Origin of the sequence: Mycobacterium sp. ST-F2, assembly GCF_001905655.1 — a bacterium.
In the GTDB taxonomy this organism is placed as follows: Bacteria; Actinomycetota; Actinomycetes; order Mycobacteriales; family Mycobacteriaceae; genus Mycobacterium.
The window spans coordinates 112,987-170,657 of record NZ_JMHT01000022.1 but is presented as its reverse complement, the minus strand read 5'-3'; the positions used below and the strand labels follow the sequence as shown (position 1 = coordinate 170,657).

At 67.9% G+C, this 57,671-nt stretch carries 52 protein-coding genes (2 of these 52 only partly in view); 36 read left to right on the top strand and 16 right to left on the bottom strand.

Annotated elements, in window-relative coordinates; genetic code table 11:
- From EB75_RS10055 to EB75_RS10045, 3 genes are all read right to left on the bottom strand, one after another.
- Positions 1-1,078, bottom strand: partial view of a DUF1501 domain-containing protein gene (locus EB75_RS10055; protein WP_073695273.1) — the 5' portion only. The gene continues 137 nt to the left of window position 1, outside the view; the window shows 1,078 of its 1,215 coding nt (coding positions 1-1,078); it begins with the start codon at positions 1,076-1,078; its stop codon lies beyond the left edge, outside the window.
- 18 nt (positions 1,079-1,096) lie between these two features.
- Complete coding sequence (locus EB75_RS10050) at positions 1,097-2,410, bottom strand: DUF1800 domain-containing protein (protein WP_353651650.1); 1,314 nt, start codon at positions 2,408-2,410, stop codon at positions 1,097-1,099.
- Positions 2,411-2,528: 118 nt separating this feature from the next.
- Positions 2,529-3,230: an IclR family transcriptional regulator gene (locus tag EB75_RS10045; RefSeq protein ID WP_073695271.1), complete on the bottom strand. Its 702-nt coding sequence runs from the start codon at positions 3,228-3,230 to the stop codon at positions 2,529-2,531.
- Positions 3,231-3,301: 71 nt separating this feature from the next.
- Between EB75_RS10045 and leuC the strand changes: the two genes are divergently transcribed.
- The 3 genes from leuC to EB75_RS10030 all read left to right on the top strand — a co-directional run bounded on the left by leuC (position 3,302) and on the right by EB75_RS10030 (position 6,233).
- Positions 3,302-4,726 carry a 3-isopropylmalate dehydratase large subunit gene (leuC, locus tag EB75_RS10040; protein ID WP_073695270.1) on the top strand — a complete coding sequence of 475 codons (1,425 nt, stop codon included), beginning with the start codon at positions 3,302-3,304 and terminating at the stop codon, positions 4,724-4,726.
- A 12-nt stretch (positions 4,727-4,738) separates the two neighbouring features.
- Complete coding sequence (gene leuD / locus EB75_RS10035; protein ID WP_073695269.1) at positions 4,739-5,332, top strand: 3-isopropylmalate dehydratase small subunit; 594 nt, start codon at positions 4,739-4,741, stop codon at positions 5,330-5,332.
- A 259-nt stretch (positions 5,333-5,591) separates the two neighbouring features.
- Positions 5,592-6,233 (top strand): HU family DNA-binding protein, encoded by a 642-nt coding sequence (locus EB75_RS10030; protein WP_073695268.1) that lies wholly within the window; start codon positions 5,592-5,594, stop codon positions 6,231-6,233.
- Between the two features lie 326 nt (positions 6,234-6,559).
- Here the strand turns inward: EB75_RS10030 and mutT1 are convergent, their stop codons facing one another.
- The 3 genes from mutT1 to cofC form a co-directional block, all read right to left on the bottom strand.
- The gene (gene mutT1, locus EB75_RS10025; RefSeq protein WP_073695267.1) at positions 6,560-7,489 is read right to left on the bottom strand and encodes an 8-oxo-(d)GTP phosphatase MutT1; all 930 of its coding nucleotides are present in this window, start codon (positions 7,487-7,489) and stop codon (positions 6,560-6,562) included.
- 63 nt (positions 7,490-7,552) lie between these two features.
- Complete coding sequence (locus tag EB75_RS10020) at positions 7,553-9,730, bottom strand: RNA degradosome polyphosphate kinase (protein WP_073695266.1); 2,178 nt, start codon at positions 9,728-9,730, stop codon at positions 7,553-7,555.
- 47 nt (positions 9,731-9,777) lie between these two features.
- A complete protein-coding gene (gene cofC, locus EB75_RS10015) occupies positions 9,778-10,434 on the bottom strand; it encodes a 2-phospho-L-lactate guanylyltransferase (protein ID WP_073695318.1) in 657 nt (218 codons plus the stop codon).
- 61 nt (positions 10,435-10,495) lie between these two features.
- Between cofC and EB75_RS10010 the strand changes: the two genes are divergently transcribed.
- Genes EB75_RS10010 through EB75_RS10000 form a run of 3 tightly spaced genes read left to right on the top strand, consistent with a single transcriptional unit; the run spans position 10,496 to position 13,730 of the window.
- On the top strand, positions 10,496-11,476 hold the full coding sequence (locus tag EB75_RS10010) for an NAD(P)H-dependent glycerol-3-phosphate dehydrogenase (protein ID WP_073695317.1): 981 nt from the start codon (positions 10,496-10,498) through the stop codon (positions 11,474-11,476).
- Between the two features lie 3 nt (positions 11,477-11,479).
- On the top strand, positions 11,480-12,592 hold the full coding sequence (locus EB75_RS10005) for a cystathionine gamma-lyase (protein WP_073695265.1): 1,113 nt from the start codon (positions 11,480-11,482) through the stop codon (positions 12,590-12,592).
- A 28-nt stretch (positions 12,593-12,620) separates the two neighbouring features.
- Positions 12,621-13,730, top strand: coding sequence for a D-alanine--D-alanine ligase family protein (locus EB75_RS10000; protein ID WP_073695264.1), 1,110 nt, complete (start codon positions 12,621-12,623; stop codon positions 13,728-13,730).
- On the opposite strand, the gene EB75_RS09995 is transcribed toward EB75_RS10000, so the two are convergent.
- A complete protein-coding gene (locus tag EB75_RS09995; protein WP_073695263.1) occupies positions 13,727-14,302 on the bottom strand; it encodes a DUF3515 domain-containing protein in 576 nt (191 codons plus the stop codon). The genes EB75_RS10000 and EB75_RS09995 overlap by 4 nt on opposite strands.
- A gap of 69 nt (positions 14,303-14,371) precedes the next feature.
- On the opposite strand from EB75_RS09995, the gene EB75_RS09990 reads away from it, so the two are divergent.
- Both EB75_RS09990 and EB75_RS09985 read left to right on the top strand, forming a co-directional pair.
- Positions 14,372-15,334, top strand: coding sequence for a thiamine-phosphate kinase (locus tag EB75_RS09990; protein WP_073695262.1), 963 nt, complete (start codon positions 14,372-14,374; stop codon positions 15,332-15,334).
- A 9-nt stretch (positions 15,335-15,343) separates the two neighbouring features.
- Positions 15,344-16,027, top strand: a complete 684-nt coding sequence (locus EB75_RS09985; RefSeq protein WP_073695261.1) for a uracil-DNA glycosylase — start codon at positions 15,344-15,346, stop codon at positions 16,025-16,027.
- Positions 16,028-16,210: 183 nt separating this feature from the next.
- Here EB75_RS09985 and rpmB read toward each other — a convergent pair whose 3' ends face one another.
- The gene (gene rpmB / locus EB75_RS09980; protein ID WP_029105766.1) at positions 16,211-16,405 is read right to left on the bottom strand and encodes a 50S ribosomal protein L28; all 195 of its coding nucleotides are present in this window, start codon (positions 16,403-16,405) and stop codon (positions 16,211-16,213) included.
- 249 nt (positions 16,406-16,654) lie between these two features.
- Between rpmB and EB75_RS09975 the strand changes: the two genes are divergently transcribed.
- From EB75_RS09975 to EB75_RS09965, 3 genes are read left to right on the top strand one after another with little or no spacing between them, the layout of a single operon-like run.
- Entirely contained in the window at positions 16,655-18,346 is a 1,692-nt protein-coding gene (locus EB75_RS09975; protein WP_073695260.1) for a DAK2 domain-containing protein, read from the top strand.
- Positions 18,347-18,348: 2 nt separating this feature from the next.
- Complete coding sequence (gene recG, locus EB75_RS09970; RefSeq protein WP_073695259.1) at positions 18,349-20,580, top strand: ATP-dependent DNA helicase RecG; 2,232 nt, start codon at positions 18,349-18,351, stop codon at positions 20,578-20,580.
- Positions 20,577-21,284, top strand: a complete 708-nt coding sequence (locus tag EB75_RS09965) for an HNH endonuclease family protein (protein ID WP_073695258.1) — start codon at positions 20,577-20,579, stop codon at positions 21,282-21,284. Before recG ends, EB75_RS09965 begins: the two co-directional genes overlap by 4 nt.
- A gap of 1,421 nt (positions 21,285-22,705) precedes the next feature.
- On the opposite strand, the gene EB75_RS09960 is transcribed toward EB75_RS09965, so the two are convergent.
- A complete protein-coding gene (locus EB75_RS09960; protein ID WP_073695257.1) occupies positions 22,706-23,542 on the bottom strand; it encodes an aldo/keto reductase in 837 nt (278 codons plus the stop codon).
- 5 nt (positions 23,543-23,547) lie between these two features.
- Entirely contained in the window at positions 23,548-24,402 is an 855-nt protein-coding gene (locus EB75_RS09955) for an aldo/keto reductase (protein WP_502689358.1), read from the bottom strand.
- On the opposite strand from EB75_RS09955, the gene EB75_RS09950 reads away from it, so the two are divergent.
- The 10 genes from EB75_RS09950 (at position 24,395) to mutM (ending at position 34,578) form a co-directional block, all read left to right on the top strand.
- Positions 24,395-25,546 (top strand): alpha/beta hydrolase, encoded by a 1,152-nt coding sequence (locus EB75_RS09950; protein ID WP_083612134.1) that lies wholly within the window; start codon positions 24,395-24,397, stop codon positions 25,544-25,546. The genes EB75_RS09955 and EB75_RS09950 overlap by 8 nt on opposite strands.
- A gap of 59 nt (positions 25,547-25,605) precedes the next feature.
- A complete protein-coding gene (locus EB75_RS09945) occupies positions 25,606-26,406 on the top strand; it encodes a DsbA family protein (RefSeq protein WP_073695256.1) in 801 nt (266 codons plus the stop codon).
- The gene (locus tag EB75_RS09940) at positions 26,403-27,011 is read left to right on the top strand and encodes a vitamin K epoxide reductase family protein (protein ID WP_073695255.1); all 609 of its coding nucleotides are present in this window, start codon (positions 26,403-26,405) and stop codon (positions 27,009-27,011) included. The genes EB75_RS09945 and EB75_RS09940 overlap by 4 nt, the downstream gene beginning before the upstream one ends.
- A gap of 34 nt (positions 27,012-27,045) precedes the next feature.
- Positions 27,046-30,429, top strand: a complete 3,384-nt coding sequence (locus EB75_RS09935; protein ID WP_073695254.1) for a pyruvate carboxylase — start codon at positions 27,046-27,048, stop codon at positions 30,427-30,429.
- Positions 30,426-30,995, top strand: a complete 570-nt coding sequence (gene rsmD, locus EB75_RS09930) for a 16S rRNA (guanine(966)-N(2))-methyltransferase RsmD (protein ID WP_073695253.1) — start codon at positions 30,426-30,428, stop codon at positions 30,993-30,995. Before EB75_RS09935 ends, rsmD begins: the two co-directional genes overlap by 4 nt.
- A gap of 44 nt (positions 30,996-31,039) precedes the next feature.
- Positions 31,040-31,516: a pantetheine-phosphate adenylyltransferase gene (gene coaD, locus EB75_RS09925; RefSeq protein ID WP_073695252.1), complete on the top strand. Its 477-nt coding sequence runs from the start codon at positions 31,040-31,042 to the stop codon at positions 31,514-31,516.
- Between the two features lie 89 nt (positions 31,517-31,605).
- On the top strand, positions 31,606-32,343 hold the full coding sequence (gene sepIVA / locus EB75_RS09920) for a cell division protein SepIVA (protein WP_073695251.1): 738 nt from the start codon (positions 31,606-31,608) through the stop codon (positions 32,341-32,343).
- Between the two features lie 81 nt (positions 32,344-32,424).
- Positions 32,425-32,997, top strand: coding sequence for a YceD family protein (locus tag EB75_RS09915; RefSeq protein WP_217267684.1), 573 nt, complete (start codon positions 32,425-32,427; stop codon positions 32,995-32,997).
- On the top strand, positions 32,994-33,725 hold the full coding sequence (gene rnc / locus EB75_RS09910) for a ribonuclease III (protein ID WP_073695250.1): 732 nt from the start codon (positions 32,994-32,996) through the stop codon (positions 33,723-33,725). The genes EB75_RS09915 and rnc overlap by 4 nt, the downstream gene beginning before the upstream one ends.
- On the top strand, positions 33,718-34,578 hold the full coding sequence (mutM, locus tag EB75_RS09905; RefSeq protein ID WP_073695249.1) for a bifunctional DNA-formamidopyrimidine glycosylase/DNA-(apurinic or apyrimidinic site) lyase: 861 nt from the start codon (positions 33,718-33,720) through the stop codon (positions 34,576-34,578). Before rnc ends, mutM begins: the two co-directional genes overlap by 8 nt.
- A 10-nt stretch (positions 34,579-34,588) precedes the next feature.
- Here mutM and EB75_RS09900 read toward each other — a convergent pair whose 3' ends face one another.
- From EB75_RS09900 to EB75_RS09890, 3 genes are all read right to left on the bottom strand, one after another.
- Positions 34,589-35,425, bottom strand: coding sequence for an Rv0361 family membrane protein (locus tag EB75_RS09900; protein ID WP_073695248.1), 837 nt, complete (start codon positions 35,423-35,425; stop codon positions 34,589-34,591).
- A gap of 95 nt (positions 35,426-35,520) precedes the next feature.
- The gene (locus tag EB75_RS09895) at positions 35,521-36,246 is read right to left on the bottom strand and encodes an Rv0361 family membrane protein (protein WP_073695247.1); all 726 of its coding nucleotides are present in this window, start codon (positions 36,244-36,246) and stop codon (positions 35,521-35,523) included.
- 82 nt (positions 36,247-36,328) lie between these two features.
- Positions 36,329-37,009 carry a flagellar basal body-associated FliL family protein gene (locus tag EB75_RS09890; RefSeq protein WP_142239521.1) on the bottom strand — a complete coding sequence of 227 codons (681 nt, stop codon included), beginning with the start codon at positions 37,007-37,009 and terminating at the stop codon, positions 36,329-36,331.
- 126 nt (positions 37,010-37,135) lie between these two features.
- Between EB75_RS09890 and EB75_RS09885 the strand changes: the two genes are divergently transcribed.
- The 7 genes from EB75_RS09885 to EB75_RS09855 all read left to right on the top strand — a co-directional run bounded on the left by EB75_RS09885 (position 37,136) and on the right by EB75_RS09855 (position 47,426).
- Positions 37,136-37,543 carry an OsmC family protein gene (locus EB75_RS09885; protein WP_073695245.1) on the top strand — a complete coding sequence of 136 codons (408 nt, stop codon included), beginning with the start codon at positions 37,136-37,138 and terminating at the stop codon, positions 37,541-37,543.
- Positions 37,540-37,845 carry an acylphosphatase gene (locus EB75_RS09880; RefSeq protein ID WP_502689355.1) on the top strand — a complete coding sequence of 102 codons (306 nt, stop codon included), beginning with the start codon at positions 37,540-37,542 and terminating at the stop codon, positions 37,843-37,845. Before EB75_RS09885 ends, EB75_RS09880 begins: the two co-directional genes overlap by 4 nt.
- A 51-nt stretch (positions 37,846-37,896) precedes the next feature.
- Positions 37,897-41,493, top strand: a complete 3,597-nt coding sequence (gene smc, locus EB75_RS09875; RefSeq protein ID WP_073695244.1) for a chromosome segregation protein SMC — start codon at positions 37,897-37,899, stop codon at positions 41,491-41,493.
- 104 nt (positions 41,494-41,597) lie between these two features.
- Positions 41,598-42,947, top strand: coding sequence for a signal recognition particle-docking protein FtsY (gene ftsY, locus EB75_RS09870; protein ID WP_073695243.1), 1,350 nt, complete (start codon positions 41,598-41,600; stop codon positions 42,945-42,947).
- 241 nt (positions 42,948-43,188) lie between these two features.
- On the top strand, positions 43,189-44,508 hold the full coding sequence (locus EB75_RS09865; RefSeq protein ID WP_073695242.1) for an ammonium transporter: 1,320 nt from the start codon (positions 43,189-43,191) through the stop codon (positions 44,506-44,508).
- Positions 44,509-44,568: 60 nt separating this feature from the next.
- Positions 44,569-44,907 carry a P-II family nitrogen regulator gene (locus tag EB75_RS09860; RefSeq protein ID WP_073695241.1) on the top strand — a complete coding sequence of 113 codons (339 nt, stop codon included), beginning with the start codon at positions 44,569-44,571 and terminating at the stop codon, positions 44,905-44,907.
- 17 nt (positions 44,908-44,924) lie between these two features.
- On the top strand, positions 44,925-47,426 hold the full coding sequence (locus EB75_RS09855) for a [protein-PII] uridylyltransferase (protein WP_073695240.1): 2,502 nt from the start codon (positions 44,925-44,927) through the stop codon (positions 47,424-47,426).
- On the opposite strand, the gene EB75_RS09850 is transcribed toward EB75_RS09855, so the two are convergent.
- A complete protein-coding gene (locus EB75_RS09850) occupies positions 47,407-48,852 on the bottom strand; it encodes an FAD-dependent oxidoreductase (RefSeq protein WP_073695239.1) in 1,446 nt (481 codons plus the stop codon). The genes EB75_RS09855 and EB75_RS09850 overlap by 20 nt on opposite strands.
- A 134-nt stretch (positions 48,853-48,986) precedes the next feature.
- Here EB75_RS09850 and ffh point away from each other — a divergent pair, with 134 nt between their 5' ends.
- Together ffh and EB75_RS09840 are read left to right on the top strand one after the other, a co-directional pair.
- On the top strand, positions 48,987-50,564 hold the full coding sequence (ffh, locus tag EB75_RS09845; protein WP_073695238.1) for a signal recognition particle protein: 1,578 nt from the start codon (positions 48,987-48,989) through the stop codon (positions 50,562-50,564).
- Positions 50,565-50,568: 4 nt separating this feature from the next.
- Positions 50,569-51,663, top strand: coding sequence for an amidohydrolase family protein (locus EB75_RS09840; RefSeq protein WP_073695237.1), 1,095 nt, complete (start codon positions 50,569-50,571; stop codon positions 51,661-51,663).
- Position 51,664: 1 nt separating this feature from the next.
- Here EB75_RS09840 and EB75_RS09835 read toward each other — a convergent pair whose 3' ends face one another.
- Entirely contained in the window at positions 51,665-52,498 is an 834-nt protein-coding gene (locus tag EB75_RS09835; RefSeq protein WP_073695236.1) for a D-alanyl-D-alanine carboxypeptidase, read from the bottom strand.
- 74 nt (positions 52,499-52,572) lie between these two features.
- Positions 52,573-53,451 carry a D-alanyl-D-alanine carboxypeptidase family protein gene (locus EB75_RS09830; RefSeq protein ID WP_073695235.1) on the bottom strand — a complete coding sequence of 293 codons (879 nt, stop codon included), beginning with the start codon at positions 53,449-53,451 and terminating at the stop codon, positions 52,573-52,575.
- Positions 53,452-53,639: 188 nt separating this feature from the next.
- On the opposite strand from EB75_RS09830, the gene EB75_RS09825 reads away from it, so the two are divergent.
- From EB75_RS09825 to trmD, 6 genes are all read left to right on the top strand, one after another.
- The gene (locus tag EB75_RS09825; protein WP_073695234.1) at positions 53,640-55,046 is read left to right on the top strand and encodes an HNH endonuclease signature motif containing protein; all 1,407 of its coding nucleotides are present in this window, start codon (positions 53,640-53,642) and stop codon (positions 55,044-55,046) included.
- Between the two features lie 114 nt (positions 55,047-55,160).
- Positions 55,161-55,592, top strand: coding sequence for a nuclear transport factor 2 family protein (locus EB75_RS09820; RefSeq protein ID WP_073695312.1), 432 nt, complete (start codon positions 55,161-55,163; stop codon positions 55,590-55,592).
- Between the two features lie 166 nt (positions 55,593-55,758).
- Entirely contained in the window at positions 55,759-56,232 is a 474-nt protein-coding gene (gene rpsP, locus EB75_RS09815; RefSeq protein ID WP_073695233.1) for a 30S ribosomal protein S16, read from the top strand.
- A complete protein-coding gene (locus EB75_RS09810; protein ID WP_003881089.1) occupies positions 56,229-56,471 on the top strand; it encodes an RNA-binding protein in 243 nt (80 codons plus the stop codon). The genes rpsP and EB75_RS09810 overlap by 4 nt, the downstream gene beginning before the upstream one ends.
- A 2-nt stretch (positions 56,472-56,473) precedes the next feature.
- The gene (rimM, locus tag EB75_RS09805) at positions 56,474-57,001 is read left to right on the top strand and encodes a ribosome maturation factor RimM (RefSeq protein WP_073695232.1); all 528 of its coding nucleotides are present in this window, start codon (positions 56,474-56,476) and stop codon (positions 56,999-57,001) included.
- 21 nt (positions 57,002-57,022) lie between these two features.
- Positions 57,023-57,671, top strand: partial view of a tRNA (guanosine(37)-N1)-methyltransferase TrmD gene (gene trmD, locus EB75_RS09800; protein WP_073695231.1) — the 5' portion only. It continues 38 nt past the right edge of the window; the window shows 649 of its 687 coding nt (coding positions 1-649); its start codon is at positions 57,023-57,025; its stop codon lies beyond the right edge, outside the window.

The following is a 57,671-nucleotide window of genomic DNA, read 5'->3' as shown; positions in this document are numbered from 1 at the left end:
TGAGGTCGGTCAGGCTCGGCTCGTCACCATAGAAGCCGCCCTTGACACGGGTGCCCGCGATGAACACCGGACCCGAGGTGCCGTGGTCGGTGCCCTGTGAGGCGTTGGCGGCGACCCGCCGCCCGAATTCGGAGTACATCAGGACGACGACGTTCCGTCCGTACGGTGAGCCCTGGAGCTTGTGGAAGAAGGGCGTCAGCGCGTCGTCGAGAGTCTTGAGCAACGCCCGCTGAGGGGCCATCTCATCGGCGTGGGTGTCGAACCCGAGCAGATGCGTCATGTACACCTGAGTCGGAACGCCCGCCCTGATACAGCCGGCGACCAGATCGAGATCGCTGGCCAGCTGGTTCGCGGCCTCGCTGTCGGTCTGCGGGCGTCCTTTGAGCACCGGGTCGAAGCGGGAATTGGTGGCCTGCGTGTCCTTGTACGACTGGCACACCTGTCCCATCGCCAAGGTGTCGTGCGGGTCGCCGGCGCTGAGCGCCGCCAACGTCTTCGCGACGTCATCGGGGATGGCCGGGACGAAGTCGGAAAGCGATGCGGCGACGTGCTTTTCCCCGACGGCCAGCGGTGGCAGCACGGTGCCGATGTTGACCGCCCGGATCGGGTCGTCGCCCGTGGTGTCCAACCAGCGTCCGATCCAGCCGCTGGTCACCGCTTCGACGGGATTGGCGGTCTGCCAGATGTCCATGGAGCGGAAGTGGCTACGGTCCTGCTTCGGATAGCCGACGCCGCGCACGATGGCGAGTTTCTTGCTCTGCCACAGCTCTGACATCCCGGTCAACGCCGGGTTCAGCCCGTAGGCCGAATCGAGCCGCAGTACCTCTTCCGGTTTGTAGGCGAGATCGGGGCGCAGGTCGTGGTAGGCGTTGTCCGCGTAGGGGATGACGGTGCTGAGGCCGTCGTTCCCGCCGTAGAGCGTGACGATCACCAGGATTCCGCTGTTCTTCGCCAGCGGGCGGTCCTGTGCTTCGTTGAGCAGATCGGGCAGGGTCACCGCGGCGACGCCACCGAGCAGTCCGGCGGCACCCACCCCGGCGCTGGCGATCAGAAACTTGCGGCGATTGAATTCGGCCATGGGATCTCCGCGATCTCCTTACGACGTCACATATTCGGGAGTGATGACGGCCGCTGCCACCAACTTGTGCGGATCGCCGAGCAACGGTTTGAGTGCCGCTGCGGATCGATCGGACCAGCTGCCGATGCCGAGCACGTAGCCGACCCCGTCGATTCGGTCGCTGGACGGCATGTTCTCCACGGCGCTGATGTCGGCAAGGTTGAGCAGCCGATTGGCGGCCCAAACCCGTGCTGCCGCACTGTTTGTCGACAGCCAGAGCTGGCCCCGGGGCCAGCCGCCGACATCGGGCGGATAGAACGGGCGCTGGCCCATGACGCTCAGGACAACGTCGAGTTCAGCCAGCACGCGCGGATCGTCGAGTGGCACCGCCAACGAGCGGATGATGCCGACCAGCCATTCGACCGGAGTGCTGACGGTGGTCCCGGCGGCCTTGGTGAATTCGGGATCGAGGATGACCGCCTTCGTCAGCGCTTTGAGATCGCGCTGTGGGCCGTAGGCCGCGACCAGTCGGTCGAGCGTCTCGGGGGAGGCGGGTTGGTCGGAAGCCAGCTCGCGCCACAGCATTCCGGAGATGAACTTGGCCGATGCCGGCTGGCTGAGCACGATGTCGCAGAACTCGGTGTCATTGATATCGCCGGTGACACCCAGCACCGTCTTGGTGGTGTCGTCGCGAAACTGGGGATAGAGGCGGGTGATGCCGTCATGTTCGACGCGGCGGCCGGTGAGTGCCCGGGCACCCTCGCGCACGTCATTCTCGGTGTAGCCGTTGCCGTGGCCGAGGCAGAACAGCTCCATGAATTCGCGGGACAGGTTCTCGTTCGGGTTCTTCGCAGTGGTGGAATCGCCGTCGAGCCAGTGCATCATCGCGCCGTCGGAGAGCATGGCGTAGGCCAGGGCATAAAAGTCCCCGAGGGCCAGGGTGCGCAGTTTCTCGTTCTGGACGGCCATCAGATGGGCGGCATTGACCTTCTCCGCCGACGTCGCAAAATGGTTGTGCCACAAGAGGGTCAGCTTCTCGTGGATGGGCTCTTTGACTGCCGCCATCCGCCGCAGCCACCATCCGGACAACTCTTGCAACTTCGCCAGCAGGTCCGCCTGGAACGCGTGAATCTGATCCGCGGACATGCCCTGCGTCGGGTATTGCGGAATGACCGATTGCGGGATGGGGGTGGCCTTTGCGCCCGGGTCGGCATTCGGATCGAGGTTCAGTACGCCATCGAGGTAGGTCGACCAGTTCTGGCTGGCCACCGCGTCCACCTGGGCCCCGGTGGTACCGAAGCCCGTGCGGCGCAGCATCCGTGCGGTTGCCAGCCACTGTGGTGGCTGTGACACGTTGAACCCACTTTCCCCGATTGCATTTTCCGGACACGTCCCGGACCCCTATGAATTTAGGTGATCGGCACCGTCGGCGTCGACGTATACAGCGGATTGCCAGGTTTGCTGGCGGGTGTCACAACCGCCGCGTGAGCGCCTCGGCGGCGGCGAGCAGATCGGTTGCCCAGCGGACGCCGGGACGGCGGCCCATCCGGTCGATCGGTCCCGACACCGAGACCGCCGCGATCACCGCACCACGGTTGTCCCGCACCGGTGCCGAGACACTGGCCACACCGGGCTCGCGCTCGGCGGCGCTCTGTGCCCAGCCACGCCGACGGACCTCGGCCAGCACCCGGTCGGTGAACTTCGCCGTCGGCAGCACCGCCTGCTGGGTCGCGGGATCGCTGTACGCCAGGAGTACTTTCGCGCCCGATCCGGCGGTCATCGGCAGCCGGGTGCCGACGGGCACGGTGTCACGCAGGCCGGACGGCGGTTCGAGCGCCATGACGCAGACCCGCGCCATGCCTTCCCTGCGGTACAGCTGCACGCTCTCGCCGGTGATCTCCCGCAGGCGGGGGAGCACCGCGCCGGCCGCACTCAGCAGTGGGTCGTTGACCTGGCCGGCCAACTCGGTCAGCGCCGGGCCCAGCCGCCACCGTCCTTCGTTGTCGCGGGCCAGAAGTCGGTGGACCTCGAGGCCTGCGGCCAGTCGGTGGGCGGTGGCCCGGGGCAGCCCGGTGCGGGCGCACAGTTCGGCCAGGCCACACGGTGACTCGGCCACTGAATGCAGCACACCCACCGCTTTGTCGAGGACGCCGATGCCGCTATCCTGTCTCACAGGGAGATACTAGCGTCCCGCATTGTGAGACGGTAGACCAGCTCCGGTATCGCGGAAGGAACTGCACAGTCATGACGAACAAGCCACGCACCATGGCGGAGAAGGTCTGGGCGGACCACGTGGTGGTCGAGGGCACCGGTGAGGGTGCGGCCCGCGAACCCGACCTCATCTATATAGATCTGCATCTGGTGCACGAGGTCACCAGCCCGCAGGCGTTCGACGGTCTGCGGCTGGCCGGCCGCCCCGTGCATCGCCCGGACCTCACCATCGCCACCGAGGACCACAACGTCCCGACCATCGACATCGACAAGCCCATCGCGGATCCGGTGTCGCGCACCCAGGTTGAGACGCTGCGGCGCAACTGCGAGGAATTCGGCATCCGCCTGCACCCGATGGGTGACGCACAGCAGGGCATCGTGCACATCATCGGTCCGCAGCTGGGCCTGACGCAGCCGGGCATGACGGTGGTGTGCGGTGACAGCCACACCTCGACGCACGGTGCCTTCGGTGCCATCGCCATGGGCATCGGCACGTCCGAGGTCGAACATGTGCTGGCCACGCAGACACTTCCGCTCAAGCCGTTCAAGACCATGGCGGTCAACGTCGACGGCGAGCTGCCGCCGGGCGTCAGTGCCAAGGACATCATCCTCGCGGTGATCGCCAAGATCGGTACCGGCGGTGGCCAGGGCCACGTCATCGAATACCGCGGCAGCGCCATCGAATCGCTGTCGATGGAAGGCCGGATGACGATCTGCAACATGAGCATCGAAGCCGGCGCCCGCGCCGGCATGGTGGCTCCCGACGAGACCACGTTCGAGTTCCTCAAGGGTCGTCCGCACGCACCGAAGGGTGCGGACTGGGACGCGGCCGTCGAGGCCTGGGCGGCGTTGCGCACTGACGAGGGTGCCGAATTCGACACCGAGGTCCACCTGGACGCGGCCACCTTGAGCCCGTTCGTCACCTGGGGCACCAACCCCGGCCAGGGGGTGCCGCTGTCCGCGAATGTCCCTGACCCAGAACAGATGTTCGATGAAGGCGAGCGGCTGGCCGCTGAAAAAGCGTTGGCCTACATGGACCTTCAGGCCAATATGCCCATGCGGGACATCGCAGTGGACACCGTGTTCGTCGGTTCCTGCACCAATGGCCGCATCGAGGATCTGCGGGTGGTGGCCGACGTGCTGCGCGGCCGCAAGGTCGCCGACGGGGTGCGGATGCTGGTGGTGCCCGGGTCCATGGCGGTGCGGGCACAGGCCGAAACCGAGGGTCTGGGAGAGGTTTTCACCGCCGCGGGCGCCGAATGGCGACAGGCCGGATGCTCGATGTGTCTGGGCATGAACCCCGATCAGCTGGCTCCGGGGGAGCGCAGCGCGTCGACATCCAACCGGAATTTCGAAGGCCGCCAAGGCAAGGGCGGCCGCACCCACCTGGTGTCACCCGCCGTCGCCGCCGCCACGGCGGTGCGCGGAACCCTGTCCTCACCCGCCGACTTGAGCTAGGAGCGCACTGTAATGGAGGCTTTCCACACCCACACCGGAATCGGCGTTCCGCTGCGCCGGTCGAATGTCGACACCGACCAGATCATCCCTGCGGTGTACCTGAAGCGGGTCACCCGAACGGGTTTCGAGGACGGACTGTTCGCCGGTTGGCGCACCGATCCGTCGTTCATCCTCAACCTCCCGCCGTTCGACCGCGGCTCGGTTCTGGTCGCCGGCCCCGACTTCGGCACCGGCTCCTCGCGCGAACATGCGGTGTGGGCGTTGATGGATTACGGATTCCGGGTCGTCATCTCGTCGCGCTTCGCAGATATTTTTCGCGGCAATTGCAGCAAGGCCGGATTGCTCGCCGCGGAGGTCGCACAGGACGATGTCGAACTGCTCTGGAAGCTCATCGAGCAGAATCCGGGGCTGGAAATCACTGTGAATCTTCAAGATCGGAATTTGACCGCGGGAACGGTCGTGCTGCCCTTCAAGATTGACGATTACACCGCGTGGCGGCTGCTCGAAGGTCTCGACGATATAGGCCTTACGCTGCGGAAACTCCCCGAAATTGAAGAGTTCGAGGCGAACCGGCCGAGCTACAAACCCCGCACTCTGCCGGCCTGACCGGGTCGCTCCGCAGGTGCCTGGCAGGTCCCGTGGCCGGGCCTGCGGAGCAATTTCGGCACTCGGGCGCAGCTCGAATCCCTGCCCCCGCAACCAGGTTCGAAAATCCCGTTAACACCTCCCAAGTGGGCCAACCGGATTGCTGAATTCCGTCATAGCTACGCCCGAAATTGGGCGTGGCTCTTGGAAATCGGCGGGTCCTGGGTTTACCGTGTGCATTAGTCGGTCCAGCCAGGGCCACTGAAATCGGAGGTTTTGGATGAACAAAGCAGAACTCATCGATGCCCTGACAGAAAAGTTGGGCACCGATCGTCGTCAGGCCACCGCGGCCGTCGAGCACATCGTCGACACCATCGTGCGCGCCGTGCACAAGGGTGAGAGCGTCACCATCACCGGCTTCGGCGTCTTCGAGCAGCGTCGCCGCGCCGCCCGTGTCGCGCGCAACCCGCGCACCGGCGAGACCGTCAAGGTGAAGCCGACGTCGGTTCCGGCATTCCGCCCGGGCGCTCAGTTCAAGGCCGTTGTGGCTGGCTCTCAGCGTCTTTCGGCTGACGGCCCCGCCGTGAAGCGCGGCGCCACCGCAGCTCCGGCCAAGCGCGGCGCTGCCAAGAAGGCCGCTCCCGCGAAGAAGGCAGCACCGGCCAAGAAGGCCGCCGCCACCAAGGCTCCGGCCAAGAAGGCCGCTCCCGCGAAGAAGGCAGCACCGGCGAAGAAGGTTGTCGCCACCAAGGCTCCGGCCAAGAAGGCCGCTCCCGCGAAGAAGGCAGCACCGGCGAAGAAGGCCGCTCCGGCGAAGAAGGCCGCTCCCGCCAAGAAGGCCGCTCCCGCCAAGAAGGCAGCACCGGCGAAGAAGGCTGCACCGGCCAAGAAGGCCGCTCCCGCCAAGAAGGGCCGCCGCTAAGCCGTATCCGATAGGTCCGACTCGGACACGCCGTGGATCAACCGATCCACGGCGTGTCTGTGTGTGGGGCTTCCACGTTGATCCTGTATCCAGGGCGCATTTGTTCGAGTGAGGTGCGCCGTCACACCAGGGTCAATGGTTCTGGGCGCTGAAATCGAGTTGACCCTGCATCCTGGGCGTAGTTGTGCGAACAGACCTCGGCGAGGACACACAGTAAACCGAACCTGGCGCCCCCAAATTTCAAGTGTCACAGGACAGACGACACGCCAGCGGTGACACGTCGCCAGTCCGGCCGGCGATGATTTCCGCCGATGGGCGTGCCGCCGTCAGCGCTTGGTCGGCAGTGGGCTATCGATGTGGTCCGCTGCGATCAGCGAGTCGCCGTGCAGGGACATCACCCACATGCTGCCCTTGCGATTCCGCGATTTGTCCGGCCGGATGCCGCTGCGCTCGCACCACCACGAAATCAGATCCGGGATCACCTTCCCCTGGGTGCAGATGACCGGGACCGTTCCGGCACCGCTCTTTGCCGCGATCTTCAGTACCCGCTTCCGCGCCGCCTCGGGATCGGCCGCGTAGGCCTCTTCGGTGAGCGTCGGCTCGTCCCGTACCGGGACCCCGAGCTCCTGCGCCAGCGGTTCGACGGTCTGGTGGCACCGGGTCCGCGCCGCCGCGTAAACGTCTCTGGCACCGAAGGCGAGTAGTTGGCCGACAAGCGATTCCGCTTGTGCCCGGCCCTTCTTGTCGAGCGGCCGCAGCCGATCGTCACCCTTGTACCGGGCCTTACGCCCCGCGGTGGCGTGCCGCACGATCAGCACGGTGCGGGTGTCGGCCGGTCGACGGGTGAAGCGCCGCAGCACCTTTCGATCATGGGGGTACTGCAGTCGGAGCATGGCGTCGGCCGCAGGCAGCCAGTCGAGTTTGTCCACCTCGGAGTTGGGGCTGAACTCGCCTCCGGTGCTGCGCGCCGCCCAGTAGCGGACTTTCTTGGTGCCCTGTTCCAGCGGATAGCTGACGGTGGACAGACGCCGGCCCAGCACCGACTCGTACCCCGTCTCCTCCAGGATCTCGCGCACGGCGGTAACCGGTTCGGTCTCACCGGGATCCACCTTGCCCTTGGGCAGTGACCAGTCGTCGTAGCGCGGGCGGTGGACGACGGCGATCAGCGGCTCCCCGGATTCGGCGGGACGCCACAGCACCGCCCCGGCCGCCAACACCGGCGTCACGCGGGTCTCGTGCGCCGTCTTGTTCGGCACCTGTGCTCCTGGATGTGGTTGTGGGATCAGGTTTTCGCACTGCGTGAGATTGCGCGGCGAGAGCTACGGTGTGCGGTGCCGTTCCATGATCGACACCTGGTGATCCCGTACCCTCTCGCCTTCCCGGGGCAATGCCGTCCAGTGCCCGTCCTGTCCCAGCTCCCAGCAGCGGGTGGCCGGATCCATCGCGGAATCGAACACCCCGCTCAGCTCCTCGGTCAGTCTCGGGTCCTTCACCTGTGCCATCACCTCGACGCGACGGTCGAGATTACGATGCATCATGTCGGCGCTGCCGATCCAGAATTCATTGATGGCGTTGAAGTGAATAACGCGTGAATGCTCAAGGAAGCGCCCGAGAATCGAGCGCACGACGATGTTCTCGGAGAATCCCTCCGCGCCCGGGCGCAGCGCGCAGATGCCTCGCACGACCACCTCGACGCGGACGCCGGCCTGCGAGGCGCGGTACAGCGCGTCGATGACCTGCTCGTCGACCAGGGCGTTCATCTTCATCCGGATACGACCGTCGCCGCCGGCCCGCTTGGCCGCGATCTCGCGCTCGATGCGCTCGATGATGCCGCGCCGCACACTGTGCGGGGCGACGAGGAGGTTGCGGTACGACACCTTGCGGGAGTACCCGGTCAGTGAGTTGAACAGGTCGGTGAGGTCGGCGCCGATGTCGGGCGCGGCGGTGAGCAGGCCCACGTCTTCGTACAGGCGCGCGGTTTTCGGGTTGTAGTTGCCGGTGCCGATGTGGCAGTAGCGGCGGATGGTCGAGCCTTCGCGCCGCACCACCAACGCCGTCTTGCAGTGGGTCTTGAGTCCGATGAGGCCGTACACCACGTGCACGCCTGCCTGTTCCAGCTGGCGGGCCCACTTGATGTTGGCCTGCTCGTCGAACCGGGCCTTGATCTCCACGAGCGCCACCACCTGCTTGCCGGCCTCGGCAGCATCGATCAGCGCGTTGACGATCGGGGAGTCACCCGAGGTCCGGTACAGGGTCTGCTTGATGGCCAACACATTCGGATCGGCGGCGGCCTGCTCGATGAAACGCTGCACCGTCGTGGAGAACGAGTCGTACGGGTGGTGCACCAGGACGTCACCGTCGCGCAGCGTGGAGAAGATGCTCTTCGGGGTCTCGCGTTCGCCGAACGCCGGGGGAGTGGCCGGTACGAACGGACGGTCCTTGAGGTCGGGCCGGTCGACGCCGTAGATCTGCCACAGTGACGAAAGGTCCAGCAGTCCAGGAACTTCGATGACGTCGCCCGGATGCACATCCAGCTCGCGCAGGAGCAGGTCGAGCATGTTCTCTGTCATGTCGGTGGCGACCTCGAGCCGCACCGGTGAGCCGAAGCGGCGGCGCGCCAACTCACGTTCGAGGGCCTGCAGCAGATCTTCGTCGCGGTCCTCTTCGACTTCGAAATCGGCGTTGCGGGTGATCCGGAACGCATGATGCTCGACGATCTCCAGCCCCGGGAACAACACCGGCAGGAACGCGGCGATGAGTTCTTCCATCGGCAGGAACCGCACGCGCGCCTTGACGCCGTCGGCCGTCGATCCGGGCTCGTGCAGCTCGACGAACCGATCGACGTTGTCCGGCACCTTGATTCGGGCGAAGTGCTGAGTGCCGTCCTCGGGATTGCGCACCGTGATGGCCAGGTTGATACTCAGGCCGCTGACAAACGGGAACGGGTGCGCGGGGTCGACGGCCAGCGGCGTCAGCACCGGGAACACCTGCTCGTGGAAATAGGTGGACAGCTTCGCCTGCTCGTTCTCGTCGAGCTCGCTCCAGTTCACGATCGTGATGCCCTGCTCGGCGAGTGCGGGGCGCACCACGTCACCGAACACGGCGGCGTGGCGGGTCGAGATCTGCTGGGTGCGTTCCCCGATCCGGCGCAACTGTTCGCGCGGTGACAGTCCGTCGGCCGACCGGACCGACAGGCCGGTCTCGTCGCGGCGTTTCAGACCCGCGACCCGAACCATGTAGAACTCGTCGAGATTCGACGCGAAGATCGCCAGGAACTTGGCCTGCTCCAACAGCGGCAGCGACCGGTCGGCGGCGAGCGCCAGCACCCGGGCATTGAAGTCCAGCCAGCTCAGCTCACGGTTGAGGTAGCGGTCGTCGGGTAGCGCGCCGTCCGTCGGATCCGCCGTGGCCGCGGGCAGCGGTTCCGGGTCGGAATCGGCGGGTGTCCGTTCGGTGCGTGCGGGTCGGATGTCGGCTTCGGTCACCCCGACGATCATTCCCTATCGGCAGGGTGCAAGCCACATGGTTGGGGAACCCTCGATGGTCAGCCGACGATCCTGGCCGTCGCCGGGCCGACGCCGAGCCTGCGCGCCGTCTCCAGATCCTCGGGGGTGTCGATGTCGCAGCGCAGCCCGGGCCACTCGCCCGACAGTTCCACCGCACCCGAATCGGCATGGCGCCGTGCGGAATCGACACCGAACTCGGGGACCAGCGGGGCGCCGAAGGCGAAGAGTGCCGCGGTACCGGTGTGATGCCGGTCGGCGATGAAACTGCGGGTGTGGCGGCCCGCCCCGGCGATGGCCTCGGCCAGTTCCGCGGTGCGCAGCGCGGGCAGGTCGCCCTGCAGGACCGCGATGTTCGTCACGCGGTCGCGCAGGGCCTGCTCGGTGGCGGCCAGTGCGTGATTCAACGGGTCGGGGTGTCCGGCCGGGGTGGGGTCCAGCAGCACGTCGGCGCCCAACTCCCGCACCGCGGCGGCCGCGTCCGCATCCGGGGTGACGACGGTGACGGAACCCACAGCGGGCACCGCCAAGGCGGCGGTGATGGTGTCGAGGAGCATGGCCAGCACCACCTGCTCACGTAGATCGCCGGCGAAAACCGGGGCCAGCCGGGTCTTCGCCGCGGCCAGTCGTTTCACCGCGATGATCAACCCGACACCGGCGACACCGCCGGCGGTCTGCACCCTCGGGTCGTCGCTCATGACCGCCATACTGCCAAAGCGTCGGCGGGGCTACTGTTGACGCGTGGTGGAGGCAGCGGTGATGGGTGCCGGCGCGTGGGGGACGGCACTGGCGAAAGTCCTGGCGGACGCGGGCAGCAACGTGACGTTGTGGGCACGCAGCGCGGAGGTGGCGCGCGAGATCAATGAGACTCACCGCAATTCGAAGTACCTCGGTGACCGGGCGCTGCCGGCGTCCATCAAAGCGACCGCGGACCCCGCCGAGGCCCTGACCGGCGCGTGCACGGTGTTGCTGGCGGTGCCGTCGCAGACGCTGCGCACCAATCTGACCGACTGGACCGGATATCTCGGTGACGACACCACGTTGGTCAGCGTGGCCAAGGGCATCGAACTCGGGACCCTGCTGCGCATGAGCCAGGTCATCGTCCAGGTGACGGGTGCGGACCCGAGCCGCGTCGCCGTGCTCAGCGGGCCCAACCTGGCCAGCGAAATAGTCGATGAACAGCCTGCCGCCACCGTCATCGCGTGCACGGACTCGGGCCGTGCCGTGGCCTTGCAGCGCGCCTTCGCCTCGGGATACTTCCGGCCCTACACCAACGCTGACGTCATCGGCGCCGAGATCGGCGGAGCCTGCAAGAACGTCATCGCGCTGGCCTGTGGGATGGCTGCCGGCGCCGGGTTCGGCGAGAACACCGCCGCCGCGATCATCACCCGCGGTCTGGCCGAGATCATGCGATTGGGAATCGCCCTCGGCGCCAAGGGCGTAACGCTGGCCGGCCTGGCCGGCGTCGGCGATCTGGTCGCCACCTGCACCTCTCCGCAGTCCCGCAATCGCAGCTTCGGCGAGCGCCTGGCCCGCGGCGGCACCATGGAATCGGCGATGGCCGCCGCCAGCGGCAAGGTCGCCGAGGGCGTCACCTCCTGCCAGTCGGTGCTCGCGCTGGCCGAGAGCTACGACGTCGAGATGCCGCTGACCGACGCGGTGAACCGGGTGTGCCACAAGGGATTATCGGTGGACCAGGCGTTCGCGCTGCTGCTCGGCCGCAGCACCAAGCCGGAGTGAGCCGTGGACGGCCAGCTCGGCGATTCCACCCGTAGCGTCAAAGCGACTGCATCGAGGCGGGTTCCGGGGCAGCCGGTGGCGCCGCCCCCGGTTCCGGTGGCGGCCTATCACCTGTCCGACGACGAATCCGACGGTCTTGACTTCTACGGCCGCAACTCCAATCCGGCCTGGCGCCAACTGGAATCGGCCCTGGCGGAACTGGAGGGTGCCATCTCGGCGCTGGCGTTCTCGTCGGGGATGGCCGCCATTTCGTCGGCGCTGCGGGTACTGGCGACCCCCGGGACCACCCTGGTGGTCCCGGCCGACGGCTACTACCAGGTCCGTCGCTACGCGGCCGAGCATCTCGCCGGCCGCGGCGTCACCGTCATCGAGGCGACCGCAGCGGAAATCTGCGGTGCGGCCGAGCAACTTTCCCAGGCCGACGTCGTGGTCGCCGAATCTCCGGTCAATCCGACGCTGGACGTCGTCGACCTGCACCGGTTGTCCACCATCTGCCGGTCCCGCGGCGCGACCCTGGTGGTGGACAACACCGCCGCGACCCCGCTCGGTCAGCGTCCGCTCTCGCTCGGTGCCGATCTGGTGGTCGCCAGTGCGACCAAGGGACTGTCCGGGCACAGCGATCTGCTGGCGGGCTACGTCGCGGGGTGCCACCGGGAACTGATGGCAGCCATCGAACGGGAGCGGCTGCTGGCCGGGGCGATCCTCGGGCATTTCGAGGCCTGGCTGGCGCTACGCAGCCTCGGCACCGCCGGTCTGCGGTTCGAACGGCAATGTGGCAACGCCCTCGCTCTGGCCATGACGCTCGACGTCCACCCGGCGGTGCGGGCCGTGCGATATCCCGGGTTGCCGACCGATCCGGCGCATCCGGTGGCCCGGGACCAGATGCGACGCTTCGGCGGTCTGGTCGCGATCGAGCTGGCCGACGCCGATGCCGTCCGCGACCTGGTGAACGCCAGCGAGCTGCTGGTCGCCGCCACCAGTTTCGGCGGCATCCACACGTCGGTCGACAGGCGCGCACGCTGGGGCGATGCGGTGCCGCCGGGGTTTGCGCGGATATCGCTCGGTATCGAGGACACCGACGACCTACTGGCCGACATCACGGGTGCGCTCGGGTAGCCAGGTCGCCGGGTAGCCTCTCTAGGTTGTGACTGCCCCACAATCCTCAGCAGCCGCCGGCCGTACCCGGGTCGCCGTCGTGTACGGCGGACGCAGCTCGGAGCACGCCATCTCCTGTGTTTCGGCCGGGAGCATCCTGCGCAACCTGGATCCGGCCCGCTACGAGGTCGTCGCCGTCGGTATCACCCCCGAGGGTTCCTGGGTGCTCGGTGACGGCCGTCCGGAGACCCTCGCCATCACTGACGGGCAGCTGCCCGCCGTCACCGAGGCGTCCGGCACCGCGCTGACGCTGGCGGCCGATCCGAACCGTCGCGGTGAACTGCTGTCACTGCAGGACGGCGTCGCACAGGTCCTGACGGCAGTCGACGTCGTCTTCCCGGTGCTGCACGGCCCGTACGGCGAGGACGGCACCATCCAGGGCCTGCTGGAACTGGCGGGTGTGCCGTACGTCGGCGCGGGCGTGCTGGCCAGCGCGGCAGGCATGGACAAGGAATTCACCAAGAAGCTGCTGGCCGCCGACGGCCTGCCGATCGGCGACCAGGTGGTGCTGCGGCCGCGCGACGTGACGCTGAGCCTCGACGACCGGGAGCGCCTGGGGCTGCCGGTGTTCGTCAAGCCGGCCCGCGGCGGATCGTCCATCGGTGTGAGCCGGGTCGCGTCGTGGGACGAGCTCGATCAGGCCATCGCCTATGCGCGCCAACATGATCCGAAGGTGATCGTCGAAGCGGCGATGCCCGGCCGCGAAGTGGAGTGCGGGGTTCTGGAGTACCCGGATGGCCGCGTCGCAGCCAGCGAGCTGGGCGAGATCCGCGTCGGTGGCGGGTTCTACGACTTCGCCACCAAGTACCTCGAGGACGCCGCCGAGCTCGACGTGCCGGCCAAGGTCGATGACGAAACCGCCGACGAGATAAGGCAATTGGCCATCCGCGCCTTCAAGGCGCTGGACTGCCAGGGCCTGGCCCGCGTCGACTTCTTCCTGACCGAGAACGGGCCGGTGATCAACGAGATCAACACCATGCCCGGTTTCACCACCATCTCGATGTACCCGCAGATGTGGGCGGCCAGCGGGGTCGACTACGCCACGCTGCTCAGTGTCATGGTGGACACCGCGGTCAGCCGGGGGACCGGACTGCGTTAGCGGGCCGGCGCCGGGTCCAGCGGACGGGCCGGCATCACCTTTTCGATGAGTTCGGAGACGGTCTGGATCGGCGTCGGGCCCGAGCCCTGCGGCAGCGTCAGCGCGACGTAGGTGGCAGGCGTGCCGTGGTCGACGGCGTACCAGGTGCTGGCACCCGCTCCGCTGGCCTCGAACCACGACACCGCATTCACCATCTGCAGCGGTGCGCCGACCACGAAATCGTCGGGCCGCTCGACACCGCAGCGCAGCACCACTGCGTCGATACCGGTCGGACCCAGCCACGCGGCAGCGCCGGGCGGGGCGGGGTCGGCGAGCGTCGCCCGCCGGAAATCGCCCATGGTGTCCGGCAGTTCCGCCAACAGTGCGCGGCACGGCTGGCTGTCGGCCTGCGGCGCCGGAGCGCCGGCCAGCGGGAGGGCCACCGGCTTGTCGGCGGGCGCCTGGCGCAGTGCCGCATAGGCGAGCAGTCCGACGATCGCGGCGACCGCGACGACGATGGCCGCGATGATGGCGCCGCGGGGCGGGCCATCCAGATCGTCGGCCAGATCGCTCTGGTCACCGGTTCCGGTCATGACGGCAACTCTAGAGCGCCGGTTGCCCCGGGCGGCCGGCCGCCGCCATCCTGCATAGACTCCACCACCATGACCAGCGCTGAATCCGGGGAGACCCTGGCCGGACTCGGCGAGTTCGCGGTGATCGGGCGGCTGACCGCCCTGCGGACCCAGCCCGCCGAGGTCCTCGTCGGCCCGGGGGATGACGCCGCTCTGGTGACGGCCGCCGATGGCAGGGTCGTGGTGTCCACCGACATGCTGGTCGAGCACCGGCATTTCCGGCTGGACTGGTCCACGCCGCATGATGTGGGGCGCAAGGCAATTGCGCAGAATGCCGCGGACATCGAGGCCATGGGGGCCCGGGCGTACGCGTTCGTCGTCGGCTTCGGTGCGCCGCCCGCCACGGAGGCCGCGGACGCGCAGCTCCTGTCTGACGGAATGTGGTCGGAGGCAACGAGATTCGGTGCCGGCATCGTCGGCGGTGACCTGGTGGCCGCGCCGCAGTGGGTCATCTCGGTGACCGTCCTGGGCGACCTCGGCGGCCGTGCACCGGTACTGCTTTCTGGCGCGCAACCGGGCGACACCGTCGCAGTGGTCGGTGATCTGGGTTGGTCCGCCGCCGGATATGCGTTGTGGCACAACGGTATCCACGAGTTCGAGGAACTGCGTCGGCGGCACCTGGTGCCCCACGTGCAGTACGGGCAGGGGGCGGCCGCCGCAGCGGCGGGCGCCACCGCCCTGACAGACGTGTCCGACGGATTGGTCGCCGACCTAGGCCACATCGCGGACGCCTCCGGGGTGACGGTCGACCTGTCGCAGGGCGCGCTCGACGCCGACGTGGCCACGCTGACACCGGCGGCCGCGATGACAGGCGGCGACGCCCGCAGCTGGGTGCTCGGCGGCGGTGAGGACCACGTGCTGGTCGGAACCTTCAGCGGCGCACTGCCGGCGGGCTGGCGCGCCATCGGGACCGTGCTGCCCGGTGAGCCGCGCGTCACGGTCGACGGCGCGTCATGGCATGGAGTCGGCGGATGGGAATCGTTCGGTCAGTAGGGTACTGGCGTGACTGCCCGACCCCTGCGTGAACTGATCGACCCCGGCTGGGCCGCGGCCCTGGAACCCGTCGCCCCGCAAATCACCGCGATGGGCGAATTCCTGCGCGCCGAGAACGCGGCGGGCCACGGCTATCTGCCGGCCGGGGAGAACGTGTTGCGCGCCTTCACCTTCCCCTTCGACGAGGTGCGGGTGCTGATCGTCGGACAGGACCCCTATCCGACCCCCGGGCATGCCGTCGGACTGAGCTTCTCGGTGGCGCCCGACGTGCGGCCGCTGCCGCGCAGCCTGTCCAACATCTTCACCGAATACGCCGCCGACCTGGGCTACGAGCAGCCCAGCTGCGGCGACCTGAGCCCGTGGTCGAAGCAGGGCGTCATGATGCTGAACAGAGTCCTGACGGTCCGGCCCGGCAACCCGGCGTCGCACCGTGGAAAGGGCTGGGAGGCCGTCACCGAATGCGCCATCAAGGCGCTGATCGCGCGGCCGCAGCCGCTGGTGGCGGTGCTGTGGGGCCGGGATGCCCAGACCCTCAAGCCCATGCTCACGGGCGAACGGTGCGCGAGCATCGAGTCGGTGCACCCCTCACCGCTGTCGGCGTCCCGCGGGTTCTTCGGGTCCCGGCCGTTCAGCCGGGCCAACGAGCTGCTGAGCCGCCTCGGCGCCGAGCCCATCGACTGGCGCCTGCCCTAGCCGCTTTCCCGCGAGCGGGCGTGTCTGTACGGCGACACGCCGATTTTGGCGTGCACTTTGCGGCCGCTCACGCGCCTCGACATCGGGCTGAAGACACACGAAAGCGCTGCGCGGGATACGCGCAGCGCTCAGGTGTAAAGCTTCAGTTGTCGGCGGAATCAACCCGCCCGGCGGTAGCCGAAACTAGCCGCGGGTGACCTTGCCGGCCTTGAGGCAGGAGGTGCAGGCATTGACACGCTTGCGGTTGCCACCCGGACGGTCGACGGCACGCACGGTCTGGATGTTCGGATCCCAGCGGCGGTTGGTCCGACGGTGGGAGTGCGAGACGGACATGCCGAAGCCCGGTCCCTTTCCGCAGATGTCGCACACGGCGGCCATGAAGAACTCCTCGAAAATCAGTACTTGGGGTCTGAGTCCGACGGCCACAGAACTTGCGCGGCGCGAACAGACAACCTGACCAGGATACCGGGCGGCATGAGGATCACCAAAATGGGTCTGGTGGCGGGTGTTCCACGGGAGCTGGTCAGGAGATTTGTCGGGGCCAGTGGCTAGGCTGGCGGGGCACTGAGGGGACAGGGCGGGAGACTCTGCACAGGGGCGCACCCGGGCGAACGCGATGGAGGTCACATGTCAGTTGGCGTGGGCCGCACACCCCGTCCGCTGGATGGGCTCGCGCTACGTGACTGGGCTCACACTGCGGTTCTGCACCTGATCGCCCACACCGATGAGATCAACCGGCTGAACGTCTACCCGGTCGCCGATTCCGACACCGGCACCAACATGTTGTTCACCATGCGGGCGGCCGCCGCGCAGGCCGACGAGGCCGTGAAGACGGCAGGCAACGACGTGGTGGCGGTGTCGGCCGCGTTGTCGGCCGGGGCGCTGCACGGTGCCCGCGGGAACTCCGGGGTCATCCTGTCGCAGATCCTGCGTGGTGTCGCGGATGTCATGGCCGAGGCCGCACAGCAACGCGGCGGTGAGGACAGCGAGTGCGGTGAGATCACCGCACCGGTGTTCACGGCGGCCCTGCACCACGCCCAGGTGCTGGCGGTCGCATCGGTCGGGCAGACGGTGCCCGGAACCATCGTGTCGGTACTGCAGGCGGCCGCGCTGGAAGCCGAGAGCCTCAACGGGACCACTGACCTCGCGACCATGGCGGCTGCGGTCTCGGAGGCCGCCGCGGTGGCGCTCGAGCGCACCCCCGATCAACTGGACGTGCTTGCCGAAGCGGGTGTCGTCGATGCCGGCGGGCGCGGCCTGCTGGTCCTGCTCGACGCCCTGACCGCGACGTTGTCCGGCGCCAGCACCGCTCGTCCCCAGTACCAACCGGGTGTTGTGCACCCCCGCGCGGGCCACGACCATGATCATGACCACGGCCACCATGAAATCAATGGCGCACCACCGCAATTCGAGGTGATGTACCTGCTGGCCGACTGTCACCCGGACAGCGTCGAGGTGCTGCGTGCCCGGTTGCTCCGGCTGGGTGAGTCGGTGGCCATCGCCGCTGCGATCGCCGGCGTCCAGTACAGCGTGCACGTGCACGCCGACGATGCCGGAGCGGCCATCGAAGCCGCTCTCGATCTGGGCAGCGTCAGCAGGATTCAGGTCACCGCGCTGATCGGGGCCGCCGGTGCCCGGCCGTCCGGCGGCTGGAGCCGGGACCGTGCCGTGCTCGCCATCGTCGACGGCGACGGTGCGGGTGAGTTGTTCGGCGGCGAGGGTGCGTACGTACTGCGGCCTGTCGATGGCCAGCCGGTCAGCGCGCAGCAGTTCCTGGCCGGCCTGGTCGGCACAGGCGCGGCGCAGATCATGGTGCTGCCCAACGGTTTCCTGGCTGCAGAGGAATTGGTGGCCGGCTGCGCCACGGCGATCAGCTGGGGTATGGACGTGGTGCCGGTACCGGCCGGCTCCATGGTGCAGGGATTGGCGGCGCTGGCCGTGCACGATGCCACGCGGCAGGCCGTCGACGATGGTTACACCATGGCCCGTGCCGCGGCGGCCGCCCGGCACGGATCGGTGCGGATCGCCACCGAAGCAGCGTTGACCTGGGCCGGCCGGTGCCGTCCGGGCGACGGGTTGGGCATCGCTGGTGACGAGGTGCTGATCGTCGGCCACGATCTGGTCAGTGCCGCCAGCGGGCTGATCGACCTGCTGTTGTCGTCGGGCGGCGAGCTGGTGACGGTGTTGACCGGCGCCGGCGTCGACCCGCAGGTGGGCGTTGCGCTGGCCGAGCACGTGCGCCAGGAGCACCTGGCCGCCGAGTTGGTGACCTATCACACGGGCCACCGCGGGGACGCGCTGTTGATAGGGGTGGAGTAGCCGTGGAGGGGCGCGTCGCGCTGACGGATTCATTGCTGCACGTACTGGGTGCGAAATCTGCTGCGCCACTGGAGGAATTCCTCGGGATTCGCACCGTCAACGACCTACTGCGCCACTACCCGCGCAAGTACAGCCAGGGCATGACGGTGCTCGGAGAAGACACCGAGCTGCCCGCGGAAGGCGACCACGTCACGTTCGTCGACGTCATAACCAAGGCCGAGACGCGCTGGACCAACCGGGCGCCCAAACGCGAATACCTGGTGGTCACCCTGGGGAACCGCAATCCGAAGGTCACCGCGACGTTCTTCAACGCCAAGTTCCTGAAGAAATCCCTCGTCGAGGGTACTCGGGTGATGCTTTCGGGTGTTGTCGGATTCTATGGGCGCACAATGCAATTGACGCATCCCGCGCACCTGGTCCTCGGCTCCGCCGGGGGTCGCACGTTCGGTTCCCCGGCGCTGAAGAAGATCGCCGACGCCTCCGAGAAGATGCACGGCGAACTGCAGATGTCGGCGTTCGAGCGGGAGTTCTTCCCGATCTACTCGGCGTGCGCCAAGGTGCAGAGCTGGGACATCTACGCGTGCATCCTGCAGGTGCTCGCCGTGTTGGACCCGATCACCGACCCGCTGCCGAAATCGATTCTGGCGCAGCGGGGTCTGATCTCCGAGGACCAGGCGCTGCGCGACATCCACCTCGGTGAGCGTGAGGCGGATCGTGAACAGGCCAGGGAGCGGCTGACTTTCGATGAGGCCGCCGGGTTGCAGTGGGCGCTGGCCGCCCGCCGGCACGGCGCACAGTCACAATCGGGGCCGCCGGCGCTGCCGAGAGACGACGGTCTGGCGGCCGCGCTACGCGACCGGTTGCCGTTCGAATTGACTGCGGGCCAACGTGATGTGCTCGAGGTGCTCTCGGCCGAGCTGTCCGAGTCCCGGCCCATGAACCGGATGCTGCAGGGCGAGGTCGGCTCGGGCAAGACCATCGTCTCGGTGCTGGCCATGCTGCAGATGGTCGATGCCGGCTACCAGTGCGCACTGCTGGCGCCGACGGAAGTGCTCGCCGTGCAACACGCACGGTCGGTCCGCGACGTGCTGGGTCCGTTGGCCATGGCGGGTCAGCTCGGGGCGCCCGACGACGCGACATCGGTGGCACTGCTCACCGGATCCATGACGGCCGGGCAGAAGCGCCAGGTCCGTGAGGAGGTGTCCAGCGGCCGGGCCGGCATCGTCATCGGCACGCACGCCCTGCTGCAGGACGCCGTGGAGTTCGACCGGCTCGGCATGGTGGTGGTCGACGAGCAGCACCGGTTCGGTGTCGAGCAGCGAGATCGGTTGCGCGCCAAGGCTCCTGACGGTCTGACCCCGCACCTGCTGGTCATGACGGCCACCCCGATCCCGCGCACCGTGGCGCTGACGGTGTACGGCGATCTGGAGACCTCGACCATGCGCGAGCTGCCGCGGGGTCGGCAGCCCATCGACACCAAGACCATCTTCGTCAGCCAGAAACCGGCCTGGCTCGACCGCGCCTGGGCCCGCATCCGCGAAGAGGTCGCCGCCGGGCGGCAGGCCTACGTGGTGGCCTCGCGGATCGACGAGAACGACAAGACCAACGGCGAGAACAACCAGGCCGGCCCACCGCCGGTGACCGTCGTCGAGCTGTACAACAAGCTGAGCGCCGGGCCGCTGAAGGACCTCAAGCTGGGACTCATGCACGGCCGGCTGCCCGGCGACGAGAAGGACGCCATCATGTCCGCCTTCCGGGCCGGGCAGATCAACGTGCTGGTGTGCACCACAGTCATCGAGGTCGGCGTCGACGTGCCCAACTCGACGGTCATGGTGGTGATGGACGCGGACCGGTTCGGCATCAGCCAGCTGCACCAGCTGCGGGGCCGCATCGGCCGCGGTTCACACGCCAGTCTTTGCCTGCTCGCGACGAAGCTCCCCGAGGGCTCGAAGGCCGGTGCCCGGCTGCAGGCCGTTGCCGGCACGCTCGACGGTTTCGAGCTCGCCGACCTGGACCTGCAGGAGCGCCGCGAGGGAGATGTGCTGGGGCTCAACCAGTCCGGGCGGGCCGGCCATCTGCGGTTCCTGTCGCTGGCCGACCACCAGGAAGTCATCGAATCGGCCCGCGCGTTCTGTCAGGCGGCATATGCCGAGAATCCTGATGATCCTGGGATGTCCGCGCTGGCGGCCCAATTCGTCGATACCGAACGCGTCGAGTACCTGGACAAGGCGTGAAGCGCCTGCTGTGGCTGGTGGCTGCTGTGGTGTTGGCGGTGGTGGTGGCCATCCAGGTGGGCACGGCGGACGAACCCGCGGCCGTCGCCGACGGCCCCGACGGTGCCGTCGTACCGACCGTCGCACCTGGTACCGACATCCTGGCCGGCGTCGCCGTCATCCCGCGGCGGGTGCGGGACCCCAACTATCGGCGCGCGGCGTTCGGCGAACCCTGGACCGACGAGAGCTCGGCGCCCGACGGTCACAACGGCTGCGACACCCGCAACGACATCCTGAACCGCGACCTGACGGACAAGACCATCGTGTCGCTCAAACGCTGCCCGCAGGCCGTGAAGACCGGTGTGCTGCACGATCCGTACACCAACGAGACCATCGCGTTCACCCGCGGCAACCAGGTGGGTGCGTCGGTGCAGATCGATCACATCGTGCCGCTGGCGCTGGCCTGGGACCTGGGCGCCAAGGACTGGAATGACGAGCTTCGGCTCCGATTCGCCAATGACCCGGCGAATCTCCTTGCGGTGTCCGGGAAAACGAACCAGGACAAGGGCGACCAGCAGCCGTCGGACTGGATGCCGCCCAACCACGCGTTCTGGTGTCAGTACGCGGTGCAGTACATCGCCGTGCTGCGCGGTTACGGACTCCCGGTCGACGAGCCGTCGGTGCCGGTGCTCCGCGATGCGGCCGGCACCTGCCCGAAGGGCTGAAGCAAGTAGGCCACGTCAGCGAGATCCAATTCGCCGCTCGGAATGCTGATAGCAAACATCGAAAACGCTGTGTGGACGCTCGCCGTGCCGTAGCATCCAGCGGGTCGGGGCACCACCGCCAAAGGGGGCCGAATGACATCCTCCACCTGGGCGAATCGCCGCAACCTCGGTCGATCCCTCGCCGTCACCGCGGGTGTCGCCGCGCTCGCACTCGCGGGACTCGCGGGGCCAGCGGCAGCTAAGCCGTTCGACGATGAAGCCTTCGATAGGTGCGTCCTGGGCGAACTCGACAAGAACCCGGCAACCGACATCGACGTTCTCACCGAAGTCTGCTGTATAGAGGCGGGCGGAACCCCCACGAGCACGGGCACCGGTCAGCCAGGGAGCGTCCGTTGCCCTGCTGCGGAGGTGAAGAGTCCGAGCGGGCAGACCCCAGGAACCAAGGTGCCACCACCGGTTCAACAAGCTCCGCAGAACGGCCAGGGACCGACCGCCACAAAGCCGTCGCCGGGTGTCCCGACTGTTTCGCGACCGCCGGCCTCTCGTTAGGAGAACCACGATGACAGCCGCTTCGTCGACGAGGCCAGCCCATCCGCGCCGATTCGTATTCGGCGCCGCGTTCGTTGCCCTCGGTCTCGGCCTCAGTCCACCTGCTGTCGCCGATCCCAAGTGGGACGAAGGTGCATACGACAAATGCGTCGAGGTGAATTGGGATGGGGTGTCCGAACTGGGCGCCCAGGGGGCCATGCTGAATTGCTGCATCGTCACCGGTGGCAGCCTGATAACCAACCCCGACGGAAGCGTCGTTGGCTGCGAGGCGCCGAAGAGGGACGAGAGTCCGAACGGTCCACAAGGTAACACCGGGAAACCGAACCCGGTTCCGCCTCGAGCCCCACAGAGCGGCCGTGGCCCGACGGCCACGACCACTACGCCGGCACCATCTGTGGTTTCGCCCCCACCAGTATCCCGCTGAACCGAAGCAGTCCTAGAGATGAAGCGAGCATTGGCAATCGCTGTTGCGGCGACCGTGGCACTCACTGCTGCTGCGATGGCGACCGCAGAGCCGTTTGACGATTACCACTACCAACAGTGCCTGTCACGGCATCAGGCGCGGCCCGGTTTCACCAACGAGTACTGGCAGCAGAGGTGTTGCGTAGATGCCGGCGGCACTTTGCAATTCAGCCCTGACTTTGGCGCGTACACGGGTTGCGGCGGTGCGACGAACGACCCCAAACAACGACCCGAGTCGCCAGGCGAGGCCGTGAACCCGGGTCTCGGTCCGACCTAGGTGCGGGCCGGCGACCTGGGCGCCAAGGACTGGAACGACGAGCTTCGGCTCCGATTTGCCAATGACCCGGCGAATCTCCTTGCGGTGCTGCGCGGCTCGCCCCGGGAGTCAACTGGTGAGTAGTCGCGAAAGGTCAGATACCCGTGTAGGTGGCGGGGTCCGGCCGGTAGCGGGTGCCGTCGTCGAGTCCGTTCAGCGCATCCATGTGCTCGGCGGCCAGTTCGAAGCCGAACACGTCGAGGTTCTCGGCGATGCGCTCCGGCGACGACGAGCGGGGGATGACCGAGTTGCCCAGCTGCAGGCTCCACCGGATCAGCACCTGGGCCGGGGTCTTGCCGTACTCGCCGGCGATCGACGTCACCGTCGGGTTGCTCAGGAGCGCGCCGACACCCAGCGGGCTGTAGGCCTGCGTGACGATGCCGCGCTCGGCGTGCACCGCGCGCAGCGCGGCCTGGTTGAGCAGCGGGTGCAGCTCGATCTGGTTGACGACGGGGCTGACGTAGCTCAGGTCGATGATGGTCGACAGGTCCTCGTCGGAGAAGTTGCAGACGCCGATGGACTTGGCGCTGCCGTCGTTGTGCACCTTGATCAGGGCGCCCCAGCTGTCCACGTACTTGCTGATGTCGCCGGCCGGCCAGTGGATCATGTACAGGTCCACGTACTCCAGGCCGAGCTTCTCCAGGCTGACCTTGATGGCGTCCTGGCCGGCCTGGAAGCCCTGGTCGGCGTTGGCGAGCTTGGTGGTGACGAAGATCTCGGCGCGCGGGATGCCCGACGCGGCGATCGCGCGCCCGACGGCTTCCTCGTTGCCGTAGACGGCCGCGGTGTCGATCAGCCGGACGCCCATCTCGAGCGCGGCCGAGACGGCGCGCTCGGTGTCGGCGTCCGACAACTCAGCCACGCCGAGGCCGAGCGCCGGAATCGTGTTGTCGTCGTGGAGCGCCAGATTGGGAATCTCTGCGGAGGCCATGTCACCTACCCTGTGAAGTTGAATGTTCGTGGGTCGGGGCCCAGCCGGGTGCCGTTGTCGAGGGTCGCGATGGACGCAAGGTCCGCTTCGCTCAACTCGAAATCAAACACGTCGAAGTTGCTCGCAATCCGCTCTGGGTTCACCGATTTCGGGATGACGATATTACCCAGCTGGATATGCCACCTAATCAACACCTGGGCTGGCGTTTTTCCGTGTCGCTCCGCGATGGCGGTGACGATCGGGTCCGTAAGCAAGGAACCCTGCCCCAGCGGGCTCCACGCTTCGGTGGCGATGCCGTACCGGGCGTGGGTCTCGCGCAGCTCCGCCTGCGGCAGGCGCGGATGCAGCTCGATCTGGTTCACCGCGGGCACGATCCCGGTGGCGTCGATCAGCAGCTTGAGGTGCTCTGGCTCGAAGTTGCTGACGCCGATCGCGCGGATGCGGCCCTGGTCGCGCAGGTGGGCGAACGCCTTGAAGGTGTCGACGAACAGGTTCTGCGCGGGCGTCGGCCAGTGGATCAGATAGAGGTCGAGGTAGTCGAGCCCCAACTGCTCCATGCTGGCGTCGAACGCGGCGAGGGTCTTCTCGTAGCCCTGTTCGGAGTTCCACAGCTTGGTGGTGACGTAGACCTCTTCACGCGGGATGCCGGAGCCGACGACGGCCCGCCCGACTCCGGCTTCGTTGCCGTAAGCCGCCGCAGTGTCGATATGGCGATATCCGGCGTGCAATGCTGCACTGACGGCGCGTTCGGTGTCCTCGGCCGGTGTCTGCCACACCCCGAGCCCGACCACAGGGATCGACGTACCGTCGTTGAGCGTCAGTGTTGGACTCGGAGCACCTGAAGGATCAGCCATGACCATGAGCATGCCAGGCGATGCTGAGCTGTCGGCAGCGACGACCGATGCCGAACTCGTCGTCCGGCCGGAGCATCCGACGGCGGGCCGGCCCAGCCGGCTGAAGCTGGCGGTGATGGGCAGAGTCGGCGGTGTCGCCCTGCGCGTGCTGCCGAAAATCCCCGATCGAGTGAAGCGCGTGCTGCTCGGCGGCCGTCGGGTCACCATCGACGGCAACACCCTGGACACCACCCTGCAGCTGATGCTGACGGCGCAGAACGCCGCCCGCGCCGGCGGCCTGGTCGCCAGCAGTGACGTCACGGTGGCACGGAGCGAGATCACGAAACTCTCGCAGTATCTGGACCCGGGCATCGCCGTAACGACGACCGACATCACCGTTCCCGGTCCGGCCGGCCCCCTGCGTGCCCGGCACTACCAGCCCGACGGCACCGGCACTGCGCCGCTGCTGGTGTTCTTCCACGGCGGTGGGTTCGTGGTCGGTGGCATCGAGTCGCACGACGGGCCGTGCCGCCAGATCTGCCGTGACGCCGGGGTCCACGTCGTGTCCGTCGAGTACCGTCTCGCGCCCGAACACCCGGCTCCCGCGGCCGCCGACGACTGCTACGCCACATATCTGTGGTGTGTGGAGAACGCTGCCCGGTTGGGAGCCGATCCATCGAAGATCGCGGTCGGCGGCGACAGTGCCGGCGGCAACCTGGCGGCTGTGGTGTCCCAGATGGCCCGGGACAGGCACGCACCGCTGCCGGCGCTGCAGCTGCTGCTCTATCCCGTGACCAACTTCGCCGGCGACACCAGGTCCAAGGTGCTGTTCGCCGAGGGGTACTTCCTCAGCAAGATCGACATGGACTGGTTCCGCGCCAACTACCTGGCCGAATCGGCACTCGATCCCGCAGACCCGCGGGTGTCGCCGCTGTTGGCCGAGGACCTGTCGGGTCTGCCGCCGGCGCTGGTCCTCACCGGCGGTTTCGATCCGCTGCGCGACGAGGGCGATGCCTACGCCGTGGCGCTGGCCGCCGCGGGAGTTCCGGTCGATCACCGCACGTACGGCTCGCTGGTACATGCCTTCGCCAATTTCTTCCCCTTGGGCGGGGACAGTGCCACTGCGTGCGCGGACTACATCTCCGCGTTTCGGGCGCACCTCACCCGCTGAGACACCCGTCCGGCAGGCTTCGGACAGGCATCCGCGACGGCGTCGGTACCCTTGACGCCGTGCCGTCGAAATCGTCGAAGTCATCGAAGAACGCCAGCTACGACCTGAAGGCTGCCGACCGCAAGCGGGAGTGGGTCGTCAAGGGCGGGCTGACCGCGCTTGTCATCATTTTCGCCGTGGTCCTGGTGGCGTACATCGTCATGAACGGCAAGCCCAAGGCCGACGCCAACAAGGTGCAGGCGATCCAGATCGCGGCGAGCAACGTCGTCACCAAGCCGGATTCCAAGGAACCGAAGGTCACTCTCTCGGTCTACGAGGACTTCCTGTGCCCGGTTTGCGGCGTCTTCGAGAAGACCTACGGCCCGACCATCGCCAAGCTGATCGACAGCGGTGCCATCGCCGTCGACTACAACATCGTCTCGATCATCGGTCGCGGCGACCCGAAGTCGTACTCGACCCGCTCCGGCGCCATCGCGTACTGCGTGGCCGACGAGAACAAGGACGCCTTCCGCCGCTTCCACGATGCGCTGTACAAGAACCAGCCCGAAGAGACCGCGGCCACCTTCCCCGACAATGCCAAGCTGCTGGAGTACGCCCGCCAGTCGGGTGTTGCGGTCGGGCCCAACGACCCGGTGAGCAAGTGCGTCGCGAACGGCGTCTACACCGACATGGTGAACAACATGGCCCGCAACGCGGAGATCCAGGGCACCCCGACCATCAAGATCAACGGCACCGAGACCAGCCTCGTCCCGAACGGTGACCCGAACAGCCTGATCGAGAAGATCAAGGCCGTCGCGCCCGATCTGCCGAACCTGACCGCCGTGCCGGCCTCGCAGCCCGCACCGGCGCCGCACCCGTGACCGACGTCGAGACAGCCGAACGGCAGGCGGGGGTGACGGTCAGCCGCCCCGCCGCCGTCTGGATTCTGCTCGCCGGCATCATCGGTGAGGTCGCCGCGTTCGTGCTGGCGGTCGAGAAGATCCGGCAACTGCAGAACCCGTCGTACGTGCCGTCGTGCAGCATCAACCCGGTGCTGTCGTGCGGGTCGGTCATGCTGACCAAGCAGGCCTCGTTGTTCGGGTTTCCGAACCCGCTGCTGGGCATCGCGGCCTTCAGCGTCGTCATCGTGACGGGTGTGCTGGCCGTGGCGGGCGTCCGGCTGCCGCGGTGGTACTGGGCCGGCCTGGCCGGTGGCACGGTGCTGGGCGCGGTGTTCGTGCACTGGCTGATCTACCAGAGCCTGTACGAGATCGGTGCGCTCTGCCCGTACTGCATGATCGTCTGGGTCGTCACCATGGCGCTGCTCATCGTGGTGTCGTCAATTGCTTTGCGGCCCTTGGCCAGTGGCAGCAAAGTGGTGTACACCCTGTACCAGTGGCGGTGGCCGCTGTACGCCCTCTGGATCACCGCGATCGCGTTGCTGATCCTGGATCGGTTCTGGAGTTATTGGTCCACGCTGATCTAGTGCTTCAACTTGCGGTAACCGCTAGGGTCACGGGGTGATTTCCAAACTCCTGGTGGCCAACCGCGGTGAGATCGCGATCCGGGCCTTTCGCGCAGCCAACGAACTGGGTATCGCGACCGTTGCGGTGTACCCGTTCGAGGATCGCAACTCGCTGCATCGGCTCAAGGCAGACGAGTCGTACCAGATCGGCGAGAAAGGCCATCCGGTCCGGGCGTACCTGAATATCGATGACATCGTCGCCACGGCGGTGGCATGCGGCGCAGACGCGATCTACCCGGGCTATGGCTTCCTGTCGGAGAATCCGGAACTGGCAGCGGCCTGCGCCGCCGCCGGCATCACCTTCGTCGGACCCAGCTCCGACATTCTCGAACTCACCGGCAACAAGGCGCGGGCCATCGAGTCGGCACGCGCCGCGGGATTGCCCGTGCTGGCGTCGTCGGACCCGTCGTCGTCGGTCGACGATCTGCTGGCGGCCGCCGAGCAGATGCAGTTCCCGTTGTTCGTCAAGGCCGTCGCCGGCGGTGGTGGCCGCGGCATGCGCCGCGTGGCCGACCCGGCTGACCTGCGTGAAGCCATCGAAGCGGCGTCCCGTGAAGCCGATTCGGCATTCGGTGATCCGACGGTGTTCCTGGAGCAGGCCGTCGTCAACCCGCGGCACATCGAGGTGCAGATCCTCGCCGACACCCACGGCAACGTCATGCACCTGTTCGAGCGCGACTGCAGCGTCCAGCGCCGGCACCAGAAGGTCATCGAACTGGCGCCCGCGCCGAACCTGGATCCCGCACTGCGGGCGCGCATGTGCAACGACGCCGTGGCCTTCGCCCGGCAGATCGGTTACTCGTGCGCCGGCACCGTCGAGTTCCTCGTCGACGAGCGCGGCCAGCACGTGTTCATCGAGATGAACCCGCGCATCCAGGTGGAGCACACGGTGACCGAGGAGATCACCGCCGTCGACCTGGTCGCCTCACAGTTGTGTATCGCCTCCGGCTCGTCGCTCGAGGAGCTGGGACTGAGCCAGGAGACCATGCAGGCGCGCGGCGCCGCGCTGCAGTGCCGCATCACCACCGAGGACCCGGCCAACGGTTTCCGTCCGGACACCGGCCGGATCACCGCGTACCGCACCCCGGGCGGCGCCGGCATCCGCCTCGACGGCGGCACCAACCTGGGTGCCGAGGTGTCGGCGCACTTCGACTCCATGCTGGTCAAACTGACTTGTCGCGGAAGGGATTTGACGACGGCCGTGGCGCGTGCCAAGCGCGCCCTGGCGGAGTTCCGCATCCGCGGTGTCTCGACGAACATCCCGTTCCTGCAGGCGGTGCTCGACGACCCCGATTTCGTCGCCGGCAAGGTGACGACGTCGTTCATCGACGAGCGTCCGCAGCTGCTGACCGCGCGCAGCAGCGCCGACCGCGGCACCAAGATCCTCAACTACCTGGCCGACGTGACGGTCAACCAGCCACACGGACCGCGTCCGGCGGCGGTGTACCCGCGCGACAAGCTGCCCGCCGTCGACCTGAAGGCGGCGCCGCCGGCCGGCTCGAAGCAGCGTCTGGTCGAACTGGGGCCGGAAGGGTTTGCGCGGTGGCTGCGCGACACCCCCGCCGTCGGCGTCACCGACACCACCTTCCGCGACGCGCACCAGTCGCTGCTGGCCACCCGGGTGCGGTCCACCGGCCTGCTGGAGATCGCCCCGTACATCGCGCGTTTGACCCCGCAGCTGCTCTCCGTGGAGTGCTGGGGCGGCGCCACTTACGATGTGGCCCTTCGCTTTTTGAAGGAAGACCCGTGGGAGCGGCTGGCCGCGCTGCGTGAGGCGATGCCCAACATCTGCCTGCAGATGCTGCTGCGTGGCCGCAACACCGTCGGCTACACGCCATATCCGGAACTGGTGACGTCGGCGTTCGTCGAAGAGGCCACCGCCACCGGTATCGACATCTTCCGGATCTTCGACGCGCTGAACAACGTGTCCTCGATGCGCCCAGCCATCGAGGCGGTGCGCGAAACCGGTTCTGCCGTGGCTGAAGTCGCGATGTCGTACACCGGCGACCTGACCAATCCGGGGGAGAAGCTCTACACCCTGGATTACTGGCTGGGGCTCGCCGACGAGATCGTCGAGGCCGGCGCCCACGTGCTGGCCATCAAGGACATGGCCGGTCTGCTGCGGCCGCCGGCGGCGGCAAAGCTGGTGTCGGCGTTGAAGTCTCGCTTCGATCTTCCGGTGCACGTGCACACCCACGACACCCCGGGTGGGCAGCTGGCGACCTACATGGCCGCCTGGTACGCCGGGGCCGACGCCGTCGACGGTGCCTCGGCGCCGATGGCAGGCACCACCAGCCAGCCCGCGTTGTCGTCCATCGTCGCGGCGGCGGCACACACCCAGTACGACACCGGGTTGTCGCTCGAGGCCGTCTGCGACCTGGAACCGTACTGGGAGGCCCTGCGCCGCGTGTACGCGCCGTTCGAGTCCGGTCTGCCGTCGCCGACCGGTCGCGTCTACACCCACGAGATCCCCGGTGGCCAGCTGAGCAACCTGCGCACCCAGGCGATCGCGCTGGGCCTGGGGGACCGGTTCGAGGAGATCGAGAACGCCTACGCCGGCGCCGACCGCATCCTCGGCCGGCTGGTGAAGGTGACACCGTCCAGCAAGGTGGTCGGCGACCTGGCCCTGTCGCTGGTCGGCGCGCACGTCACCGCCGACGAGTTCGCGGCCGACCCGGCCCGCTACGACATCCCCGACAGCGTCATCGGATTCTTCCGCGGCGAGCTGGGCGACCCGCCCGGTGGTTGGCCGGAGCCGTTGCGCAGCAAGGCATTGGAGGGACGTGGCCCGGCCCGGCCGGAGCAAGAGCTGACCGAGGAGGACGAAGCTCAGCTCGGCACTCCGGGCCCGGTGCGCCAGGGTGCCCTGAACCGGTTGCTGTTCCCCGGCCCGACCAAGGAGTTCCTGGCCCACCGCGAGGAGTTCGGCGATACCTCGAGGCTCAGCGCCAACCAGTTCTTCTACGGTCTGCGCCGCGGTGAGGAACATCGTGTGCACCTGGAGAAGGGCGTCGAGCTGCTGATCGGGCTGGAGGCTGTCTCCGAACCCGACGAGCGCGGCATGCGTACCGTGCTGTGCCTGATCAACGGTCAGCTGCGTCCCGTGCTGGTGCGTGACCGCGCCATCGCCGCCGATGTCCCGGCCGCCGAGAAGGCCGATCGGCAGAACCCGGATCATGTGGCCGCGCCGTTCGCGGGCGTGGTCACGGTCGGGGTCGCGGTCGGCGACCAGGTCGAGGCGGGCCAGACCATCGCCACTATCGAGGCCATGAAGATGGAGGCGGCCATCACGGCACCGAAGGCCGGCACTGTCGCGCGGATTGCCGTCACACCCACCGCGGGCGTGGAAGGTGGCGATCTGCTCGTGGTGATCAGCTGACCCGGATCATCGGCGGCCGCCACGGTGGCCGCCGGATCTCGGTGCCCGCCAAAGGGACTCGGCCGACGACGGATCGGGTTCGCGAGTCGCTGTTCAACGTGCTGGCGGCCCGGGTGGATTTCGAGGGGGCCCGGGTGCTCGACCTGTACGCCGGGTCGGGTGCGCTGGGGCTGGAGGCGCTGTCGCGTGGTGCGGCGTCGGCGTTGTTCGTCGAGGCCGACCGGCGCGCTGCCGCGGTGATCTCGCGGAACATCGCCGAGCTGGGGGTCGACGGCGCGGTGGTGCGGTGCGCCACCGCGTCCAGTGTGGCGGCGACGTCGGCGACCCGGCCGGTGGACCTGGTGTTCGCCGACCCGCCCTACGACGTGCCCGCCACGGACGTGGAAGCCGTTGTCGGGCACCTGGTTTCGGGCGGCTGGCTGGCGGACGGCGCGATCGCGGTGATCGAGCGCCCGACGTCGGGCCCGGCGTTGGCGTGGCCGGACGGCTGGACCGTGCTGCGGGAGCGGCGGTACGGCGACACCCGGCTGGAAATGGCGGAGTGGACGGCCGGCCAGTCGGGTTGACCAGTCGGGCCTGAATCGGGCGGGGCCTTGTACCGTCTTTGGCTATGAGCGGCGCGGTATGCCCGGGATCCTTCGACCCGGTAACCCTTGGTCACCTCGATGTCTTCGAGCGGGCGGCAGCCCAGTTCGATGAGGTGGTGGTGGCAGTGCTGGTGAACCCCAACAAGAAGGGCATGTTCACTGCCGAGGAACGCATCGCGATGATCACCGAGGCGACGTCGCACCTGCCGAACCTGCGGGTCGAGGCCGGGTCGGGACTCGTCGTCGACTTCGCCCGGTCCCGTGGGCTGACGGCCATCGTCAAGGGCCTGCGCACCGGCACCGACTTCGAGTACGAGCTGCAGATGGCGCAGATGAACCGGCACGTCGCCGGCGTCGACACGTTCTTCGTGGCGACCAAGCCGCAGTACTCGTTCGTGTCGTCGTCGCTGGCCAAGGAAGTGGCGGCGCTCGGCGGCGACGTCACCGATCTGCTGCCGGCCGTGGTGAACAAGAGACTGCAGGCCAAGCTGGCCGGATAGTTCTGCGCGACACACCGGCCGTCAAAGCCGAGTCACACGAGTAACAGCAGGCACACTGGTAACAACAACTACGCCTGGAGGGTGTTGCCGTGTACCGAGTATTTGAGGCGCTGGACGAGCTCGGCGCGATCGTGGAAGAGGCACGTGGCGTGCCGATGACCGCGGGCTGCATGGTGCCGCGGGGCGATGTCCTGGAACTGCTCGACGACATCAAGGACGCGATCCCGGGCGAACTGGACGACGCGCAGGACGTCCTGGACGCGCGCGACGGCATGCTGCGCGAGGCCAAGCAGCACGCCGATTCGATGGTGTCGTCGGCCACCGCCGAGGCGGACTCCCTGGTCAACCACGCCCGTTCCGAGGCCGACCGCCTGCTGGCCGACGCCAAGGCGCAAGCCGATCGCATGGTCTCCGAGGCGCGTGCGCACAGCGAGCGCATGGTCGGTGAGGCCCGTGAAGAGGCCAACCGGATCGCCAGCACCGCCAAGCGGGAGTACGAGGCCAGCACCAACCGCGCCAAGGCCGAGGTCGACCGCCTGCTGGAGAGCGGCAACCTGTCGTACGAAAAGGCCGTGCAGGAAGGCATCAAGGAGCAGCAGCGCCTGGTGTCCGAGACCGAGGTGGTCCAGACCGCCCACGCCGAGGCCACCCGCATGATCGATTCCGCGCACGCCGAAGCCGACCGCCTGCGGGGCGAATGCGACATCTACGTCGACACCAAGCTCGCCGAGTTCGAGGAGCACCTCCAGGGCACCCTGCGCTCGGTCAGCCGGGGCCGGCACCAGCTGCGTACCGCCGCCGGCACGCACGACTACGCCCAGCGCTGAACCGCTTTGCGGGAATGGCGTCCGGTCGACGATCGGCGCCACGTCGGCCGAGCCGACAGTTGCAACACGTAGGATTGAGCAATGCCTGGCCCGAGTCCGCTGACCATTGACATTGCCCGATTGGGCCGCCGGCCCGGGTCGATGATCACGCACGTCGAAACCGTGCCCAGTCCCGAGCGGATCGGCCTGGATCTGATGGCGATCGCGCCCGGGGCGCCCATCGAACTCGACCTGCAACTGCAATCGGTGTCCGAGGGTGTGCTGGTGACGGGGTCGGTGTCCGCGCCGACCACCGGCGAGTGCTCGCGGTGCCTCAACCCTCTGTCCGGGCACGTCACCGTCGACCTCACCGAGCTGTTCGCGTATCCCGACAGCACCACCGAGGCCACCACCGAGGAAGACGAGGTCGGCCACGTCGTCGACGACGCCGTGGATCTCGAACAGTCGATCATCGACGAGGTCGGGCTGACGCTGCCGTTCTCGCCGTTGTGCACGCCGGACTGCCCGGGGCTGTGCCCCGACTGCGGTGTGCGCCTGCTCGACGCCGAACCGGACCATCACCACGACAAGATCGACCCCCGGTGGGCGAAGTTGTCGGCGTTGTTGCCCGAGACCTCCGATGCCGACGGGGCTTCGTCGGAGGGCGGTTCGTGACGGTAGATCGTGCGCCACTGCTGGCAGCGCTGGGTGTGCAACTGCCCGACGAGCTGCTGACCGTGGCGCTGACCCACCGCAGCTACGCGTACGAGAACGGCGGCCTGCCGACCAACGAACGGCTGGAGTTCCTGGGCGACGCCGTGCTCGGATTGGTGATCACGGCCGAGATTTTCCGCCGCTACCCGGACCGCAGCGAAGGCGAGCTGGCCAAGCTCAAGTCCGCGGTGGTCAACACCCAGGCGCTGGCCGAGATCGCGCGCAGCCTCACCCCCGACGGGCTGGGCAGCTATCTGCTGTTGGGCCGCGGCGAGATGGCCAGCGGTGGTGCCCAGAAGGCCAACCTCCTGGCCGACGGACTCGAATCACTGCTCGGCGCAACGTACGTCGAACACGGGCACGAGGTGGCCCAGACCGTGGTGATGGGACTGTTCAGCGCCGCGCTCGATACCGCGGCCAGTCTCGGTGCCGGTCTGGACTGGAAGACCAGCCTGCAGGAACTGTCCGCGGCCCGCCGGATCGGCGTTCCGTCGTATGTGGTCACGTCCACCGGCCCGGAACACGACAAAGAGTTCACCGCACGCGCCGTGGTGAACGGCGTCGACTATGGCGAAGGCACCGGGCGCACCAAGAAGGAAGCCGAGCAGCACGCCGCCGCGGCGGCGTACCAGGCGCTGGAGGCCAGCCCCGTCGTCGACCCTGACGCCGACGCCGTCAGCAATGCCTGAACTCCCCGAAGTCGAGGTCGTGCGCCGCGGCCTCGAATCACATGTTGTCGCAAAGAGTTTCGCCACGGTGCGGGTCCTGCACCTGCGCGCGGTGCGGCGGCACGACAACGGTCCCGCGGACCTGGCCGGCCGGCTGGCCGGACGCCGGATCACCGGGACGGGTCGCCGCGGCAAGTACCTGTGGCTGACTCTGGACAGCGACGAGGCGCTGGTGGTGCACCTGGGAATGAGTGGCCAGATGTTGATCGGGCCACCGGCCCGGCCGTCGCATCTGCGCATCGCGGCCGTGCTCGACGACGGCACCGAACTGAGTTTCGTCGACCAGCGCACGTTCGGCGGTTGGCAGGTATGCGACCTGGTCGAGGTCGACGGCAGCGTCGTGCCCCAGCCGGTGGCGCACATCGCCCGTGATCCGCTCGATCCCGCATTCGATCCGGAGGCGGTGGTGAATGTCTTGCGGCGCAAGGACTCCGAGATCAAGCGCCAGCTGCTGGACCAAACCGTGGTGTCCGGCGTCGGCAACATCTATGCCGACGAGTCGCTGTGGCGGGCCCAGGTCAACGGCTTTCGGGCGGCTTCGGCGTTGCCCCGCCGGCGGCTCGGGGAGTTGCTCACGCACGCCGCAGATGTGATGAATTCGGCTCTGGCTCAAGGCGGTACGTCGTTCGACTCGTTGTACGTCAATGTCAACGGCGAGTCCGGATACTTCGACCGTTCGCTCGACGCCTACGGTCAGGAAGGCGAGCCCTGCCGTCGCTGCGGCACGGTGATCCGGCGGGAGAAGTTCATGAACCGCTCGTCGTACTACTGCCCGAAATGCCAACCGCGGCCGCGCATTCCGCGCGGGGGCTGACCGGCGGCGGCTACTTCAGCCCGGGGATGCCCTTGAACTTGGGCGAATCGGTCATGCAGAACTTCCACTCGCCGCTTTCCTTGCGCAGCGGAACGTTCGTGACCCCGCTGGCCGAGTTGACGGTCACCGTCGCCCGATCGCCGTTGACGTTGATGTCGGTGATCTCGGCGCGCTTGGTCGAACCGGGTCCGGCGTCGCTGCTGCCGCCCTTGCCGAACTTGCCTGCGATCGAGGGCACTTTGTCGTACAACTTCACGTCATTGGCGCAGGAGTGCGCTTTGAAATCGTCGAAAGTCTCGATCTGCGCCGTCATCAGGTCGCGAATCTGTTCCTCGTCCGACGCCGGCCCGGCGATGCTCACGCCGCCGCCGCTGGATGCCGAATCCGAGCTCGTGCCCGAGCGTGACGCCACCACCGCGAAGACGACCCCGATCACCAGGACGACGGCGAGTATCCCGGCGCCGATCAGGGCGAATTTGCGGGTGTTGTTGGGCGGCGTGGGTGGCGGGAACCCGGGCTGACCCGGGAAACCCGGCCCCATCGGGTAACCCGGTACCTGGCCGTAGCCGGGTTGGCCGTAGGCCGGCTGGCCGTAGGTGGGCTGTCCGTAGGCCGGCTGGCCGTAGGTGGGCTGTCCGTAGGCGGGCTGCCCGTACGTCGGCTGGCCGTATGTGGGCTGGCCATAAACCGGCTGCCCGTCAGCCGGCTGTCCGTAGGCGGGCTGTCCGTAGGCCGGTTGCCCGTACGCCGGTTGCCCGTACGCAGGCTGGCTGTATCCCTCGGTCGGCTGCTGTGGTGGCTGCCAGGGCTGGGCGCCCGGGTCGGAGCCGGACGGGGGATAGGTCATGTCTGCGCGCTCCCTGTGAACTGTGCTTGGTTACCAACGTAACACCAGCTCGCCTGCCCGAAATGCCCACCGCGGCCGGGCAAGTCACAGGTCGGTTACTTCATGCCGGGCAGGTTCTGCAGCTGCTTCAGTTGCGGTGAGTCGGTGAAGCAGATCTTCCACTCGCCACTTTCTTTGCGGAAGTACAGCGTGCCGGAACGCTCCAGGCCGGTGCTCGACGTCGCGGTGACTTCTGCGGTGGCGGTATCGCCGGTCACGTTGACGCTGTCGACGGTGGCTTTGCCCTTGGCGCCCGTCGGATTGGTGCCTGTGGCGTCGGCGATGCCGGGGAACTTACTGAAGAACTTCTGGTCATTGGCGCACGCGCGCTCTTTGATCGATGCCGGGCCCGAGCTCATCAGGCTGCGAATCTGGTCCTCGTCCGAGTTGCCGCCCAGAGCGCTGAGACCGCCGCCGGAGTTCGAGACCAGCACCACGGCCAACACGATGCCGACGACGATGATGGCCGCCAGGCCGCCGATCAGTGCCCACTTCGGGCCGTTCGATCTGGGTTGCGGTGCGCCGGGGAAACCGGGACCCATCGGGTAGCCCGGCGGCTGTCCGTAGCCAGGCTGGCCGTAAGCGGGCTGCCCGTAGGAGGGCTGCCCGTAGGCGGGTTGGCCGGGTTGGCCGTACGCCGGTTGGCCATACGTGGGTTGGCCGTATCCCGGTTGGCTGTATCCCGGTTGGCCGTAGCCGCCCGACGGGTACCCGGGTGCAGGCTGCTGCGGCGGCTGCCACGGCTGTCCGCCTGGCTGCGGGCCGAGTGGGGGATAGGTCATGTGATCGCTCCCTGTGAGCTGGTGCGTGCTGTCCAAGTTAGCACCGCGGCCGCAGTCGACCCGGGCGTTGCAACCGGTGCTGTCAGCGGGTCCCCGGCAGATTCTTGAACACCGGGTTGTCGGTGCTGCAGAACTTCCACTCGCCGCCTTCTTTGCGCAGGTAGATCGCGATCTGCGATGACCCCGGGGGCTGGACCGTGGCGCGGTCGCCGGTCACGGTGATGTCGAGGTCCTTGAGGCTGTCCGGGTCACCTGAGACCTTCGGCATCGGCATGCTGCCGAATGCGCCGCCGGCCGCTTGTTCATAGAACTTGCGGTCGTTGGCGCAGGAGATCGAGGCCATGTCGCCCCCACCGAATGTGGCCAGAAACTGGCGAATCTCGTCCTCGTCGGAGCCGCTGCCCGACGATCCCGGCGCGGTGGCCTCGTCCGTCGGACCGGTGCTGCCCGCCGCACCCTTGCGCTTGTGGCTGGGCTGACTGCTTGCGGAAGTCGACGTGTCGTCGTTCGACGAGCCGGTCAGCACGTAGATTCCCACGCCGCCCAGGATCAGTACCAGCACCACCGCGCCGGCGATGAGAATCCACTTGCCCGGACCGCCGGAGGTCGGTGGCATTGGACCGGGATACCCGAAACCCATCGGCTGACCGGGCACCGGGCCGTATCCCGGATAGCCGGGGGCAACCGGTTGGCCCGCGCCGTACGGACCCTGCGGCGGGTACCCGTGTGGGCCTGGATATTGACCTGGTTGCGGGTACGTCATGAGAACTCTCCCCCCGAGAGTGTTGTGCGAATCCCCGACATTACCTGGGCCCCAGCACGGGTTCCCGCAGGATATTGCCGCCGGCGCGGTACCCGGTCAGTGCCACCGGCACGGTACAAATGAGCCATGACGGAACTGTGGGTCGAACGGACCGGGGTACGGCGCTACACCGGGCACAGCTCGCGCGGAGCGGAAGTCCTCGTCGGATCCGAGGACGTCGACGGCGTCTTCACGCCCGGCGAACTGCTCAAGATCGCGTTGGCGGCCTGCAGCGGCATGAGCAGCGACGCACCGCTGCGCACCCGGCTCGGCGACGACTACGACGCCACCATCCGGGTGTCGGGACCACCGGATCGGGAGAACGAGGTCTACCCGCTGCTGCAGGAGTCCATGGAGCTGGACCTGTCGAGCCTGTCCGAGGACGAGATCAAGCGACTGAAGATCGTCGTCGAGCGGGCCATCGACAAGGTCTGCACGGTGGGCCGCACGCTGAAGGCGGGCACCGAGGTCACGTTCGAGTTCGCAGACAAGTGACCGCTGAAGGCCCGATTGTCGGCTCCGCCGACGTGGTCCGGCTGTCGGCCTGGGTGCACGGCCAGGTGCAGGGCGTCGGGTTCCGCTGGTGGACCCGGGCCCGGGCGCTGGAGCTGGGCCTCACCGGCTACGCGAGCAACAAGCCCGACGGCCGGGTGCACGTCGTGGCGCAGGGGTCGCGGGCCGACTGCGAGCGGTTGTTGGCGCTGCTGCGCGGTGGCACCACCCCCGGTACGGTGACGACCGTCGTCGACGACTGGGCCGCCGCAGGCGACCCGATCGAGGGTTTTTCTGAGCGCTAGAGGCCCAGGGGTCCCCGGCATTTAACCGGTGCGACGGTAGGGTTTCACCCCATGCATCTGAAGAGTCTGACGCTGAAGGGCTTCAAGTCCTTCGCGTCGCCGACGACTCTTCGCTTCGAGCCGGGCATCACCTGCGTGGTGGGGCCGAACGGCTCGGGCAAGTCGAACGTCGTCGACGCCCTGACCTGGGTGATGGGCGAGCAGGGTGCCAAGACTCTGCGCGGCGGCAAGATGGAAGACGTCATCTTCGCCGGCACCTCGTCGCGGGCCCCGCTGGGCCGGGCCGAGGTGACCCTGACCATCGACAACTCGGACAACGCCCTGCCGATCGAGTACTCCGAGGTGTCGATCACCCGCCGCGTGTTCCGCGACGGCGCCAGTGAGTACGAGATCAACGGCAGCAGCTGCCGGTTGATGGACGTGCAGGAACTGCTGTCCGACTCCGGTATCGGGCGCGAAATGCACGTCATCGTCGGCCAGGGCAAGCTCTCGGAAATCCTGGAATCGCGCCCCGAGGATCGTCGCGCCTTCATCGAGGAAGCCGCCGGCGTGCTCAAGCATCGTCGGCGCAAGGAAAAAGCGGTCCGCAAGCTCGACGCCATGCAGGCCAACCTGGCCCGCCTGACCGACCTCACCACCGAACTGCGCCGTCAGCTCAAGCCGCTGGGCCGGCAGGCCGAGATGGCACGTCGCGCGCAGACCATCCAGGCCGATCTGCGTGACGCCCGGCTGCGGCTGGCCGCCGACGATCTGGTGACGCGGCAGGCCGAGTTCGACGACACCAACCAGACCGAGACCGCGCTGCGGCGCGAGCACGGCGAGGTGACCGAGCGCCTCGAAGCCGCCTCCGCGGAACTGGCCGGCCACGAAGCCGCGGTGTCGGGCCTGTCCGGCCGTGCCGAGGCCGCTCAGCAGACCTGGTTCCGGCTGTCCGCGTTGGCCGAAAGAGTGAGCGCCACCGTGCGCATCGCCACCGAGCGCACCAACCTCCTGGACTCCGATCCCGAGATGTCGACCGGGCCGGACCCGGACGCGTTGGACGCCGAGGCCGATGCGGTCGCCGAGCACGAGGAACAACTGCTCGCCGAGCTCGCCGAATCGCGGACCCGGCTGGAGGCCGCCCGTGGCGCGCTGGCCGAGTGTGAACGCGCCGCGGCCGACGCTGAACGCGCCCAGATGGCGGCAGCCCGGGCCGAGGCCGACCGGCGTGAAGGACTGGCCCGGTTGTCCGGACAGGTCGACACCATGCGTACCCGCATCGAATCGATCGACGAGGGCGCGGTCCGGCTGACCGGCAGCATCGAGGAGGCAGCCGCCCGGGTCGAGCAGGCGAAAGCCGAGTTCGAACTCGTGCAGAGCAAGGTCGGTGAGCTCGACGCCGGCGAGTACGGCCTGGACGAGCACCACGACCGCACCATCAACGCCATGCTGCAGGCCGACGAACGCGTCGACGAGTTGCAAGCCGCCGAGCGCGCCGCGGAGAAGCAGGTGGCCTCGCTGCGCGCGCGTATCGACGCGTTGGCAGTGACCCTGGACCTCAAAGACGGTTCGGCGTGGCTGCAGGAAAACCATGACGGCGCAGGACTTTTCGGTTCGGTCGCCGAACTGGTGCGGGTACGGTCGGGTCACGAGACGGCGATCGCGGCGGTGCTGGGTGCCGCTGCTGACGCGCTCGCGGCCGAGAGTTTCGATGCGGCTCGGGCCGCCGTCGACGCGCTCAAGAAGGGCGACGGTGGACGAGCGGCCATCGTGCTGGGCGACTGGCCCGTGGAAGGGGATGCAACCGCTTCGCTGCGTGGGGATTTGCCGCCCGGTGCCCAGTGGGCGCTGGATCTGGTCGACGTGCCGGCGCGGCTCTCGGGTGCGATGCACGCCATGCTGGCGCGGGTCGCGGTGGTCGCTGATCTGCCTGCGGCGCTGGAGTTGGCGGCCGCACGTCCGGAACTGCAGGCGGTGACGGCGGACGGCGATCTGGTCGGCGCCGGTTGGGTCAGCGGTGGATCCGATCGCAAGCCGAGCGCTCTGGAGATCACCTCGGAGATCGAGAAGGCGCGCGCCGCGCTGATCGACGCCGAGCGCCAGACCAGCGAATACGGTGCCGCACTGGCGGGTGCCCTCGCTGAACAGAAGGCGCGGCGCGACGCCGTCGAGCATGCACTGGCGGCGCTGCACGAGTCCGACGCCGCGATCTCGGCGATCTACGAGCAGCTGGCCCGGCTCGGGCACGAGGCCAGGACTGCGGAGACCGAATGGCAGCAGCTGATCCGGCAGCGCGACGAACTGGAAGCCGGCCGCAGCCGCACCCAGGCCGAGCTGGCCGAGCTGGAAGACCGATTCCACAACGCGCAGCAGGAGCCGATGTTCGACGTCGAGTACGTCGACCGGTCCGAGACGACGGCGGCCGCCGAAGAGGCGCGAGCGGTCGAGGTCGAGGCCCGGCTGGCCGTGCGTACTGCTGAGGAACGGGCGAATGCCGTACGGGGACGGGCGGATTCGTTGCGCCGGGCCGCGGCGGCCGAGCGTGAGGCCCGGGTACGGGCGGCGCGGGCCCGGGAAGCCCGGGAGAACGCGGCCAAGGTCGCGGCCGCGGTCGCCGAGTCCGGCCGGCTGGTGGCGGAAAAGCTCGCTGCCACAGTGACTCTCGCGGCGCGCAAGCGCGATGCGCTCGCCACTGAGCGGGCCCAGCGTTCCGAGGGGTTGACGCGGGTCCGGGCGGAAGTGTCGGAACTCAGCGCTCGCGCCGGTGCTCTGACCGAGGCGCTGCACCGCGACGAGGTCGCGAAAGCCCAAGCGGCCCTGCGCATCGAACAGCTCGAGCAGCACGCACTTGAGCAGTTCGGCATGGCAGTGGCCGACCTGGTCGCCGAGTACGGACCCGATGTGCCGCTACCGCCGACCGAACTCGAGATGGCCGAGTACGAGCAGGCCAAGGAACGCGGCGAGCAGGTCACCGCGCCCGTGCCCATGGCATTCGACCGGCCTACGCAGGAACGTCGCGCGAAGAAGGCCGAGAAGGAACTGGCCGAGCTCGGCCGGGTGAATCCGTTGGCGTTGGAGGAGTTCGCCGCGCTCGAGGAGCGCTACAACTTCCTGTCCACTCAACTGGAGGACGTCAAGGGTGCCCGCAAGGACCTGATGGACGTCATCGCCGACGTCGACGAGCGCATCCTGCGGGTCTTCACCGAGGCCTACGCCGACGTGGAGGCCGAGTTCAGCCAGGTGTTCCAAACGCTGTTCCCGGGTGGTGAGGGCCGGCTGCTGCTGACCAATCCCAGCGACATGCTCACCACGGGCATCGAGGTCGAGGCCCGGCCGCCGGGCAAGAAGGTCAAGCGGCTGTCGCTGTTGTCCGGTGGTGAGAAGTCCCTCACCGCGGTGGCGATGCTGGTGGCGATCTTCCGGGCCCGCCCGTCGCCCTTCTATGTCATGGACGAGGTCGAGGCCGCCCTGGACGACGTGAACCTGCGTCGTCTGATCAGCCTGTTCGAACAGCTGCGTGAGAAGTCGCAGCTGATCGTCATCACGCACCAGAAGCCGACCATGGAGGTCGCCGACGCGCTGTACGGCGTCACCATGCAGGGCGACGGCATCACGCAGGTGATCTCGCAGCGCATGCGCGGCCAGGAGTTGGTCTCGAGCCCGACGTAGGGTTCACCCTGCGTCCAGGGTGACGTCCACTCGGGCGTCCGCGCCGCCGACGCAGAGGCAGCGCCAGGCGCGGGTGTCGGGGGAGCGACTGACAGAATGGCACGGTGTCGGAAGGTCTCTGGATCGCAGTAGCGATCGTCGCTGTTCTCGTTGTCACCGCTCTGGTCGTCGGATTTGTCCGCTACCGGCGCAGCCGGATTTCGCTGTCCGCGCCGGAGGAGACTCCGAAGCTGGACCGTTCCGGCGGTTACACGGCGTCATCCGGCATCACGTTCAGTAGTTCGGACACCGCGGAGAAGCTACCGACGGTCGGCGACGACGCCGAGATTCCGCGGGACTCGCGCAAGCGCACCATCGCCGACGTCCAACTGCCCGAACCCGAAGTCGTGGCCGAGCCGGACGTGGTGGCCGAGGCACCGGAAGTGGTGGCCGAGCCCGAGCCGACCGTCGCGCCCGAACCCGAGGTCGAGGCAGCCCCTGAACCTGAACCCGAACCCGAACCCGAACCCGAGGTTGCCCCGCGCGAAGAGATCGCACCGACCGCGGGCCGGCTGGAGCGCCTGCGCGGCCGCCTGGCCAAGTCGCAGACCACACTGGGCCGCAGCATGCTGGGCCTGCTCGGCGGCGGCGACCTCGACGAGGACTCCTGGGAGTCCATCGAAGACACCTTGCTGATCGCCGACCTGGGACCCGTCGCCACCGAATCGATCGTCACGGCGCTGCGCAGCCGCATGGCCGAGGCCAACGTGCGCACCGAGGCCGACGTCCGCGCGGTGGTGCGCGAGGTGCTGATCAAGGAACTGCGGACCGACCTGGACCGGTCCATCAAGGCGCTGCCGCACGCCGACAAGCCGTCGGTGCTGCTGGTCGTCGGCGTCAACGGCGCCGGCAAGACCACCACCGTCGGCAAGCTGGCCCGCGTCCTGGTCGCCGACGGCCGCCGCGTGGTCCTCGGTGCGGCCGATACCTTCCGCGCCGCCGCCGCCGATCAGCTACAGAGCTGGGGCGCCCGTGTCGGCGCCGACATCGTGCGCGGCCCCGAGGGCGCGGACCCTGCGTCGGTCGCGTTCGACGCCGTCGACAAGGGCATCGCAGCGGGCGCTGACGTCGTCGTGGTGGACACCGCGGGCCGGCTGCACACCAAGACCGGTCTGATGGACGAGCTGGGCAAGGTCAAACGCGTCGTCGAGAAGCGCGCCAAGGTCGACGAGGTGCTGCTGGTACTCGACGCCACCATCGGCCAGAACAGCCTGCCGCAGGCCCGGGTTTTCGCCGAGGTGGTCGACATCACCGGTGTGGTGCTGACCAAGCTCGACGGCACCGCGAAGGGCGGCATCGTGTTCCGGGTGCAGCAGGAGCTCGGCGTGCCGGTCAAGCTCGTCGGCCTCGGCGAGGGCCCGGACGACCTGGCGCCGTTCGAACCCGCCGCTTTCGTCGACGCGCTCCTGGGGTAACCCGACCTCTCGCGAACAGGCACGAGAACCCCATATTTCGACCGAAATGTGGGGTTTTCGCGTCTTCTGACAAAGAGTGCGAGGGCCGGCGAAGAGCGCATTAACCGCGCCGAAACGTAACTGGTCGATCCGTTCACATATGCGAAACGCCCGCGCGCCGTCGGCGAAACAACCGATGCGCAAAGTTCTGGCCTAGGTCATCGGCATCTGCCCATGACATAGGTGAAGGAGGAAGCGGCCAGTGGATGGATTCCCTATCTTGGGCACGCCGGACACCGGTGATACAGCATGGATGCTGGTGAGTTCAGCTCTCGTGCTGTTGATGACACCGGGTCTGGCGTTCTTCTACGGTGGCATGGTGCGCCGTAAGGGCGTGCTCAACATGATCATGATGAGCGTGAGCGCCATGGGTGTCGTCACCGTGTTGTGGGTGCTGTTCGGCTACTCGATGGCGTTCGGCGACGACAAATGGAGCATCGTCGGAGATCCCACGCAGTACTGGGGACTCAAGGGTTTGATCGGCGGCAACTCGCTGGTGGCCCACCTGCCCGCGGGAACCACTGCGGCGGTGCAGATTCCGCTCGCCGGGACCATCCCGCAGCTCGTGTTCGTGGCGTTCCAATTGATGTTCGCCATCATCACCGTCGCCCTGATCTCCGGCGCGGTCGCTGACCGCCTGAAGTTCGGCGGCTGGCTGGTGTTCGCCGGTCTGTGGGCCACTTTCGTCTACTTCCCGGTGGCGCACTGGGTGTTCGCCTTCGACGGCATCACCGCCACCCACGGCGGCTGGATCGCCAACCACCTCAAGGCAATCGACTTCGCCGGTGGTACCGCGGTGCACATCAACTCCGGTACCGCGGGTCTGGTGCTGGCGATCATCCTGGGCAAGCGCGCGGGTTGGCCCACCACTCCGATGCGGCCGCACAACCTGCCGTTCGTCATGCTGGGCGCCGGGTTGCTGTGGTTCGGTTGGTACGGCTTCAACGCCGGCTCGGCACTGACCTCGGACGGTGTCGCCGCGTCGACGTTCATCACCACGACCGTCGCGACCGCCGCCGCCATGCTGTTCTGGCTGCTGACGGAAAAGATCCGCGACGGCCACGCCACCTCGCTGGGTGCGGCGTCGGGCATCGTGGCCGGTCTGGTCGCCATCACCCCGTCCTGCTCGTCGGTCAACGTCATCGGTGCGCTGGCGATCGGTGCGGGTGCCGGTGTGGTCTGTGCCCTGGCTGTCGGCCTGAAGTTCAAGTTCGGCTTCGACGACGCGCTCGACGTCGTGGGCGTGCACCTGGTCGGTGGTCTGTTCGGCACCCTGATGGTCGGCCTGGTGGCCACCAAGGAGGCTCCGGCCGCAGTCGCGGGTCTGTTCTACGGCGGTGGGTTCGACCAGCTGTGGCGTCAGGCTGTCGGCGCGTTCGCGGTGCTTGCGTACTCGGCGATCGTTACCGCTATCTTGGCCTTGATCGTCAAGTTCACCATCGGCCTGCGCCTCGACAAGGAAGATGAGGCCACCGGTATCGACGAGGCCGAACACGCGGAAACCGCTTATGAATTCGCGTGATCGGGAAGGATTTACGGTGACATCCACGGGTTTCGCGGTTATTTGGAAGGAATTGATCAAATGAAGTTGATCACGGCGATCGTCAAGCCGTTCACGCTCGAAGACGTCAAGACCGGTCTGGAGCAGATGGGCATCCTCGGGATGACCGTCAGCGAGGTGCAGGGCTACGGCCGCCAGAAGGGCCACACCGAGGTCTACCGCGGTGCTGAGTACTCGGTGGACTTCGTGCCGAAGGTGCGGGTCGAGGTCATCGTCGACGACGCGTCCGTCGACAAGGTCGTGGACGTCATCGTCCAGGCCGCACGGACCGGCAAGATCGGTGACGGCAAGGTGTGGGTGACCACCGTCGAGACCGTGGTGCGGGTCCGTACGGGTGAACGGGGCAGCGACGCCATCTGACGGCGGCTGACTACCAGATGACCATGCAGACACCAGATTCCGCTGCCGGGGCCGGCGATACTTCGGTTTCGCAGGCTCCGGCGGTGGGATCACCCCGCCCGGCAAGTGACCTCTCGGCTGCCGTCGAGCAGCTGTTGTCCGGCGGCGCGCGCCGGCTCGATTCGGCGGCGCTGCGCGAGGCACTGGTCGATCTGTATGAATTCTGGCTTGCCGCAAAGGCAACCGAGATCGGCATCACCGAGACCAGTGGATTCTCCATCGTGGCGACCGGAGGTCTCGGACGGCGGGAAATGCTGCCGTTCTCGGATCTGGATTTGATGCTGCTGCACGACGACCTGCCCAAGGACGTCGTCACCGAGGTCGCCGAGTCGCTGTGGTACCCGTTGTGGGACGCCAACATTCACCTCGACCACAGCGTCCGGACGGTGCCGCAGGCACTCAAGACCGCGGCCGGCGATGTCTCGGCAGGGCTCGCCATGCTCGACGCCCGGCACATCGCCGGTGATTCCGATCTGTCGTCCCTGTTGGTCGGGGGAGCCCGGCGGCAGTGGCGGACCGGGATCACCTCCCGCTTCACCGAATTGATCGAACACGCCGCGGCGCGGTGGGAACGTTCCGGCCAGATTGCGCACCGGGCGGAACCGGATCTGAAGAACGGCCGTGGCGGCCTGCGCGACGTGCAGCTGCTGAACGCGCTGGCCATGGCACAGCTGGCCGATGTCTATCCGAGCCGGTCGGTGGCCTCGCCGATCGGCACTCTGGGTGATGCCCACCTGGCCCTGCTCAACGTCCGCACCGAGCTCCATCGCATCTCGCACAAGGGCCGCGAGATGGTGCTGGCCCAGTACGCCGACGAGGTCGGCGCCGCGTTGAACATCGGCGACCGCTTCGACCTGGCGCGGATGATCAGCGATGCGGCCCGCACCATCACCTTCTACGTGGACGCCGGCGTGCGAACCGCGGGAAATGCTTTGCCGCGCAGAGGTTTTGCCGCCCTCAGGCGGCCGATCAGACGCCCCCTCGACGAGGGTGTGCTGGAGTTCGGCGGCGAGGTCATCCTGGCCCGCGACGCCAAGCCGCAGCGTGACCCCGGTCTGATTCTGCGCGTGGCCGCGGCTGCGGCCACCAACGGACTGCCCATCGCAGCCTCGACGCTCGCGCGGCTGGTCGAATCGGCACCCGAACTACGGGCACCGTGGCCGAAAGAAGCGCTCAACGACCTGCTGGTGATGCTGGCGGCCGGGCCGGGCGCGGTCGCCACCGTGGAGGCCCTCGACCGGACCGGGTTGTGGGGACGGCTGTTCCCCGAGTGGGGCGCGATCCGCGACCTGCCGCCCCGTGACGTCGTACACATCTGGACCGTCGACCGCCATCTGATCGAAACCGTCTCCCGGGCAAGCGCTTTCACCACCCGGGTGGACAGGCCCGATCTGCTGGTGCTGGGCGCGCTGCTGCACGACATCGGCAAGGGCCGGGGCGGCGATCACAGCGTCATCGGCGCGGAATTGGCCAATCAGATCGGTATCCGGTTGGGCCTGTGGCCTGCCGACATCGAGGTGCTGGTCAAGATGGTGCGCTACCACCTGCTGCTGCCCGAGACCGCAACCCGTCGAGACCTGCAGGACCCCAACACCATTGCCTCTGTCGTCGAGGCGCTCGACGGCGATGCCCAGGTGCTGGAGTTGCTGCACGCGTTGGCGGAGGCGGATTCGCTGGCCACCGGCCCCGGCGTGTGGGGCGACTGGAAGGCCTCGCTGATCGGCGACCTGGTCCGGCGATGCCGGATGGTGATGGCGGGGGAGAGCCTGCCGCACCCTGATCCCATTGATCCGCAACTGCTTTCGCGTGCCAACCAGAGCGGTGTCCATGTGGAACTCGCCGCAGCGGGCAGCGCGCACCTGTTCAACGTCACGATGATGGCCCCGGACCGGCGCGGCCTGCTGTCCAAGGCGGCCGGGGTGCTGGCTCTGCACTCGCTGCGGGTGCACTCGGCGTCGGTCAACAGTCACGAGGGGTTGGCGATCAACACGTTCGTCGTCTCGCCGCATTTCGGTACACCACCGGCCGCGGAGTTGTTGCGACAGCAGTTCATCCTGGCTCTCGACGGCGAGTTGGATGTCATCGCCGCGCTCGAGGAGCGCGACGACGAGACGCCACCGGCGACCCGGCGGGCCGGCGAGATTCCAGCGGCTGTGCCCGGATACCAGACCGTCGCGCCGCCACGCGTGCTGTGGTTCGCGGGGTCCTCCGCCGGTGAGCTGGTGGTGCAGATCCGCAGCGCCGACCGCCCCGGCCTGCTGGCCCGACTGGCCGCCGTGATCGAGCGCGACGGTGTGGACGTGTCGTGGGCCAAGGTGACGACGCTGGGCGCAACGGTCGTCGACGCCTTCGGCCTGCTGGTGCCGGAGACTTTCACCGCCGCCGAGGCCCGGACCGCGTTCGAGCAGGACCTGTACGCGGTGCTGCCTGCTCCGGCGCCGGTCAAGCCGGCGACTGCGGTCACTGCCGAGGTGAGTTAGCGAGTTCGGCGCGTCCGCACCAATTCAGCACGGCTGCAGGCGCCTCGGCCGCTTCACCCGCCCACGCGACGTAGCCGTCGGGCCGGATCAGCACCGCCGGCGGAAGTTGGTCATCGTCCGTGACCGCGCAGGTGACGTCCGCGCGGTCGAGCATCAGACCGCCCTTGGTCACCAGCAAGAACCGACCGTCACGCAGCAGTTCGTAGACTCGTGTGCCCGAGCACGAGGCGTCGGGCATCCGTCGCCCGACCAATCGGTGATCGTCACGCTTGCGTGGATAGCTGATCGCGATTCCGCTGAGGCGGCCTGCCATGGCGCGCCTGGTCGGTCGGGTGCTCAGGAGCGCGGTGATCGCGATGCGCCGCAGCAGTCGCCGCGGGAGGCTGCGGCCCAGCACCAGCTGATTGAACGCGTCGGTGAGTTTGAGCACGTTTGCGCCCACGGCATGGCGTTCACGCTGGTAGCTGTCCAAGAGCCGGGCCGGTGCGGTGCCCTTGACGGCCGACGCCAGCTTCCAGCCCAAGTTCATCGCATCCTGGATGCCAGTATTCATGCCTTGCGCGCCGAGGGGCGAGTGCACGTGGGCCGCGTCCCCGGCGATGAAGCAGCGTCCGACGCGATAGCGGTCAGCCTGTCGTCGTTCGGACAGGAAGCGGGTGCTCCAGCGCATCTCGCCGATGCCGAAGTCTGTTTTCGCTATCCGGAGCAGCGAGTTCCTGATTTCTGACAGCGGTACCGGCTCGCTGAGCGGAACGTTCTCACGCGTCCGGTCCCATGCGATGGCGCGGAACCAGCCGTCGCCGAACGGGACCAGCAGGACGACGCCGTCGGGACTGGTCGCGGCCGCCAACCCGTCGGCCGGCGGGTTCGCCAGCTGGACATCGGCGAGCAGGATGTGGGTCTGATACTGCTTGCCGGCGAACCCGATGTTCAGCATGGTGCGCACGGCGCTGTGCGCACCGTCGCAGCCGACGAGGTACTCCGCGCGCACCGTGCTCTGGTCGCCGAGCTGCACCGTGACGCCGTCGTTGTCCTGCGCCAGGCTGACAACCTCTGTGCCGTAACGGATTTCGACGCCCAGTTCGATCGCACGTTCGGTCAGCACCCGCTCGGTCAGGCTTTGCGGTGCCATCAGCACCATGGGGTAGCGGCTGGGCAATTCCTGCAGGTTGATCGCCACGCCGGGGACGGGGCTCACGCTCTGGACGGGGAGGCCCCGCTGCACGAGTTCGTCGGCGAGGCCGCGGGCGTCCAGCAGTTCCAGCGTCCGCGCATGCACGCCGAAGGCCCGGGTGATGTTCGGGATGTCGCGGCGCCGTTCGAGCAACTGCACCGCGACGCCGCGCATGGCCAGTTCGCATGCCAATGCCAGGCCCGTCGGGCCGGCGCCGACAACGACGACGTCCGTGCTGTTCGTGGTGGTCATCTCAGCCTCCTCAATTAATTCATCAGGCAATGAATTCATCATGTGATGAAATATTGCGCGCCCGGGCGGCACGGTGTCAAGGGGACGGTGGTGCCGAAGTACCGGCGACAGGCGCTGCGGTTAGGCTTGACCCCGTGTTTGAATCCCTGTCCGACCGGTTGACCGGTGCGCTGTCGGGTCTGCGCGGCAAGGGCCGGCTGACCGACGCCGATATCGATGCCACCGCCCGCGAGATCCGCCTGGCTCTGCTCGAGGCCGACGTATCACTGCCCGTGACGCGTGACTTCATCGGCCGGATCAAGGAACGTGCCAAGGGTGCCGAAGTCTCCGGCGCGCTGAACCCGGCGCAACAGGTCGTCAAGATCGTCAACGAGGAGCTCATCGGCATCCTCGGCGGCGAGACCCGCCAGCTGGCCTTCGCCAAGACGCCGCCGACGGTCGTCATGCTGGCCGGTCTGCAGGGTTCCGGTAAGACCACCCTCGCCGGCAAGCTGGCGAAATGGCTTAAGGATCAAGGACATACGCCGCTGCTGGTGGCCTGTGACCTGCAGCGCCCGGGCGCCGTCAACCAGCTGCAGATCGTCGGTGAGCGGGCCGGAGTCAGCGTCTTCGCCCCGCACCCGGGGGTCTCGCCCGACGGCGTCACCATCGACCAGATGACCACCGGCGACCCGGTGTCGGTCGCTGCCGCGGGTCTGGCCGAGGCCAAGGCCAAGCACTTCGACATCGTGATCGTCGACACCGCCGGACGCCTCGGCATCGACGAGGAACTGATGGCCCAGGCCGCCGCGATCCGCGACGCCGTCAAGCCTGACGAGACACTGTTCGTCCTCGACGCGATGATCGGTCAGGACGCCGTCACCACCGCCAACGCCTTCCGTGAGGGCGTCGGCTTCACCGGTGTCGTCCTGACCAAGCTGGACGGCGACGCCCGCGGTGGTGCTGCGCTGTCCGTGCGTGAGGTCACCGGCGTGCCCATCCTGTTCGCCTCCGCCGGCGAGAAGCTCGAGGACTTCGACGTCTTCCACCCGGACCGGATGGCGTCGCGCATCCTGGGTATGGGCGACGTGCTCACCCTGATCGAGCAGGCCGAGCAGGTCTTCGACCAGAAGAAGGCCGAAGAGGCCGCGGCCAAGATCGGTTCCGGCGAGCTCACGCTCGAGGACTTCCTCGAGCAGATGCTGATGATCCGCAAGATGGGGCCCATCGGGAACCTCCTGGGCATGCTGCCCGGTGCCGGGCAGATGAAGGAAGCCCTGGCCGCCGTCGACGACAGCCACCTGGACCGGATTCAGGCCATCATCCGCGGTATGACGCCCGCCGAGCGGTCCGACCCGAAGATCATCAACGCGTCCCGGCGCCTGCGCATCGCGAACGGCTCCGGCGTCACGGTGGCCGAGGTCAACCAGCTGGTCGACCGCTTCTTCGAGGCCCGCAAGATGATGTCGCAGATGGCCGGTCAGATGGGAATGCCGTTCGGCCGCAAGAACTCTCGCAAGGCCGCCAAGGGCAAGAACAAGCAGGCGGGCAAGGGCCGGAAGGGCGGTCGGGGTCCGACGGCGCCGAAGGCCGCAGCCAACCCGTTCGGCCTGGACCCGAGCGCGCTGCCGGGCGGTTTCCCGGACCTGTCGAAGATGCCGCAGGGGCTCAACGAATTGCCTCCGGGTCTTGCCGACTTCGATCTGTCGCAGCTGAAGTTCCCGAAGAAGTAGCCCGATGCCAGCGGCTTCTCCCGTCGCTTCGCTCGCCCCGGTGCACATCCGCGGTCGGGGGTTGCCCGATGGCGACGAGGTGCAGTGGTGGATACACGGCGGGGTGCTGTCGGCCGAGCCGATCGCGAACGCCGAGACGATCTTCGACGGTGGCTGGATCATCCCCGGCCTCGTCGACGCGCACTGCCATGTCGGCATCGGGCCTGCCGGCCCCGTCGAACTCGACGAGGCAGAGCGGCAGGCCGAGACCGAGCGGCAGGCCGGCGCGCTGCTCCTGCGCGACGCCGGATCGCCCGTCGACACCCGCGACTTCGACGACCGTGACGACCTCCCAAGGATCATCCGGGCGGGACGGCACCTGGCCCGGCCCCGGCGCTACATGCCCGGCCTGCCGATCGACATCGAAGACGAATCGCAGCTGCCGCAGTATGTCGCCGAACAGGCCCGCCGCGGTGACGGCTGGGTCAAGCTCGTCGGCGACTGGATCGACCGGGGTGTGGGCGACCTGGCCCCGTTGTGGTCCGACGACGTTCTCAAAGAAGCCATCGACGCCGCCCACGCCAACGGCGCCCGCGTCACGGCCCACGTCTTCGGCGAAGAGGCGCTGCCGGGACTGATCAACGCCGGCATCGACTGCATCGAGCACGGCACCGGGATCACCGACGACATCATCGAGTTGATGCTGGCCCACGGCACCGCGCTGGTGCCGACCCTGATCAACATCGAGAATTTCCCCGGCATCGCGGAGAAAGCCACCAAGTTTCCGGCCTACGCCAAGCACATGCGCGATCTGTACGCGACGTGCCCGCAGCGCGTCGGCGCCGCCCACGACGCGGGGGTGCCCATCTACGCGGGCACCGACGCCGGCGGCATGATCGCGCACGGCCGGATTGCCGACGAGGTCGCCGCCCTCGGCCGGGTAGGACTGAGCCCGACGGATGCGCTGGGGGCGGCCAGCTGGAATGCGCGAAAGTGGTTGGGGCGTCCGGCACTCGAGCACGGCGCGTCGGCCGATCTGGTCTGCTACGCCGACGACCCGCGGTTGCCGGGTGTGCTCGACCACCCTGCGCTGGTGCTCCTGCGCGGGCGGATCTACTGACTCAGGTGTACTGGCCGAAACCCCAGTCGAACAACTGTCGCGCCTGGGGGTAGAGGTCGCCGGTGCCGTACATCTGCACCACGACCAGCCGGTGGTTGCCGCGTTGCGCGGCGCCGGCGTACGTCTTGCGGGCGCGGTCTGTGTAGCCGGTCTTGCCGGCGAAATCGCCGGGATACCCGGTCAACAACTCGTTCTGACTGGTGAGGGTCCGGCCGGGGAACTGCGCCGTCGTCTGCCGGAAGATCTCGGCGATGACGGGATAGGTCAGCGCCGCCCGGTAGATCACCGCGAGATCGCGCGGTGTGGTGATCGACTCCCAACCCGGTCCGTCGAGCCCGGATGGCGAGCCTGCGCGCGTGCTCCGGGCGCCGAGCGCGGCGGCCTTGCGGTTCATGGCCGCCACCGTGGGGCGCTGCCCGCCGAGCATGTCCGCCAGCATGTTCGCGGCGTCATTGCCCGACACCATGAGCAGGGCGTCCAAGAGCTGTCGCGCGCTGTACACCTGCCCGGGTTTGAGCCCGACACACGAGCATTCGACCTTGGTGTGCGACTCGTTGGCCCGCCCCAGGGCATCCGGGCGCAGGTTGTCCAGCACGACCATGGCCAGCAGTGGCTTGATGGTGCTGGCCGGGGCATACGACCCATTGGGGTCCTGCGACGCCAGCACCTGGCCGGTGTCCAGATCGGCGACCAGCCAGGCCTTGGCGGGGCCGTTCGCCAGGGCCTGTGCACCGGTGGGCTGCCCGGCGGGTTCAGCTGCGGCGATCGGTGTTGCGGTCGGCGCTGCCAGTAACACACTGAGGGCCAGCGTGGTCGCCGTGAACAGTCTGCGCACGAGCGCCGACGCTACGGCGCCCAGGCTGCGATCAGCTCGCGTGCAGATTCCGGTCGGGTATCGGTTGTTTCGGTTTACAGGGAGCCGATGGTGACCGAGCGGTCCTGCGCGAAGCCCCAATCGAGCAACTGCGAGGCCTGGTCCCAGTAGGTCGGCCCGCCCTCGCGCACCATGCCGTACATCATGGCGATGACCAGGCGGCGTCCACCGCGGTCGGCGGCGGCGACGTAGGTCTTCTTGGCGGCGTTGGTGAACCCGGTCTTGCCGCCGATGGTGCCCGGGTACCGCTGCAGCAGCTGGTTCTCGTTGACGATCTGCTCGTTGCCGTTCTTGCCGGGGAACGTCGCGGCGGGCTGCGCGGTGATCTGTGCGAAGTACGGGTTGGCCATGGCTGCGCGGAAGATGATGGCCAGGTCGCGGGGTGTGGTCCAGCCCGAACCACCGGCACCGTCCAGACCTGACGGGGTCGCGGCGTGAGTGTCGACGGCACCGATGGCGGCGGCCTTGGCGTTCATCTTCGCGACGGCGACGTCGTAGCCGCCGATCATGTCGGCCAGGGCGTTGGCGGCGTCGTTGCCCGAGGCGAGCAGCACCGCGTCCAGCAGCTGGCGCGCGGTGTACACGTGGCCGGGGACGATGCCGGCGCAGTTGCACTCCACCTGGGTGTCGGCGACGGTGCCGGCCACAGTCGCGTCCAGGTTCGGCAGTTCACTGAGCGCCGTCAGCGCCAGCAGCGTCTTGATGGTGCTGGCGGGCGGATGCCGCAGGTCGATGTCCTGGCCGGCGAGGATCTGTCCGGAGTCCATGTCGGCGACGATCCAGGCCGGGGCCGGGCCCGCCGGAATCTGTACGGTGCCGACGGGCTGGATGTCGGGGTCGGCGGCCGCCAGCGGCGGCGCGACGAGGAACACGAGCGTCAGGGTCGCCATGACGGCGGTTGCGAACCTTCCCATGGAGCCAGCAGCCTACTGGCCGAACCTGGGTGGTGCCGTCTCGACGTCGTCGACGTACTGGCAACCGGGCGAGGTCCACCGAACAATTCAAAACAACTTTGGTCACTTTGGTTCCCCTGGTCACGGTAGGTAACTGGCGTCACAGTCAGCGACCGATTTTTGTCAGTGGGTCGAACTATTGTTCGAATATGGACATCGCCAGCACGCTCACCGTCGACGAGGCCTACACCGGCCTCGACACGGCGCTGGCCCGGGTGGCGTCCCTGGACTACAGCCGATTGTCGGTCCCCGAATTGTTGGCGTTGCAGTCCCACCGCGAACAGCTACGCTGCGCCGCCGAAGCCGTGGACCACGCGATCGTCGCCGCCACCCAAGCCCAAACCACGGCCAAGGAGATCGGGGCGAAAAACTGGGCCGACGCGCTGCGCATCCGGGACCGGCTCAGCAGCGAGGAGGCCCGCCGCCGGGTCCGGCACGCCGAACTGTTGGGGCCCCGCATGTCCCTGACCGGGGAGGTGTTGCCGCCGCTGCGGCCGCATGTCGCGGCCGCGGTCGCCGAGGGCGCGATCAATGGTGATCATGTTGATGTCATCGAGTCGTTTTTCGCGAAACTGCCCACCTGGGTCGACCTGGCCAGCCTCGACGAGTGCGAGCAGGCGCTGGTGGCCGCGGCCCGCAATCTCACGCCTGAATCGCTGCGATCGGTGGTCAAACGCAAGCTCTACGAGTTGGATCAGGACGGCCCCGAACCCGATGACCGCGACCCCGACCCGTACCGGGACCGGGCATTGGTGGTGTCCAAGCAGGCTGCTGATGGCACGTCGGCGTTGCGTGGTGTGCTGACCCCGGCCGCGCGGGCCACCTTCGAAGCGTTGATGGCCAAATACGCCGCGCCGGGCATGTGCAACCCCGCCGACCCGCAGCCCTGCACCTGCGGGACACCGACCCAAGAGCAGATCGACAATGATCACCGCACCCTGGCGCAGCGTCAGCATGATGCCTGGGAAACGGTGGGCCTGCTGCTGCTGTCCACCGATCTGGGTGAGCACAACGGTTTCCCGGTCACCATCGTGGCGACCTGCACCCTCGAGCAGCTCGAGCAGCGCGCCGGGGTCGCCGTAACGCACACCGGCAGCCAGCTCCCCGTCCGAGACCTGCTCAACCTGGCCGCCCGCACCGGCGCATCCTGCTACCTCGCCGTCTTCGACAACCACTCCGACGTCCCCCTCTATCTCGGCAGAGCGAGGCGCACCGCCACCACCGGCCAACGCCTGGCCCTATTCGCCCGCGACTTGGGCTGCACCCGCCCCGAGTGCACTGTCCCGGCCGCGGGCTGCCAGGCTCACCACATCCCCGGATGGACCCGCGGCGGACAGACCGACGTCACCACCATGGCCCTGGCCTGCGGCTGCGACAACCGCCTCGAAGACACCACCGGCTGGAGCAGCGCCATGAAAGACGGCCGCCCCCACTGGACCCCACCACCACTGCTGGATGTCGGCCAACCCCGAACCAACCAGTACTGGCACCCAACGCTGTACCCCACCGAAGGTGGAAGCGACGATGATGGTGAAAGTGACAGTCCGACAAACTGATTCGCCTGCGCGTCGGGGTGGTTGGCGCCGCTGCGGGACTTCGACATGCCCGAACCGCGCCCTGAAGCTCCCGCCCGCCATCCGGACAGCTGTCCGGTGGTGTTCAATCGGACCATGCTGAGCCTGGAAGAGATCTCGGACCGCCTGGAAATCCAACAGCTGTTGGTCGCGTACTCGACGGCCATCGACAGCCGTCAATTCGATGATCTGGCACAGGTTTTCACACCCGACGCCTACATCGACTACCGCGCGATGGGCGGCATCGACGGGCATTTCCCCGAGGTGAAGGAATGGTTGGCGCAGGTGCTGCCGAACTTTCCGGCCTACGCCCACATGCTCGGCAACTTCGACGTCACCATCACCGGCGACACCGCGAAATCGCGCACCATCTGTTTCAACCCGATGGTGCTGCCGTCGGGCGACGCGGAGAAGCAGAGCCAGGTGCTGTTCTGCGGCCTCTGGTACGAGGACGAGTTCGTCCGCACCGCCGAGGGCTGGCGTATGACGCGGCGCGTCGAGACCAAGTGCTTCGACCGCGTGGTCTAGCGGGATTTGGGCCGGTCGCAGCTGCTCTGGCAGAATGATCGGCTGTCTGTCCGCGACTCGTTCAATGCGCCGCGCGGCGGTCACACACGTGAGGCAAGACCGGACCGGGCAATCCGCCTGAGTCGCTGAATTGCAGCGTGGCAATCATCAGGAGAAGTGCAGAAACATGGCTGTCAAGATCAAGCTCACCCGGCTTGGCAAGATCCGCAACCCCCAGTACCGCATCATCGTCGCCGACGCGCGCACCCGCCGCGACGGCCGCGCCATCGAGGTCATCGGCCGGTACCACCCGAAGGAAGAGCCGAGCCTGATCGAGATCGATTCGGAGCGCGCGCAGTACTGGCTGGGCGTCGGCGCACAGCCGACCGAGCCCGTCGCCGCCCTGCTGAAGATCACCGGTGACTGGCAGAAGTTCAAGGGCCTGCCGGGCGCCGAGGGCACCCTGAAGGTCAAGGAGCCCAAGCCGTCCAAGCTGGACCTGTTCAACGCCGCGCTGGCGAACGCCGACGCCGCCCCCGGTGGCGAGGCCGTCACGCTGAAGAAGCGCAAGGACAAGAAGGAAGAGGCCGCAGCCGAGGCTGCCGCCGAGACCGAGGCTGCCGAGGCCACTGAGGCCGAGGCCGAAGCGCCCGCCGAATGAGCAGCGTCGTCGTCGACGCCGTAGAGCATCTGGTCCGCGGGATCGTCGACAACCCCGACGATGTCCGGGTCGACATGGTGACCAGCCGTCGCGGTCGCACCGTTGAGGTGCACGTGCACCCCGACGACCTGGGCAAGGTCATCGGGCGCGGCGGCCGCACGGCCACCGCGCTGCGGACGCTGGTCGCCGGCATCGGCGGTCGGGGCATCCGCGTCGACGTGGTGGACACCGACCAGTAAATATGGACCTCGTGGTCGGCCGCGTCGTCAAGGCGCACGGCATCAGCGGCGAGGTAGTCGTTGAAGTACGTACCGATGATCCCGGCGAGCGTTTCTCGCCGGGATCATCGCTGCGTGGCAAGCCGGGAGCCCGGAATCCCGGTCCGCAGCGGACCTTCGTCGTCGAATCGATGCGTGAGCATGGCGGCCGGCTGTTGGTGCGTCTCGAAGGCGTGACCGACCGCAATGCGGCAGATGCGTTGCGCGGCACCCTGTTTCTGGTGGACTCCGCCAGTCTGCCGCCCATCGACGAGCCCGACGAGTTCTACGATCACCAGCTCGAGGGCCTCAAGGTCCGCACCGTCGACGGCGTCGACGTGGGTGTGGTGACCGAGGTGCTGCACACGCCCGGCGGCGAGTTGCTGTCCATCCGAACAGAATCCGGCGCCGAGGTGCTGGTGCCGTTCGTCACCCACATGGTGCCGACTGTGTCGCTGGCCGACGGTCTGGTGGAGATCGATCCGCCCGACGGCCTGCTCGAGATGGACTGACATCCATGCGGATTGACAGCCATGCGCATTGACGTAGTCACCATTTTTCCGGCGTATCTCGACGCGCTGCAGCAATCCCTGCCCGGCAAGGCCATCGCCAACGGCACCGTCCAACTGGGCGTTCACGATCTGCGGAACTGGACACACGACGTCCACAAGTCGGTCGACGATTCCCCGTACGGCGGCGGACCCGGCATGGTGATGAAGGCGCCGATCTGGGGTGCCGCGCTCGACGAAATCTGTACGCCCGAAACGGTTTTGGTGGTCCCGACGCCCGCGGGCCGGCTGTTCACGCAGGAGCACGCGCACCGCTGGACAGGTGAGAAGCACCTGGTGTTCGCCTGCGGCCGCTACGAAGGCATCGACCAGCGGGTCGCCGACGACGCTGCCCGGCGCATGCGCGTCGAAGAGGTGTCGATCGGCGACTACGTGCTGCCTGGTGGCGAGTCCGCGGCACTCGTGATGATCGAGGCCGTCGTGCGGCTGCTGCCCGACGTCCTGGGCAATCCGGAGTCGCACCAGGATGATTCGCATTCCGCGCATGTCGGGGGAGTGCTGGAGGGGCCGAGCTACACCCGGCCGCCGGTGTGGCGCGATCTCGAGGTGCCCCCGGTGCTGCTGTCCGGCGACCATGCCAAGGTGGCCGCGTGGCGTCGCGAACAGGGTCTGC

Coding starts and splice junctions, on each gene's coding strand:
- leuC (WP_073695270.1), top strand. CDS start 3,302: ATGACGAACAAGCCACGCACCATGGCGGAGAAGGTCTGGGCGGACCAC.
- leuD (WP_073695269.1), top strand. CDS start 4,739: ATGGAGGCTTTCCACACCCACACCGGAATCGGCGTTCCGCTGCGCCGG.
- EB75_RS10030 (WP_073695268.1), top strand. CDS start 5,592: ATGAACAAAGCAGAACTCATCGATGCCCTGACAGAAAAGTTGGGCACC.
- EB75_RS10020 (WP_073695266.1), bottom strand. CDS start 9,730: ATGATCGTCGGGGTGACCGAAGCCGACATCCGACCCGCACGCACCGAA.
- cofC (WP_073695318.1), bottom strand. CDS start 10,434: ATGAGCGACGACCCGAGGGTGCAGACCGCCGGCGGTGTCGCCGGTGTC.
- EB75_RS10010 (WP_073695317.1), top strand. CDS start 10,496: ATGGGTGCCGGCGCGTGGGGGACGGCACTGGCGAAAGTCCTGGCGGAC.
- EB75_RS09995 (WP_073695263.1), bottom strand. CDS start 14,302: ATGACCGGAACCGGTGACCAGAGCGATCTGGCCGACGATCTGGATGGC.
- EB75_RS09990 (WP_073695262.1), top strand. CDS start 14,372: ATGACCAGCGCTGAATCCGGGGAGACCCTGGCCGGACTCGGCGAGTTC.
- rpmB (WP_029105766.1), bottom strand. CDS start 16,405: ATGGCCGCCGTGTGCGACATCTGCGGAAAGGGACCGGGCTTCGGCATG.
- EB75_RS09975 (WP_073695260.1), top strand. CDS start 16,655: ATGTCAGTTGGCGTGGGCCGCACACCCCGTCCGCTGGATGGGCTCGCG.
- EB75_RS09960 (WP_073695257.1), bottom strand. CDS start 23,542: ATGGCCTCCGCAGAGATTCCCAATCTGGCGCTCCACGACGACAACACG.
- EB75_RS09950 (WP_083612134.1), top strand. CDS start 24,395: ATGACCATGAGCATGCCAGGCGATGCTGAGCTGTCGGCAGCGACGACC.
- EB75_RS09955 (WP_502689358.1), bottom strand. CDS start 24,402: ATGGTCATGGCTGATCCTTCAGGTGCTCCGAGTCCAACACTGACGCTC.
- coaD (WP_073695252.1), top strand. CDS start 31,040: ATGAGCGGCGCGGTATGCCCGGGATCCTTCGACCCGGTAACCCTTGGT.
- EB75_RS09915 (WP_217267684.1), top strand. CDS start 32,425: ATGCCTGGCCCGAGTCCGCTGACCATTGACATTGCCCGATTGGGCCGC.
- mutM (WP_073695249.1), top strand. CDS start 33,718: ATGCCTGAACTCCCCGAAGTCGAGGTCGTGCGCCGCGGCCTCGAATCA.
- EB75_RS09900 (WP_073695248.1), bottom strand. CDS start 35,425: ATGACCTATCCCCCGTCCGGCTCCGACCCGGGCGCCCAGCCCTGGCAG.
- EB75_RS09895 (WP_073695247.1), bottom strand. CDS start 36,246: ATGACCTATCCCCCACTCGGCCCGCAGCCAGGCGGACAGCCGTGGCAG.
- EB75_RS09890 (WP_142239521.1), bottom strand. CDS start 37,009: ATGACGTACCCGCAACCAGGTCAATATCCAGGCCCACACGGGTACCCG.
- EB75_RS09885 (WP_073695245.1), top strand. CDS start 37,136: ATGACGGAACTGTGGGTCGAACGGACCGGGGTACGGCGCTACACCGGG.
- smc (WP_073695244.1), top strand. CDS start 37,897: ATGCATCTGAAGAGTCTGACGCTGAAGGGCTTCAAGTCCTTCGCGTCG.
- EB75_RS09860 (WP_073695241.1), top strand. CDS start 44,569: ATGAAGTTGATCACGGCGATCGTCAAGCCGTTCACGCTCGAAGACGTC.
- EB75_RS09855 (WP_073695240.1), top strand. CDS start 44,925: ATGACCATGCAGACACCAGATTCCGCTGCCGGGGCCGGCGATACTTCG.
- EB75_RS09850 (WP_073695239.1), bottom strand. CDS start 48,852: ATGACCACCACGAACAGCACGGACGTCGTCGTTGTCGGCGCCGGCCCG.
- EB75_RS09840 (WP_073695237.1), top strand. CDS start 50,569: ATGCCAGCGGCTTCTCCCGTCGCTTCGCTCGCCCCGGTGCACATCCGC.
- EB75_RS09830 (WP_073695235.1), bottom strand. CDS start 53,451: ATGGGAAGGTTCGCAACCGCCGTCATGGCGACCCTGACGCTCGTGTTC.
- EB75_RS09825 (WP_073695234.1), top strand. CDS start 53,640: ATGGACATCGCCAGCACGCTCACCGTCGACGAGGCCTACACCGGCCTC.
- EB75_RS09820 (WP_073695312.1), top strand. CDS start 55,161: ATGCTGAGCCTGGAAGAGATCTCGGACCGCCTGGAAATCCAACAGCTG.
- rpsP (WP_073695233.1), top strand. CDS start 55,759: ATGGCTGTCAAGATCAAGCTCACCCGGCTTGGCAAGATCCGCAACCCC.
- EB75_RS09810 (WP_003881089.1), top strand. CDS start 56,229: ATGAGCAGCGTCGTCGTCGACGCCGTAGAGCATCTGGTCCGCGGGATC.
- rimM (WP_073695232.1), top strand. CDS start 56,474: ATGGACCTCGTGGTCGGCCGCGTCGTCAAGGCGCACGGCATCAGCGGC.